This is a genomic window from Streptomyces sp. NPDC042002 (assembly GCF_055588305.1).
On the sequence record NZ_JBVJCT010000012.1, the window covers coordinates 114,697 to 170,650 of the forward strand.

The following is a 55,954-nucleotide window of genomic DNA, read 5'->3' on the forward strand; positions in this document are numbered from 1 at the left end:
GGCCGACTGGGCCTCCGGCACCGGGCGCTGGATGTACTGCGCCTGGCCGCCGTCGCGGTGCGGCGGTACGACGGTGCGGCGGGCCACCTCGTTGGCGACGGCGGCGCCGTGATCGCGTCGTACGAGATGCAGGCACAGGTCGATCCCGGCCGCGACCCCGGCGGAGGTGAGGACGTCGCCGTCGTCGACGAAGAGCACGTCCGCGTCGACCTGGATCTGCGGGAAGAGCCGCTGGAAGTGCTCGGCGTGCATCCAGTGCGTGGTGGCCGGGCGGCCGTCGAGATACCCGGCGGCGGCGAGGACGTAGCTGCCGGTGCAGATGGAGACCAGGCGGGTGCCGGGGCGGATGTGCGCGAGGGCGGCGACCAGCTCGGGGGTCAGGATGCCGTCCTGCTGGACGGGCCCCAGTTCGTACGAGGCGGGGACGACGACGGTGTCTGCGGTGGCCAGCGCCTCGGGCCCGTTGGCGACGAGGACGGCGAAGTCGGCGTCCGTCTCCACAGGGCCGGGCGGCCTGACCGAGCAGGTGACGACCTCGTACAGCGACCGCCCTTCGGTGTCGCGCGACTTGCCGAAGATGCGCTGCGGGATGCCCAGTTCGAAGGGGAGCAGCCCGTCGAGGGCGAGGACGACGACGCGGTGCGGACGGAACGTACCCGAAGTGGCCATGGCCCGATCCTAACGAACGCTGTCCTTCGGGCCAGTGGTTCGGTGGGGTCCGTTCGCCGAAGCTCAATGGCGTGACCCAGACAACCGAAGCCGCTCCGGCCCCGGAGGACTCCCGGCCCACCCGCCCCGTCGCCTCCCACGGCATCCACCGCGCGTGGTTCGTCGCCGCCGTCACCTTCGTGACGATCATCGGCGCGGCGGCCTTCCGGTCGTTGCCCGGACTGCTGATCGACCCGCTGCACCAGGAGTTCCACTGGTCGCGCGGCACGATCGGCGCGGCGGTCTCGCTCAACCTCGCGCTGTACGGACTCACGGCGCCGTTCGCGGCGGCGCTCATGGACCGCTTCGGCATCCGGCGTGTGGTGGCGTTCGCCCTGACCGTGATCGCGGTCGGCTCCGGACTGACCGTGTGGATGACGGCGGCCTGGCAACTGCTGCTCTGCTGGGGCCTGTTGGTGGGTCTGGGTTCCGGTTCGATGGCGCTCGCCTTCGCGGCGACGGTCACCAACCGCTGGTTCACCGCGCGCAAGGGCCTGGTGACGGGCATCCTGACGGCGGCCTCGGCCTCGGGCCAGCTGATCTTCCTGCCGCTGCTGTCCTGGATCGTCACGGAGCACAGCTGGCGTCCGGCCGCGGTGACCGTGTCCCTCGCCGCCCTCGCGGTCGTCCCCTTCGTCTGGCTGCTGCTGCGCGACCACCCGGCCGACGTGGGCCAGATGCCGTACGGGGCAACGGAGTTCGTGCCCAAGCCCGAGCCGGTGCGGGGCGCCGCCCGGCGCGCGGTGGGCGTGCTGTCCTCCGCCGTCCGCACGGGCCCCTTCTGGCTGCTGGCCGGGACCTTCGCGATCTGCGGCGCCTCGACGAACGGTCTGGTCCAGACGCACTTCGTTCCCGCGGCCCACGACCACGGCATGCCCATCACCGCGGCCGCCTCACTCCTGGCGGTGATCGGCGTCTTCGACGTGGTCGGCACGGTCGCCTCGGGCTGGTTCACCGACCGCTTCGAGCCGCGCCGCCTGCTGGCGGTGTACTACGCCCTGCGCGGTATCTCGCTGCTGTTCCTCCCCATGCTCCTCGCCCCGACCGTGCACCCGCCGATGATCTTCTTCATCGTCTTCTACGGCCTCGACTGGGTCGCCACCGTCCCGCCCACCATGGCCCTGTGCCGTGAGCAGTACGGCGAGGACAGCGCCATCGTCTTCGGCTGGGTCCTCGCCTCCCACCAGGTCGGCGCCGCCCTCGTAGCCTTCCTCGGCGGCTTCGCCCGCGACCGCTTCGGCTCGTACGACGTGGTCTGGTACGCGTCGGGGGCCCTGTGCGCGGCGGCCGCGCTGATGGCCCTGGTGATCCGCCGCCGCCGTCCGACGGTCCCGGCGGCCGGGTCGCTGTCGCCCGCTGTCGCCTGACGGGGCCGCCTGACGGGGCCGCCTGACGGGGCCGCCTGACGGGGCCGCCGGGGGTGGTCTGCCCGGCTCCCCTGACCGGGTGCCCGACTCCCCTGATCAGGGGAGGAACCGGCCGTGTCTCCCGTCAGGCCAGGAACCGGCCCTTGTGGAAGAGCAGCGGCGGCACGTCCTCGTCGCCGTCGCCGCTCGTGCCCAGCGCGTCCACCCGGCCTACCACGATCAGGTGGTCCCCTCCCGTGTGCACCGCGTGGATCGTGCAGTCGATCCAGGCCGCGGTGCCCGCGAGACGAGGGGAGCCGGAGACCGGAGCGGCGTCGTGGACCACTCCCGCGAACTTGTCCGCGCCGCTCACCGCGAAGCCACGGCACAGGTCACCCTGGTGCGCGCCGAGGACGTTGACGCAGAAGACCCCGGCGCGGGCGATGCGCGGCCAAGTGGTCGACGTACGGCCGACCATGAAGCAGATCAGCGGAGGGTCGAGGGAGAGCGAGGCGAACGACTGGCAGGCGAAGCCGGCCGGGCCCGCCGGGTCCGCGGCGCCGGTGGCCGGTGCCGTCACCACGGTCACGCCGGTCGCGAAGTGCCCCATCACCTGCCGGAACCGGGCCGGATCGACCGGCGCCCGCTCGTCCTCGCCGACCGCGCGCAGATCCGGGCGCGGCAACGCCTCGACGGGCCCCGCGACGGTGGGGGCCCCGGCCGACCTGAGGTAGCGGACGGCGGCGGCGGCCATCCCTGCGTGTCCCATCACGCCTTCCATTGAAGCTGACGGCATGTCAGATAGGAAGGGGTCCGCGAGACCGGGAGCGTGCCAGTGCGACAGGCCGGGGGCGGCGGTCGCGCGAGGGCTGCCGAAGCGGACGGGGTGAGGGCCGCCGGTGCGGCTGGGCGGGAACCCCCCCCGCAGCGAATCGTGTTTCGCCCGCGTATCTTTCGCCCCATGGGGTCGGGAAACTCCGGGAGGCCCACGCGCCCCCGGTCGACATGGACCGGTGTGGAGGTGAACCTCGCCGCGGCGATCTGCGCGGCGCAGTCGGCGGTCGCCGTCACCGTCTGGTGGGTCGGTACGTTCGACGACGACGGCTACGGCGCGGGGCCGGGCGGCGGATTCGCCGCCGTCGGGCTGCTGTGCCTGCTCGTCTTCGGTCCGCCCCTGCTCGCTGTCCTGGGACTGCTGCACGCGGTGACGTTCACGATGCCGGCGGCCACGCTCGCCCGGCTGGTGACCCGGCGCGCGCCCGGCCCCGAGGGCGCCTGGCACCTGGCGCTCGTGCTGGTCATCGGCACGTTCTGGGCCGCGCTCGCGGTCGTACTCCTCGGTCTCGCGCCCACCGGTGCCACGGCCCTGCTGATCGCCGTGTCCGGTGTCCCGCCCGCGCTGGGTGTCGCCCGGACGCGGTGGCGCGAGCGCGTCACCGGACGCCCGTCGGACGGCCGGCGCGTCTGGCTCCGCTCGACGCTCGCGGCCCTGGGGGTGTGCGTACTCGTCGTGGTGGCGGGGACGGTGGGGCTGGCCACGGGACTCATCCAGGAGTACGAGCCGCCGAAGCTCGGTGCCGACCGGCTGACCGGCGTCTGGCGCGGCGATCACGGGGCCGTGCTGCGGCTGCGCGCCGACGGCCGGGCCGAGCTCACGGCGTTGCCCGCCCAGCCCGAGTTCGAGGATGTGGACACCAAGGAGTTCACGCGCTGCGACGGCACCGGCACGTGGTTCCTCGACACCGCCGGCCGTTACGACCCCGACGCCGACGGGTCCACGTCCGAGCGGCGGGACGGGGTCGTCGTCCGCGTCGGCGACTGCGGCCACGACACGTACTGGACCATCGGCGGCACCGAAACCCACCCGGAACTCTTCGTCCTCTTCGGCGACCCCGACTCGGGCGACCTGCGCATACTGAAGCAGGGTTGAACAGGCAGCCCCGGCTGCTTCCGCGCGGGCTACCCCCGCTTTCCGCGCGCCGGGCCTCTCCCGTGCGGGCGCGGGTGCAGGTCGGTTCGCCAGGGGCCGGCCCGCCTTGCCTTCCCGCAGGCCAGGTCGCCCTTCGTGCGGCTAGGCGTTCCCTTCGTGCGGGGCCGGTACGGCGCTGCCCGGCCGCGTCCGCTCAGCGGCCCTCGTAACGGGGGCTCCGTCGTTCCACGAAGCTCGCCACGCCCTCGGTGGCGTCCACCGTCGTCATGTTGATCTCCTGCGCCGCCGCCTCCGCCGCGAAGGCGGTGCCGCGGTCGGTGTCGAGAGAGGCGTTGACCAGCTGTTTGGTGAGGGCGAGGGCGCGGGTCGGCCCGGCGGCCAGCCGCTCGGACCACTCACGCGCCGTCTTCTCCAACTCCTCCGGCGGTACGACCCTGTTGACGAGCCCGATCCGCTCGGCGTCCGCGGCGCTCAGCGCGTCGCCGAGGAACATCAGCTCCTTGGCCCGTTGCGGACCGACGAGCCGGGTCAGCAGATAGGCTCCGCCGCCGTCCGGTACGAGACCGCGCCGCACGAACACCTCGATGAACCGGGCCGGTTCGGCCGCCAGGACGAGATCGCAGGCGAAGGCGAGATGCGCGCCGATCCCGGCCGCCGTACCGTTGACCGCCGCGATCACCGGTTTCTCGCAGTCGAGGACGGCGGCGATCAGGCGCTGCGCGCCCAGCCGGATGGTGCGGGCGACGTCGCCGGCCACCCGCTCCCCGGCGGGCGGACCGCCCCGCAGATCCGCTCCCGCGCAGAACCCGCGGCCGGTCGCCGTGATGACCACGGCCCGCACACCGGGGTCGGCGGACGCCGCCGCGAGCAGCTCGATCACGCGCTCCCGCTGGTCCCAGGTGAGCGCGTTCATCGCCTCGGGGCGGTCGAGGGTGATCCACGAGACCGCGTTGTCAGTGGCGTGCCGTATCAATGAGTCGAGGGACTTTTCGGCTGATTCATGAGATTCGGGAGCTTCACGGGACGCACGGGGGGAGTCGGTCATGGGGGTGCTCCGTTTCGTACGGGGATTGCGGGCAGGTCTGCCAGGCCGTGCGCACGGCCTGGTCGGCGCGTGCAGGAGGGCCGGTGCGTACTGGCGGGCCGGCACGCGTCGACGGGCCGGTGCGCGCGACCGTCCCGGAGCCGGAGCCGGTCCCCGGTCTGGTTCCGGTCCCGGAGCTGGTCCCGGCCGTCGCCCTGGAGCCGGAGTGGGTGTCGGAGGCGGTCCTGGTCCCGGGTCCGGTCTTGATCCCGGCCATCGCCCCGGAGCCGGAGCCGGAGCCGGAGGCGGTCCCAGTCCCGGAGTCGGTTCCGGCCGTCACCCGGGAACCGGAGTGGGTGTCCGAGCGCGCGGCTGCGTCGGCTCAGCGGCACATCACCAGTGCGTCCAGGGCCACCGCCCCCTGCCCGCGCGGCAGCACCATCAGCGGATTGATGTCCAGCTCCGAGATCTCGTCCCCGAGTTCGAGCGCCATGCGCTGGACCCGGATCACGACCTCGACCAGCGCGTCCACGTCCACCGGCGGAGCCCCGCGCACCCCGTCGAGGAGCGCCCGTCCCCGCAGCTCGGACAGCATGGCCCGCGCCTGGTCGTCGCCGAACGGCGGCACGCGTACGGCGGCGTCGCGCAGCACCTCGACGAGGACCCCGCCGAGCCCGACGGTCACGGTCGGTCCGAAGAGCTGGTCGTGCGTGACGCCGACGACCATCTCGACGCCCCGCTCGACCATCTGGCACACGAGGACGCCGTCGAGGGAGATGCCCTCGTAGCGGGCGATGTCGGTCAGCTCGCGATAGGCGTCGCGGACCTGGCTGGCCGAGGTCAACCCGATCTTGACCAGGCCGAGTTCGGTCTTGTGGGCGATCTGGGCGCCGGAGGCCTTCATGACGACCGGGTAGCCGACCTGGCTCGCCGCCCGCACGGCCGCCGCCGCGCTGGTCACCAACTGCTCGCGCGGTACGCGGATCCCGTACGCGCGCAGCAGCTGCTTGGCCGCGTGTTCGCTCAGCTGCTGACCAGGGCGCATCAGGGCCTGTGCCTTGCGGAAGGAGGGCGAGGGGGTGCGCGGGGCCTCGTCGAAGGGAGAGCGGTAGGCGGCGGTGAACCGCGCGTGCTCGAGGTGGGCGCGGACGGCGGTGATGCAGTTGGCGAACGTACGGAAGGTGGCGACCCGGGACGACCCGAGCAGTGTCTCGCGGTAGGCCGCCTCCGTGCCGACCGGCGACCCCCACACCACGCACACCAGCTTGTCCGTCTGTTCCGCCGCGTCCACCAGGTCCTGCGCCAGTTTGTCGCTCATGGGCGGGAAGGGCCCGGTGATCGGGCAGATCAGCACGCCGACGGCGGGGTCGGCGAGGATCGCGTCGATGATCTTCCGGCCGCGCCAGTCGCCGACGGGGTGACCGCCGTTGTCGACCGGGTTGGCGACGTTCAGGTAGCCGGGTATCCAGGTGTGCAGTTCGGCCTGTTTGGTCTCCGAGAGGACCGGGAGGTCCAGCCCCGCCGCGCTCGCCAGGTCCGCGAAGTGCGCGCCCGTGCCGCCCGAGATCGAATAGACGACGACCCCGTCGGCCCGCGGCGCGCGGGCCCGCGCCAACAGGGCAGCGGTGTCCTGGAGTTCGTCGAGTCCGTCGACGCGGATCACCCCGTACTGCCGCATCGCCGCGTCCACCACGGTGTCGGCGCCGGTCAGCTTGCCGGTGTGCGATGCGGCGGTGCGGGCGCCGGTCTCGGTGCGGCCGACCTTGACCGCGACGACGGGCACTCCGCGGCGGGCGGCGCGGTCGGCGGCGAGCAGGAAGGAGCGGCCGTCCTTGAGCCCCTCGACGTAGCAGGCGATGGCGCCGACCTCGGGCCGTTCGGAGAAGTAGGAGATGAAGTCGGCGGTCTCCAGATCGGCCTCGTTGCCGGTGGGTGCCCAGTGGGAGAGGCGGACGCCCAGTTGCTGCATCGCGAAGACGGGCCGCCCCTGGTGGCCGGACTGGGTGATGAGGGCGACCGCGGGACCGTCGAGGTCGTCGCGGAAGTTCTCGAAGGCGTTGAGGTTGGTGTTGGGACCGAGCAGTCGCAGACCGGAGCCGCGCACGGCGGTGGCGAGCCGGGTCTGCGCGGCGGCGCCCTCGGCCCCGGTCTCGGCGAACCCGGACGCGAAGGCGACCGCGAACTTCACCTTGGCCTCGGCCAGTTCCCCGATCACCGGAAGGGGGTCGCCGACGAGGAGCACCGCCAGATCCACCTGCTCCGGCAGGTCCGCCACGGAAGGGAGGCACGGCAGGCCGAAGACGGACCGACGGGTGGGGTGCACCGGGTGGAGCCGGGCGCCGACCCGCTCTGCCCAGCCGATCAGCTGCCGGGTGATCCCGGTGTTCGGCCGCCCCTCGGCGTCCGAGGCGCCGATCACGGCCACGGACTCGGGACGGAAGAAGCGGTCCAGATCCGGCACGGTGGCGTACAGCGGGCGACCGCTGACGTCCAGGTCGTCGACCTCGGCCGGCCGTCCGTGCACGACCGGCGAGGGCTGCTCGCCGCAGGCGATGACCCGGGCCCGGCGGGAGTCGGTGGTGAGGGTGCCGTGGGTTGATCCAAGCATCGGTCCGCCCGCTCCTGTGTGACAGCCAACTGTTAACTGACGCAGTGTCAGATTACTTAACTGACGCCGTGTCAGGAACCGTTGTGCAGGCAAAGGCTGCGGAGGGGAAACGGGAGGGCGTCGGGCCGCCGGGCGTGCGCGGACGCGGGGCGGGCTCCTGCTACGTACCCGCCACGCGCCGCCGGGGAACCCGACGGCGCACGGTCGACGTGACCGTCCGTCGCGGGCATGCCGGGATGGGCGTGCCGAAAAGGGCACGCCTGGGCGTCGTCGTCGGGTGTGCCGGTGGGCAGTGGGTGCGTCGGCCGGGCGGTGGGGTCAGCTCGTGGTGGGGGGTGTGGCCTCGGTCTTGGAGATGTGCCGGGCCACTGCCTTCGCGATCTTCTCGGCGTCGAGGGCGAGTTCGCGGAACATGCCGCTGATGGGGTTGGTGAAGCCGGTGAAGTACAGGCCGGGCGCGTTCTTCGGGGTGCGTCCGCCGTGCACGACAGGGTGCCCGCGGCCGTCGAGCACGTCGAGGTGTCCGACCATGCCTTCCAGGGCTCGCAGGTATCCCGTCGCGGCGATCACCACGTCGGGGTCGATCCGGCTCCCGTCGGCGAGGACGGCCTTGTCGTCCTCGAACCCCTCCACCGCGGCCACGATCTCGACCTTCCCCTTGCGGACGGCGTCGATGAGGCCGACGTCCTGGACGGGGATGGAGCCCTCGTTGACGCGGGAGTAGAGCCCGGTGCCGGGGCGGGGCAGACCCTGCGCCGCCAGGTCGGGCACGCTCAGCCTCGCCATCGGCCCGGCCAGCCTGTCCACGAGCCGCACCGGCAGCCGCCGTACGAGGATGCCCGTGAACTGCGCGGCCCAGCCGGCCGTCGAGCGGCGCACGATGTGCGGCGCGGTGCGCACGGACAGCCGTACGCGGGAGGCGCCGCCCTCGACCAGGTCCACGGCGATCTCGGCGCCCGTGTTGCCGACGCCGACGACGAGGACGTCACGGCCCGCGTAGGGGGCGGGGTTGCGGTACTCGCCGGCGTGCAGCAGCGTGCCGGTGTAGGCGTCGCGGCCGGCCCAGTCGGGGACGCGCGGGGTGTGGTTGTAGCCGGTCGCGACGACCACCGCGCTGCCGGTCAGCTCACGGCCGCCGGTGGCGTGCAGCAGCCAGCCGTCGCCGCCCGGGGCGGGCTCGACGCGCGAGACCTCGACGCCCGTGACGATCTCCAGCTCGTGGTGCTCGGCGTACTTCTCCAGATAGCGCACCACGTCGTCGCGCGACACCCACCGCCCGAACGAACGCGGCATCGACAGTCCGGGCAGCGCGGACAGCCGCCGGGTGGTGTGCAGGTGCAGCCGGTCGTAGTGGCCCCGCCAGGACGCCCCGACCTGGTCCGCCTTCTCGAGCACGACAGCTCGTACGCCCTGGGCGCGCAGCGCGTACGCCGCCGCGAGCCCCCCGGGGCCGCCCCCGATCACATACACGGGGCGGTCCTCGTGGGACGGCACCGTGCGGGGGGTCGTGGAAGCAGTCGAGTCGGCCATAGCGCGAGCGTAATCACGACTTTGCTTGATAGGTCTCGGTCAAGACCGGAATCGGTTGCGAACTGGTCACGACTGTGGGAGGGGTGCGTGCGGCTGGTGGCGTAGATCACTTCAGTGTGGTGAAGGTGCGCGAAAAGCGCGTTGTCGCCGCAGGTGGGCGCGGGGGCGTACGCCTTTTGCGGGAGCGCGGGATCGGCCCCGCGCGCCCCTTGGGAGGGCTGGAGCGGGAGGGGGTCGGTGGAGGACCGGCGGCGCAGTCCTCGTCGGCGGGTGCCTGCCTCTTGCGCGGGCGTCTCGGGGAGTCGAAACTGACGTTCCGTCAGATTGGACGGCTCTGCGGGAGGTTCGGCCATGGACACGATCTGGCTCGGCGGGGCGGAATGGCTGGCCGTGCTCCGTATCGGGCTCGGGCTGTGGTGGCTGGAGAGCTGGCGCCACAAGGACAAGAAGGGCTGGTTCGAGCGCGGGACCGGGATCGCCTGGGCGGCGGACGTCGCGTCCAAGCACCGGTGGAGCGCCGTACGGTCCGGATTCGACGCGGTCGTCGCACCGCGCCCGCGGACGATGGCGTACGTGGTCGTGTACGCGGAGCTGGCCCTCGGCCTCGGGCTGGTGGCCGGACTGCTGACACCCGTCGCGCTGGTCGCGGGCCTGCTCCTCAACGTCCTCTACTTCACGCTCATGATCCACGACTGGGCGGAACAGGGGCAGAACGCGATGATGGCGCTGGTCTCGGCGGTCGGTCTGTTCGCGATGTCCTGGCAGACGTGGTCCCTGGACAACGCCCTGGGACTCTTCCAGTGAGCGGGACCGTGCGGGGCGGGGGAGCGGCGGGCCCGCCCCGTTCCGCGGGTGCGACAGGCCCCGCGGGGGCGACGGATTCTGCGGGGGCGACAGGCCCCGCGGGTGCGACGGGATCTGTGCGAGCCGCGGAATCCGCCGGTGCGGCGGATTCCGTGGGAGTGGTGGGGTCCGGGGGCGGGTTCGACGTGCCCGAGGCGGATGCCTTCACCCGGCCGTACTGGGACGCGGCGGCCGAGGGGCGGCTGCTGATCCGGCACTGCGCGGCCTGCGACCGCGTCCACCACTACCCCCGGGAGTTCTGCCCGCACTGCTGGAGCGAGGACGTGAGCTGGCGCCCCGCGAGCGGCCGCGCCACGCTCTACACCTGGTCCGTCGTCCACCGCAACGACCTGCCGCCGTTCGGCGAGCGGGTGCCGTACGTCGCCGCCGTCGTCGACCTGGCGGACGGTCCCCGGATGATGACCGAGGTGGTCGAGTGCGACGGGACGGCGCTGCGGATCGGGATGAAGCTGGAGGTGGCGTTCCGGGCGGGGGTCCCTGTGTTCCGGCCGGACCCGCACCACACGCCGGAGACGGACTGAAACGGGTGCGGAGGCCGATCGTGAGCCGGGCCGCCGCGGGGTCCTTCCGGAAGCCCGGTCCGTTGTGGGAGTGACGTGTGGGAGTGACCTGTGGGCGTGAACGGGTTTGAATGGCTGGATGTCCGACGTCCATGAACAGTTCGCCGTCCATCCCTTCCCCGAACTGGCAGGCCTCGGTCTGCTGCTGCGCCCCTGGGACCCGGAGTCCGACGCCGACGTCTCGGCGTATCTGCGCGGGCTGGCCGATCCGGAGTTCCAGCGCTGGAACACCCCGCTCAAGTTCGTCCGGGACATCGATTCCGCCCGTCAGGCGCTCGGGAGGCGCGTCGCCGCCGCGACGAACGGCACCGGGGTCTCCTTCTGCGTCACCGACGCCGAGAGCGGCGCGACGCTGGGGCACATCGGCGTCAACGAGATCGACCACGTGATGGGCTGCGCCCGCGTCGGCTACTGGGTCCTCCCGGACTCCCGCGGCCGCCGGGTCGCGACCCGCGCCCTCACCCTCGCGGCCCGCTACAGCTTCGTCGACCTCGCCCTGCACCGCCTCGACCTCGGCCACGCCGTGGGCCACGAGGTGTCCTGCCGGGTCGCCGAGCGCTGCGGATTCCGGTACGAGGGGACTCTGCGCGGCGCGATGTTCGAGGCGGGGCGTCACGACGCGTTCCGTGACGTCCACCTGCACGGCCGGCTGTCGACGGATCCGGAACCCGCGCCGGCCCGCTAGGGGACGAGGCCGGCACCCGCCGAAAATCGGAGGCACGGCGCGGTGGTCGCACGGGATCATCGGACATGACCTCCTCCGTGGCGTACGACTGGCAGCTCACCCACGACCTCGACGCGTTCCTCGGCCGGGCCGGAGACTTTCTCCGGTCGCGGCCCGCTCAGCACACCGTCGCGCTGACCGTGACGGACGCGCTGCGAAGGCGGGGCATGGGCGGGTTCGGAGGGAGCGTGCCGGTCTTCGGGTTCCTGGAGCGGGACGGGGCGGTCCTGGCGGCCTTCTTCCGTACGCCGCCGTACCGGCTGAACGTGACGCCGCTGGACGAGCGGGGCGCGGACACGCTCGCCGCGCTGCTCGCGGACGCGGAGATCGAGGTGCCCGGTGTCTCCGCCGACACCGACACCGTGGCGGCCTTCGTGGAGGCCTGGCAGCGGCGGACCGGAGCGACGGCCGCGCCGCTGCGCGGCGAGCGGCTGTACCGGCTCGGCGACCTGACGGTGCCCGAGCCCGCGCCGCCCGGCCGGGCCAGGGTCGCGGGCGAGGCCGACCGGGACCTCCTAGCTCGCTGGTACACGGAGTTCGCCGAGGCGATCGGCGAAGGCGCTCACCGCGACGCCGGCGCCTGGGCCGACGACCGGATCTCCTACGGCGGCGTCACCCTCTGGGAGACCCCGGACGGCACCCCCGTCGCCATGGCGGGCGCGACACCCCCGGTCGCCGGGCAGCTCCGCGTCGCGCCCGTCTACACCCCGGCCCACCTGCGCGGCCAGGGGTACGCCGGTGCCGTCACCGCCGAGGTGAGCCGCGCCGCGGTCGCCGCCGGCCTCCAGGAGGTGCTGCTCTTCACCGACCTCGCCAATCCGACCAGCAACGGCCTGTACCAGCGCATCGGCTACCGCCCTGTCTCGGACTTCGCGACGTACGACTTCACGTACGGCGTGTAGGCGACGCGGACGGCATGCGCGCGCCGGGCGACGCGCCGGGCGAGGCGCGGACCGTCGCGTCCGGCGTCACCGCCGGTGTCACGGCCACAGCAACTCCGTGTCCCAGCCGGCGTCCGTGCGGCGGTAGACGAGCCGGGCGTGGCGCCGGCGGGCGTCACCCTGGAAGAACTCGACCTCGTCCGGGCGCAGGCGGTAGAGGGTCCAGGTGGGGGCGGGGGAGCGCGGGGCGCTCCCGGCCCGTTCCCAGGCCGCGTCCGACGCCCGGTCCAACTCCGCCCGGGAGGGAAGGACTTCGCTCTGGTGGCCCACCAGTGCGGCGGCCAGTGCCCCCGTGGACCGGGCGTGCAGGTCCGCCTGGCTCTCCTCGGGCGGCGCGACGGTCACGGGCCCGCGCACCCGGATCTGACGGCCCTGGACGGGCCAGTAGAAGTCGAGCGCCGCGTACGGGCGGGCGGCGAGCTGCCGTCCCTTGCGGCTGGTGGCATGGCTGGCGAAGGCCCACCCGTCCGCGTCCGCGCCGTGCAGCATCACGATCCGGACGTCGGGCAGGCCGTCCTCGTCCGCCGTCGCCAGCGACATCGTGTGCGGCTCGGTCTGCCCCGCCGCCACGGCCTGCGTGAACCACTCCGTGAACAGCGCCAGTGGTTCGGCGGGCGCGGCCGCCGGGTCGAAGGACGGCAGTTCGGCGTCCCACACCCGCAGCGACCTCAGCACGTCGTGCAGATCCGTTCCCATGCCCCGAGTATCACTCGGGGAACTGACAGAGCCGTGCCATCAGCACGCCGTGCGGCAGTTCTATCTGCGCCCGCACGGCGACAGAACCGGGCCCAAGGCCAAGACGCCGTTCCATGCGGAGGCCGAGGACGCGGACGTACAGCTACCCGGTGGACGAGCTCGGCCCGGGCGAGAGCCGCGACTTCGAGTTCATCCTGTGCCTCGACGGACCGGGGGAGGGCAGCGTGACCATCGAGGACGCCCTGCCGTCGGCCGGCCGGAACGACGCGAACCCCGGCAACGACACGGCCGCCGTCACCGTCCTGCCCTGACCGACCGACCGACCGGCGTCCGGGCTCTACCGCCCCAGCACCACCGTCCCCGACGAGCAGAACCATCCCCCCGTCCCGGACGCCACCGCCAGCTCGGGCAGCGCCCCGTCGGGGCGTCGTACCTGCCGTTCCTCCGGGACCTCGCCCCGCAACTGCCGTACGGCCTCCACCAGCAGGAACAGGCCGCGCATTCCCGGGTGTTGGGCCGAAAGGCCGCCCCCGTCGGTGTTCACCGGCAGTTCCCCGTCCACCAGCAGCCGCCCTTTCGCGGCGTCCACGAAGGCGCCGCCCTCGCCCTTGGCGCAGAAGCCGAGGTCCTCCAGGGTCACGAGGGTCATGTAGGTGAAGGCGTCGTAGATCTCGGCGAAGTCGATCTCGGCGGGGCGGACTCCGGCGCGTTCGAAGGCGAGCCGGCCGCTCACCGCCGCCGGGGAGACGGTGAAGTCGGCCCACTCGGACATGGTGGTGTGGGAGACGTGCTCGCCGGTGCCGAGCACCCAGACCGGGGCCGTACGGCAGTCGCGTACGTACTCCTCGGCCGTCAGCAGCACCGCCGCGCCGCCGTCGGAGCGGATGCAGCAGTGCAGCTTGGTGAAGGGGTCCGCGATCATCGGCCCCGACAGGACGTCGTCGACGGTGACCGGGGCGCGGAACATCGCCTCCGGGTTGTGGGCGGCGTTCGCGCGGGCCTGGACGGCGACCGAGGCGAGCTGTTCGAGCGTGGTGCCGTACGTGTGCATGTGGCGGCGCGCGGCCATCGCGTACTTGGCGATGAGCGTGTGGCCGTACGGCACCTCGAACTGGAGCGGGCCCCGCGCGCCGAAGGACAGGTTGCCGGTGCGGCGGCCCGCCTTGATGTCGGCGCGGGCGGTGGAGCCGTAGACGAGCAGGACGGCGTCGGCGTGGCCCGCCGCGATGGCGTCGGCCGCGTGGGCCGCCATGACCTCCCAGGTGGACCCGCCGACGGAGGTCGAGTCGACCCAGGTCGGCCGCAGGCCCAGGTATTCGGCCACTTCCACGGGCGCGAGGGTGCCGAGTCCCGCCGACGCGAAACCGTCGATCACCGAGCGGTCCAGGCCGGAGTCGGCCAGCGCGCGGCGCGCGGCCTGGGCGTGCAGCGCGTACGGGGTCGCCTCGTCCACGCGGCCGCAGTCGGACAGGGCTGTGCCGACGACGGCGACCTTTCGACGGCTGTGGCTCCGGGTGGCGTGAGTCATGAATCTGACGGTACATCAGATAACTGCCCCGCCGGGAGGTGGTCGCACCCCTGTGCATCTGGGACCCTCCGGCCTAGCATGACGGCCCGTCAGATCCGGGAGTTGGTCGCCCGGGGGCCAGGGAGGCCGCCGACCGGAAGCCCGCCGCCCGGGGGTCGCACTGCCCGGCGGTCGCACCACCTGGCCGTCCCGCCGCCCGGCTGTCCAGGTCCAGCCGTCCAGCTGTCCCGTTGTCCAGTCGGTCCCGCTGCCCGACGAGGGAGGAGCCCGCCCATGGATGCCCAGCTCACCGCGGAGCAGGAGGAAATCCGCCGCACGCTGCGGGAGTTGCTCGCGAAGCGGTGCGGCCCGGAGGAGCTGCGGGCCGCCGAGCAGACACCCGGCGGCTACGACCCGGCGCTCTGGGAAGCCCTCGCGCAGCAGCTCGGGCTGCCCGGGCTCGCCCTCCCCGAGGCGTACGGCGGTGTCGGCTGCTCGGTGACCGAACTCGCCCTCGCCTGCGAGGAGTCGGGCCGCGCTCTGGCCCCCTCTCCGCTGCTGTCCACCGCCGTTCTCGCCGCCCCGCTGATCCTGGCCCTCGGCACCGAGGCCCAGCGTGCCGCCCTGTTGCCGCCGCTGGCCTCCGGAGCGCTGACCGCCGCCCTCGCGGTGCCCGGCGCGGGTCTGGCCACCGCTCTCGGGCTGGTCGGCGACAACCACGGCGACTGGGCCGGCGGCGGACGCGCGGGGGGAGTCCAGGCACGCCGGGCGGAGGGCGTGTGGCGGCTCTACGGGCAGGCGGCGCAGGTGCTCGACGGACACAGCGCCGGGCTGCTGGTGGTGGCCGCGCACACCGGCGGGTTCGCGCGGTCGCGGACGCTGCTGTTCCTGGTGAGAGCGGGCGCCCACGGACTCGTACGCGCACGGCAGACGTCCTTGGACGCGACACGGCCACAGGCGCGGCTCGAACTGCGTGACGTGGAAGCCGAGTTGCTCGGCGAGGAGCAGGCCGACGTGTCCGCCGCGCTGGCCGGCGTCGGGGACACCGCAGCCGCCGTCCTCGCCGTGGAAGCCGTGGGCGCCGCCGACCGCACGCTGGAACGCACCGTCGAATACGTGCGCCGGCGTGAGCAGTTCGGGCGGGCGATCGGCTCCTTCCAGGCGGTCAAGCACCGGCTCGCCGACGTGTACGTGGGCGTGCGGTCGGCGCGCTCGGCGGCGTACTACGCGGCGTGGGCCACCGGGACGGGCGGCGAGCGCGTGGGCGGGCTCGCCCTGGCCCAGGCGCTGGAGTCGCTGCGCACGGCCGCCTCCGAAGGCATCCAACTGCACGGCGGCATCGGCTTCACCTGGGAACACGACGCCCATCTCTACTTCAAGCGCGCGTCCGGCGACGAACTGCTCTTCGGCCCCGTGCACCGGCTGCGCGCGCACGCCGCCGATGTCGCGCGGCTCTTCGACGGCGGAGAGGTGAGGGTCTGATGGCGGCGGCCAGGCGTTCGCGCAAGAGGAGTGGTGCGGGGAGCGACACCGGGACGGGTGCGGGGTCCGCTGCGGGGTCCGGCGCCGGTGGGCGGGCGGGTACGGGGACCGGGGCGAGAAGGATGCCCGGTGTGCGGCTGGTGCAGAGGGTGTCCTCCACCCGGACCTTCGCCAGGGTGGCCCCTCACCTCATCCCGGCCCTCGACCGCGCCGTGCACCGGCTCACGCGCGGCAAGGTGCTGCTCAGCGCCCAGATGCTGCCGGGGGTCGTCCTCACGGCGCGCGGCGCCAAGAGCGGCCTGGAGCGCCGCACCCCGCTGGCGTGCATGCCGGAGGGCCACGCGGCGGGTGCGGTGCCGGGTGCCGTCTCGGGTGGGGTACCCGGCGTCGTCTCGGGTGAGGCCGCGGGGGCGGCGGCGAGGACCCTCTCGGGTGAGGCGCCGGAGGCCGTCTCGGGTGAGGTGGCGGAGGCCGGCTGGATTCTCGTCGGGTCCAATTTCGGCCGTACGGACCACCCCGCCTGGACCGCGAACCTGCTCGCCCATCCCGACGCCGTCATCAACTGGAAGGGTGAGGACATCCCCGTGACCGCCCGGCTCCTCACGGGTGAGGAACGGGCCGCGGTCTGGAAGACGGCCCTGGCGTTCTGGCCGCCGTACGCCGCCTATCAGGCCCGGGTGGACCGGGAGATACGGCTCTTCAGGATCGTGCGCCGACCGGTGCCTGCCCGTACAGCGCAGCGGGCGGCAGTTCACCGGAGTGTTCCTCCGGAGTGAACTGCCGCCCGCATGACAGGAGCTGGGGCGTTCAGACGCGGGAATCTACTTCGTCGGCTTCTTCCCGGTCACGCCCAGATACACCAACAGCGCGAGGTTCGGCTTGAGTTCGGCCTGCTTGACGCCCCAGGACTGGAACCCCTTCTGGTGCGAGGCCACCGCCGCGAGCATGGCGACGAGGGAACCGGCCATCGCGGCGGGGTTCACGTCCTTGTCGATCTTGCCCTTGGCCTGGAGGTCGGTGACCGAGTCCGTAAGGGAGTTGTTCACGGAGTTCAGGATCTTCATGCGGATCTTGTAGAACCGCTTGTCGCCCTCGGCGGCACCGAGATCGACGACTCGAAGGATCGCGTCGTTCTTCCGCCAGAACTCCAGGAAGCCGTCGACGAGTTCCTGCGCGGTCTGCCAACCGGCCTTGCCGACCCAGGAACGCCCTTCGAGCAACTGGGTCAACCCCGCGCCCTCGGCGGCCATTTGCTCGGCGATCTCCAGGACGGCGCCTTCGACGTCCGGGAAGTACTGGTAGAAGGTCGCCGGTGAAGTGCCTGCCTTCCGGGCGACGTCAATGACTTTGACATCCCGGTAGGGCGAGGAGCTGAGCATCTCGCTGAGGCAGTCGAGCAGCTTCTGCCGGGTCGCCTGCCCACGCCGTCCGGCCACGCGGCCGTCGACGGTACGCACTTGTCCTGTCATGCCGTCAGCTTACCGAGGGGTGATCGGAGCGCGATTCGGCCGACTGCAAATGGGGTGCGGCCGTACAGCGCGGGGGTTCAACGGGGTTCACCACGGCTCCGGAGGGGTTCTCCGCTGCGCCCGGCGGAGGGCCGCGCGCACCCATGTGAACCCCCGGAAACGGTTCACGTGTTCCGGTGCGGATGCCCGTCGACGGTGCGAGTGCTGCCGCGAGGCCCCCGGGGAAGGCCACTCGCTCCCGGGGGCCGTCTGGGAAGGCCGCTCGCGTTCCCGCCCACTCCCCGGGAGAAGGTCGCTAGCGTTCCCGCCCGGCCCCGGTGAAGGATTCCTGGACTTCCCGCCGGGCCCCGGGGGAGAGGTTTCCGGACTTCCCGCCCCGCCCCGGTGAAGGATCCTGGACTTCCCGCCGGGCCCCCGGGAAGAGGCTCCCGGACTTCCCGTCCGGCCCCCGGAAAGGGATGCTCACGCTCCCGCGCACACCCCCCCCGGAAATGGCGCGCACGTTCCCCTGTGGGCCCCTGAGCAGGGGCGGGGCGTCACCGGAGCAGGTGCGCATGCTCTGCGGGATGCGGAAAGGGCCGTTAGCTTGGCCGCATGGCCGAATCAGCCGTTGTCGCCGAGTTCTCCGAGGGTGTGCCCTGCTGGGTCGACGCACAGCTCCCCGACGTCGAGGCGGGCAAGCGGTTCTACGGCGAGCTCTTCGGCTGGACGTTCCCCGAGGAGTCCGGCCCGGAGGGCTTGGCGGAGCTGGACGGTGAGCCGGTCGCGGCACTCACGCCCAAGCTGGACGGGCGGATGCCCACCGTGTGGACGGTGTACTTCGCGACGCCGGACGCCGTGGCGCTCGTCCGGCGGATCAGGGAGGCGGGCGGCCAGATCATCACCGCGCCCACGGAGGCCGGAGCGTCGGGCGGGCTGGGCACGACCGCCCTCGCCACCGACCCGGAGGGCGCCGTCTTCGGGCTGTGGCAACCCGGCACCCACGCCGGCTTCGCCAAGCGCCACGAGCCGCGCACGTTCTGCTGGGCCGAGCTGTACGCGCGCGACACCGCGACCGTCGACCGTTTCTACGGCGCCCTGTTCCACGACGCCCTGTTCGGGCCCGACGCGACCCCCGATTTCGGCCGCGTCCCCGTGGCGGGCGTCTTCGCGGCCGAGATGCCTCCCCATTTCCTCGTCCACTTCGGAGTCGAGGACTGCGAGGAAACACTCGGGACGGTGAATCGCCTCGGCGGCCGTGTCCAGGTGACACCCTTCGACACGTCGTACGGGCGGGTGGCCGTCGTCACGGACAATCAGGGTGCGTCGTTCGCGGTACTCGAACGGTGAACGCGCTTCGGCCGGCCGTGACCTCGATTCAGCGGTGACGATGCTTCAACGTTGAAGTTGCTTCGACGGCACAGGCGGGAACGCTTCTGCGGCGGGGGCACGGCATTGGGAAGTGAGGGACGGCACTTCCGGGGTGCGGGGCGGGGTACTTCTGGGGTGAGGGGCGCATATCGGCCCTGAACCGTCGCGCCCCGGCGACCGTACTTCCGCCGGGGGAGTTGTTTTGTCATGAGACACCCCGATCCGCCCCCGGGTTCGCAACCGGGGGCTCGGCCAGGAAGAATCGGGGTGCGTGCCGCCATGGCGGTGCGGTGGTGAGACGCTGCACTGGGCCGCGTTCATACGTGGATGACGCGACCCGTACGGGGAGGTGGCAGGCAAGTGGTGGATCAGCTGACGCAGCACGATCCGCGCCGGATCGGGCCGTTCGAGGTGCTGGGACGGCTGGGTGCCGGCGGCATGGGGCTGGTCTATCTCGCGCGCTCGGCTTCCGGCCGGCGCGTGGCGATCAAGACGGTCAGGACGGAGCTCGCCGAGGACCAGTTGTTCCGGGTCCGCTTCTCGCGCGAGGTCGAGGCGGCCCGCGCCGTGTCGGGCTTCTACACGGCGGCCGTTGTCGACGCCGACGCCCGCGCCGCGGTGCCGTGGCTGGCCACCGCCTACGTCCCCGCGCCCTCGCTCGAGGAAATAGTGAATGAGTGCGGGCCGCTCCCGGCCCAGGCCGTGCGCTGGCTGGCGGCGGGCGTCGCGGAGGCGCTCCAGTCGATCCACGGCGCGGGACTCGTCCACCGTGACCTGAAGCCCTCCAACGTCCTGGTGGTCGAGGACGGGCCGCGCGTGATCGACTTCGGTATCGCGTCCGGCGTCTCGAACACCCGTCTGACTATGACCAATGTCGCCGTCGGCACCCCCGCCTACATGTCGCCCGAGCAGGCGAAGGACTCGCGCAGTGTCACCGGCGCGAGTGACGTCTTCTCGCTCGGCTCGATGCTCGTCTTCGCGGCCACCGGACACGCCCCCTTCCACGGCGCCAACCCCGTCGAGACGGTCTTCATGCTGCTCCGCGAGGGCCCGGACCTCGAAGGACTCCCCGATGAGCTGCGCCCGCTCATCGAGTCCTGCATGCAGATGGACGCCACCGCCCGCCCCAACCCCGCCGACCTCCAGGCCCAGCTCGCGCCCCACCTCTTCGGCTCCGGCTCCGACGACAGCGGTACGGCGTCGGCGTGGCTGCCCGAGCGGGCGGTGGGCCTGATCGAGACGCGCCGCGGCGGCCGTCCCCCGGTCAAGCCGCCGGCCGGGGGGAGCGGACGCAGCGGCGGGGGCCGCCCGGCGGTCCCTCCGCCCCCTTCGCACGCCCCGGTGCCCGTGGGGGCGCCCGACACCGGCCCGGTGCGCCTCGCGGGCGCCAAGGTGCCCATCGGTCCCGGCCCGCGGGTCCTGGACGCCCGCGCGGCGGCCGTGAAGGCGCCGCCCCCGGAGGCCGGGCTCGCGGCGTCCTGGTCCCGGCCGCGCATCGGCGTGAACGGAGCCGAGCCGGCGCCCGTGCCCACGGTCGCGCCCCCGGTGCCCGACGCGTCGGCCGGCTGGCGCCCCTGGCGCTTCCGTATGTCGAACGACGTCTGGGGCACTCCCTCGGTCGCCGGCGACCTCGTCTACGTCACCTCCTTCGAAGTCCACGCCCTCGACGTGGCGACCGGCCGCCGCCGTTTCAAGACCCGTGACGTGGCCTGGTCGATGGCGGTGGCGGACGGCCGCATCCACGCGTCCGACGGGCCGACGCTGTTCGCGCTCGAAGCCAGGGAGGGCGCCGACCTCTGGCGCCTGTCCACCGACGCCTGGGTCTACTCCCTGCGGGCCGACCGCGGAACGGTCGTCACCGGCACGCGCGGAGGCGGGATCCAGGCGTGGGAGGCCTCCAACGGCCAGAAGCTCTGGGAGATCAGCGGCGGCCAGACGGACTTCGAGTCCCCGGAGGCCGGTCCGGTGATCCACGACGGCACGGTGTACGTCTGGAAGGACGCGCGGCTGCGCGCGCTGGAGGCCCGTACGGGCGAGGAACGCTGGTCGTACCCGATCGGCGACGCGGCCTCCTGCGGCGGCGTCCCGGTCCGCATGACCCACGCGCCCGACGGCTACGTCTACATCTGTGCCGGCACCCGCGTCCTCGCCATTGACGTGGCCAGCGGTCACGTCCGCTGGCACTTCGAGGCCCCGGCCGTCTTCCTCTGCCCGCCCACCTTCGCCCCGGGCCCGGCGGTGACGGGCGGCGGTGTCTACCTCGCCGACTACCTCGGCACGGTGTACGCCCTCGACGCGACCGACGGCCGCGACCGCTGGCGCATCGCCACCGAGTCCCGCGCCTCCACCGAGCCGGTCCTCGTCGCCGCCGGACACGTCCACGTCGGCAGCGGCAAGGGCCTGTACACGCTCGACGCCGTCACCGGCACCCCGAAGTGGCGCTTCCAGGCCGGGGGCGACCTGGTCGGCGCCCCGGCGGTGGCCGAGGGCCGTATCCACTTCGGCTCCACGGACCACCTCCTGTACACCCTGAAGGCCGACGACGGGCGCCTGCGCTGGAAGCTGGCCACCGGCGGCGAGATCACCGGGGCGCCGGTGGTCAAGGACGGCGTCGTGTACGCGTGCAGCAAGGACCGCTGTGTGTACGCGCTGGACGCGGAGAAGGGAACCGGGACGGCCCGCACGACGTGAGACGGGCCGCTCGGCCCTGGTCGGGGCGGGTGCGGCGGCCGTGGGTAGGGTGACGGCATGTACACGCGGGGGAGCAGGCTCAGATTCACAGTGGTGTCGGTGATGGTGGTGCTGGCCCTGACGGGCTTCTCGTCGGGCCGCGGTCACCGCAGCCGCAGTCACTACAGCGGTGGCGGAGGCGGTTGCAGCAGCTCCCGCCAGGACCACGACAGTTCGTCGTCGTCGACGTCGGGTGACGGTGGCTCGTACGGCAGCGGTTCGTCCGGCAGCGACCCGTACGGCGGCTCGTCCAGTTCGCCCGGCGGTGACGCGTACGGCTCCGGTACGCGTACCGGTGGCAGCGGCGGCGGTACCTACAGTTCCCGGCCCACCCGCCGTTCCACCCCCACCGCGTCCTCCACCGGCGGCACAGCCCGGCCCCCGAAGGACGGCACCGCGGTGCTCGTGCACTGCGCGAGCGAGGAGGACCCGTACACGACCGTCGAGGTCAGGAATCCGAACGGGCGCGAGGTTCTCTTCACCGTGAAGGTCGGCTACAAGGACGAGACCGGCTTCACCATGGCCGACTCCGCCAGCCAGGTGTCGGTACCCGCGAACGGCAAGGCGACCGTCCGGATGGCCGCTGCCAGCACGGGGGTCGTGGACCGGATCGACCACTGCGAGGTCGATCCCCGGGCCACTGCCGACCGGTGACCTTCCGCGGGGCTCACCGCGTCCGGAAACCGCCCGGGCGCCGCGCGGCGAACAGCTCCGCCTGCCGCTCGCCCGGCAGGTTGCCGAGGGAGACGAGCTGCGGGGCGTGCGCGAGGGCCGCCGCCCGGGTGGCCTCCTGCGCCTGCCAGAGCGCCCGTACGGTGCCCTGGACGGCCTCGGCCGGGTAGGACGCGATGACGGCCGCGCAGGCCACGGCCGCCGCCGACGCGCCACCGGGCGGGGTGAGTTCGGACACCAGCCCCACCTCGTACGCCCGCCGCGCGGAGATCCGCTCGGCGGTCCCCATCAGCGCCATCCGGGCCACCTCCCCGAAGGGCATGCGCTGCGCGAGGTAGACCGACTCGTACGCGCTGACCATCCCGTACGTCGTGTGCGGGTCGAAGAAGGCCGCCTCCTCGTCGGCCACGACGAACTCCGCCTCGCCGAGCAGGTAGAAGGCACCGCCGCACGCCATCCCGTTCACGGCGGCGATCACCGGCTTCCACAGGCCGTTCGCCTTCGGCCCGATCGCGGCGAGTGGATCGTCCACCATGTAAGGGGAGTTGGGCTGCGGCACCTCGGCGCCCCGGTCGATCCCGGTGCAGAAGGCCCGCGACCCGGCGCCGGTGACGACGAGCGCCCGTACGGTGTCGTCGTACCGGAACGCCTGCCAGGCGGCGGCCAGTTCGGCGGCGGTGCCGAGGTCGATGGCGTTCAGCCGCTCCGGCCGGTCGAGCGTGAGGACGGCGACGCCGGTGTCCTTGTCGACGCTCACCGCGAGCCCGCGGCCCCCTGCCCCGCTCCCGCTCCCGTTCACGCCCGCTCCAGGACCCAGCGCGGGACGGTCACGCCGTTCACCTCGGTGAACACCGCCTGCACCCGCGCCCCGATCCGGATCCGTTCCGGCACAACGGAGTTGAGGGGTCCGTCCGGTCCGCTCACCAGATTTCCGACCAGCCGTATCCGCGGCGCGTCGGCCAGCTCCACCACGATCGCGTTGTACGGGGCCAGCTCCGCGTAGGCGGGAAGGAGCGGCGGATGCGGGACGACGTACGACCAGATGCGGCCCCGCCCGCTCATCCTTCGCCATGCGTCCGCGAAGGAGTGGCAGTGCGGGCAGCACGGGCGGGGCGGAAAGCGGAGTTCGCCGCAGTCGGCGCAGGACTGGACGCGCAGTTCGCCCCGGGCCGCGTACTGCCAGAAGGGCGCGCCGTCGTCGTCGGGGACGGGCGACAGAAGGGACTCGTTCAGCTGGTTCGTCTCGGCCGTCTCAGCCATCTCAGCTCCTCAGCAGGAGTGCGGAGGTCGGGACCCCTTCCCCCGCTGTGACCAGGCAGGTGGCCGCCCCCGGCACCTGCGCCGTACTCGTGCCCCGCAACTGCTTCACGCCCTCGTTGATGAGGTTGAAGCCGTGCACATAGGCCTCGCTGAGCCCGCCGCCCCCGGTGTTGACGGGCAGCCGTCCGCCGATCTCCAGCGCCCCGCCCTCCGTGAAGGCCGCGCCCTCGCCCCGACCGCAGAAGCCGTATCCCTCCAGCGAGAGGGGGATGAGGGGCGTGAACGCGTCGTAGATCTGCGCCACGTCCACGTCTTCCGGCGTGAAGTCGGCGTGTTTCCACAGATGTCGGGCGGCGGTCCAGGCGGGTCCGGTGAGCGGGTCGTCGTTCCAGTAGTTGACCATGCCGTGGTGCTGGGCGGGCAGGCCCTGGGCGGCGGAGTGGACGTACACGGGCCGCCGCCGGCAGTCGCGGGCCCGCTCGGCGGAGACGATCACACAGGCCAGCGCGCCGTCCGTCTCCAGGCAGTTGTCGAAGAGGCAGAGGGGCTCACTGATCCAGCGGGAGGTCATGTACATCTCGCGGGTCAGCGGGCGTTCGTACATCATCGCGGCCGGGTTCTGGTTGGCGCGGTTGCGGCAGGCCAGCGCCACGTTGAAGAGATGGTCGCGGGTCGCCCCGTACTCGTGCATGTAACGGCGGGCGAGCATCCCTATCTCGTCGGCGGGCCGCAACAGCCCGAAGGGCCGCGTCCACTGGGCCGGGGTGGGGAGCTGGACGGCCGTGTTCTTCCAGGGGCGCGGCCCGCTGCCCCGCTTGCGCGAGCGCCAGGCCACGCCCACCGTCGCCTGACCGGCGGCGACGGCGGCGGCGAGGTGCGCGACGGTGGCGCAGGAACCGCCGCCTCCGTAACCGACCTTGCTGAAGAAGGTGAGGTCGCCGAGCCCGACGGCCTTGGCCACCTCCACCTCGTCGGTCTCCTCCATGGTGTAGGAGGCGAGCCCGTCGACCTCGGCGGGCGCGATGCCGGCGTCGTCGAGGGCGGCGAGGATCGCGCGGCAGGCCAAGGTCTTCTCGGACTCGGGGAGTTGCCGGGCGAAGGGGGTCTGTCCTATCCCGACGACGGCTGTGGCGTCCTTGATCCCTGGCATGGGTGACCTCCGCACACGGTCCCGGCTGCTGACAGGCCGTCAGGCTACAGCTAATCTGACGGTCAGTCAGCTGGTGGTGCTCGGGCGGGAGGTGCGCGATGCGCGGTGACCTGGAGTGGGGCGGCGTCCCGGGTCTTGTACGGTCGGCGGCGGCCCGTTTCGCGGACCGCGAGGCGGTCGTCGAGGGCCGGACGCGCATCTCCTACGAGGAGTTGGGCGCCCGCGTGGAGCGTGCGGCGGCGGCCTGCATGGCGAGCGGCGTACGGGTCGGCGACCGCGTGGCCATCTGGGCCCCGAACACCCTCGACTGGATCGTCTCCGCCCTCGGCGCGGTGTCCGCGGGCGCGGTCCTCGTCCCCCTCAACACCCGCTTCAAGGGCGCCGAAGCGGTGTACGTACTGGCCAGGAGCCGGGCGAAGCTGCTGTTCGTGACGGGAACGTTCCTCGGCACGTCGTACGTGGCGTCGCTGCGCCGTGCGGCGGGGCGGCCCCAGGAATCAGGCCCCGGCCCCAGTGCCGGTCCTGACCCCAGTGCCGGCCCCGTCCCCGGTTCCGCCGCCGGAACCGGCCCGCTCCCCGGCCTCCCGCACCTGGAACAGGTGGTGGTCCTCGCGGACGACGCCCCCGCCGACTTCCGTACGTGGAAGGACTTCCTGGCGGACGGGGAGGGTGTGGGACGGGACGACGTACGCCGTCGGGGCGCGGCCGTGTCCGGCGCCTGCCCCTCGGACATCATCTTCACCTCGGGCACCACGGGCCGGCCGAAGGGAGCGCTGATCACCCACGCGCAGACGCTGCGCGGCTACGGGATCTGGAGCGACCTGGCCGGACTGCGCGCGGGGGACCGCTATCTGATCGTGAACCCCTTCTTCCACACCTTCGGCTACAAGGCCGGGATCATCGCCTGTCTGATGCGCGGGGCGACGATGGTGCCGCAGCCGGTGTTCGACGTGGACACGGTGCTCGCGAACGTGGCCGCGGAACGCGTCTCCGTCCTCCCCGGCCCGCCCACCCTCCACCAGTCCCTCCTCGACCACCCCGCCCGCGACACGTACGACCTCTCCGCGCTGCGGCTGGTGGTGACCGGCGCCGCGGTGGTCCCGCTGCGTCTCGTCGAGCGCCTGCGCACGGAACTCGGCGTGGACACGGTCCTGACGGCGTACGGGCTCTCCGAGGCGAGCGGCATCGTCACGATGTGCCGCAGGGGGGACCCGCCGGCGGTGATCGCCTCGACCTCGGGCCGGGCGATCCCGGACACCGAGGTGCGGGTGGTGGACGCCTCGGGAGCCCCGGCCGCCCCCGGCTCTCCCGGCGAGGTCCTGGTCCGCGGCTTCAACGTGATGAGCGGCTACTTCGAGGACCCCGAGGCCACGGCGGCGGTCCTGTCCGAGGACGGCTGGCTGCGCACCGGCGACGTGGGCGTCCTCGACGCCGGGGGCAACCTCCGCATCACCGACCGGATCAAGGACATGTTCATCGTCGGCGGCTTCAACGCCTACCCCGCGGAGATCGAGCAGCTCCTCGGCCTGCACCCCGAAGTCGCCGACGTGGCGGTCATCGGCGTACCGGACAGCCGGCTCGGCGAGGTCGGCAGGGCCTACGTCGTCCGCCGCCCGCACTCCACCCTCACGGCCGACGACCTCATCACCTGGTCCCGCCGCGAGATGGCCAACTACAAGGTGCCCCGCACGGTCGAGTTCGTCATCGACCTGCCACGCAACGCGAGCGGGAAGGTGGTGAAGGGGGAGCTGAGGGGACGGTGAGCTTGGTATGGTAATGGGTATGGCAACCAAGAAGTACACCGTCACGCTGCCGGAGGAGCTCGCCGAGGAGATCCGCAGCGAGATGGGGCCGGGGGGCTTCAGCGCCTACGTCAGTCAGGCCATAGAGCGCCAGCGGGAGCGGGACCGGCTCGGGGGGCTGGTGGTATGGATGCAGGAGGAGGGCGGGCCCCTCACGGAGGAGGAGCTGGCGGCGGCCGAGGCCGAGCGGCGCGAGCTCGACCGTCACTTCAGCGAGCGTGATGCCGCGTCCGGCACGGGCGGACCCAGCCTGCCGATGGCGGGTTGATGGGCACCGGTATCTACGTGCTGGACCGCGAGGCCCTGTCCCGGGCGGCGCTGCGCGAACGACGGATGACCGCCCGGCTCGTGGACGCTCACCGGGCCGGAATCGGTGTCGTGACCAGTTCCATGACTCTGATCGAGGCTTACCGCGGCCAGGTGAAGCGGTCGGCCTGGTCCTGGGCGATGTCCCGGATCATCGTCGAACCCGTGACGCGGGAGATCGCCGATGCCGCGATCGTGTTGCTGGCGGAGAGCGGACTGCACGGCCACAAGTACGCCGTCGACGCGGCCCTGGCGGCCATCGCCGAGCGGCAGCGCGGGAACGTCGTGCTCTACACGTCGGACGAGGACGACCTGAAGAAGCTGTGCGGGCCCAGGGTGGCGGTCCGGGGGCTGTAGCCGGCGTCCCGCCGCCGCACCACTCCCGGGTACCGGACAGCCGTACCGCCCGGATACACGGCGGCCGCGGCGGCTCCCCCTCCGCGCCGCCGCGGCCGATCCCCGTGTGGAGTGGTTCTGGTCAGGCAGGTTCGTTCGTGGCGTGGACGTTGTCCGTGGACGCGTCGCCGGTGTCCTCGCCCGGGGCGATCGGGTTCTTGCCCGTGAGGGGCTCGTCCGTGGCGTGAACGTTGTCCGTGGTGGCGGTCGGCTCGCCGGTGGCGTGGACGTTGTCGGTGCTGAGATCGTCACTCATGACTGGCTCCCCTGGCAGTTCAGTTCGTTGCTGTCGCTGTTGCGGTAGTCGGGAAGGGCCCGCCCGGCAACTCCCCCGAGGACCGCCGGACGGGCACTTCTGGGCCGGTTCACCTTAGAGGTGTGGCCGTATGTCGTTCCGCCTGCCCCCCGACGCGCCGGATCGACAACTTGAGAGTGCCTGGTGGCGATAAACGAACGATGAACGCGCAGGCGTGCGGTCTCAGGCGATGGCGAGCGGCTTCAGGAGCGCGCGCACCTCGTCGGCCTCCGGTGCGCCCAACCCCTCGAAGATGTCCAGGGCTTCGCGCCAGCAGACCTGTGCGCGGCCGATCTGGCCGATGCCGCTCAGGGCCCGGCCGAGCACGGTGAGCACGTTGCCGCGCCGCCAGTCGCCGCCGATCCCGCGCAGCACGGTCAGCGCCAACTCCGCGTTCCCGGCGGCCTGGGCGGGCCGCCGCGCGATGAAGTCGGCCTCGGCGATACGGAACAAGGTCATGCCCTCCCACAGCCGTTGGCGGCTGTCCCGGAAGACCTCCAGGGCCTCCTGGAGGCGGTCGACGGCCTGCCCGAGCTGCCCGCTCTGGGTGAGGGCCAGCCCCAGCGCGTACCGGCCGTTGGCGCCCTTCAGCGCGTGGCCCATGTCGTCGTACATGTCCGTGCCCTGCTGGGCGAGGGCCACCGCGCTCGCGGTCCGTCCGGTGGCGAGATGGATGCGCGAGAGGTTGCACAGCGCGCTCGCCTCGCCCGGACGGTCCTCGCAGGCACGGAAGTTCTCGATGGCGCGGTTCAGATGAGCCTCTCCGTCGTCGTGACGGTTCTGGTAGATCGCGATCACACCGAGGATGTTGGACGACCAGCAGCTGGTCAGCGGGTCACCGGCGGCGAGGGCCAGTTCGAGGGCGCGGGTGGCCGCCGCGTCGGCCGAGTCGAACCGGCCGGTGATGTGGTGCACGAAGGAGAGCGCCGTGAGCGCCCGCGCCTCGGCCCGCGGGGCCGCGTGCGCCCGCGCGGCGGTGCCCGCGGCCTCGGCGATGGCCTCGTACTCCTTGGAGTTGGCCCCCGATTCGGCCAGGTCGCAGGCCGCCCACAGCAGGTCGACGGCCCGTGCCAACGTCTCCTGCCCCATCGACTGCCGTACGCAGGCCAGCGTGCAGACCGCCTCCGCGTACAGCCAGTCCTGGGCCTGATGGCGGTCCTCGAACACCAGGCCCGGGTACCGCGTGGGCTCCAGGTGCTCCACCAGTTTGTCGCCGGGACGGTCGAGGACGTACACCCCCGCCGCCGTACTCAGATAGAAGTCCAGCAGCCGCGACAGGGCCGCGGCCCGCTCGCTGGGGGGCTGTTCGTCGCGTTCGGCGCACGCACGCGCGTAGAGGCGTACGAGGTCGTGGTAGCGGTAGCGGCCGGGGGCCGCCGACTCCAGGAGGGAGGTGTCGACCAGGGACTCCAGGAGGTCCTCGGTGGCCTCGGCGGGGAGGTCGAGCACCGCCGCCGCGGCCGCGAGCGAGATGTCGGGGCCGTCGGCGAGGCCCAGCAGCCGGAACGCGCGGGCCTGGGCCGGCTCCAACTGGCCGTAGCCGAGTTCGAAGGTGGCCTTGACGGCCAGGTCGCCGGCCTGGAGTTCGTCCAGCCGGCGCCGCTCGTCGCCGAGCTTCGCCGCGAGCACCGACACCGTCCAGGTGCGGCGGGCGGCGAGCCGGGACGCGGCGATACGGATGGCGAGCGGAAGGAAGCCGCACGCGGCGACCACGTCGAGGGCGGCCTCCCGCTCGGAGGCGACCCGCTCCTGGCCCACGATCTTGGTGAAGAGCTGCAACGCCTCCTCGGGAGACATCACGTCGAGGTCCACCAGATGGGCGCCGGCCAGGTCCACCATCCGCATGCGCGAGGTCACCAGGGCGGCGCAGCCCTCGGTGCCGGGCAGCAGCGGGCGCACCTGGGCGGCGTCGCGGGCGTTGTCCAGCAGGACCAGGACACGTCGGCCGTCGAGGACGGAGCGGTAGAGGGCCGAGCGTTCCTCCAGCGAGTCCGGGATCGCCGAGTCCGCCGTTCCGAGAGCGCGCAGGAAGGCGCCGAGGACCGTCTCCGGTTCGGCCGCCCGCGATCCGGCGCCCTGAAGGTCGACGTACAACTGCCCGTCGGGGAAGGCCGCGCGGGACTGGTGGGCCACGTGCACGGCGAGCGTCGTCTTGCCCACGCCCCCGATGCCCGCCAGCGCCGAGACGGCCATGACGCTGCCCTCGTCGGAGGACGCCGAGGCGAGGACGTCGCTCAGTTCCCGCACGAAGGACGCCCGGCCGGTGAAGTCGGTGACGGTCGCGGGGAGTTGGTGCGGGCGGACGAGGGCGGCGGCGGGCTCCGCCTTCGGGGCGGGGGGTTCCGCGAGGCCCGGGTCCGCCTGGAGTATGCGCTGCTGGAGTTCCTTCAGGCCCTGTCGCGGGTCCACCCCCAGCTCGTCGGCGAGCAGCCGCCGGGTGTCCGCGTACACCGCGAGGGCTTCCGCCTGGCGGCCGGAGCGGTACAGCGCCAGCATCAGGAGTTCACGCAGGCGTTCGCGCAGCGGGTGCGCCGCGGTGAGCGCCGTGAGTTCGGAGACCGCCTCCGCGTGGAAGCCCTGTTCCAGGTCCATGTCGAGCCGGGATTCGAGGAGTTGCAGCCGCCACTCCTCCAGACGGGCCCGCTGTGTCTCCGCGTAGGGGCCGGGGATGCTCGCGAGCGGTTCGCCGTCCCACAGGGCGAGGGCGTCCCGGAGCAGGTCGCGGGCGCGTGACAGGTCACCCGAGCCGCGCGCCTTCTCGGCGTCGGCCGCGAGTTCCTGGGCGCGTACGTGGTCGAGCGCCCCGTCGGGCAGGGAACGGATCGCGTAGCCGCCGGACTCGCTCACCAGGACCTGGGCGCCGAGCGTCTTGCGCAGGCGTGAGGCGTACGTCCGCAGGGCGGCCAGCGCCTGCGACGGGGGCTCGTCGCCCCACAGGGCGTCGATGAGCTCGGATGCCGTGGCCGTACGGCCGTCACGGAGCAGCAGCGCGGCCAGCAGGGCGCGTTGTTGCGGGGACCCCGCCGGCAGCGGATCGTCCCCGAGCCAGGCGCGCACCGGGCCGAGCACGCTGAAGCGCAACGCCGCGGGCTCCTCGGAGCCCGGGTGCCGCTGCTCCGGTACTCGCGGCACACCGTCCATCGCTGTCCCCCTGCCGAACTGTCAGTACAACGAGGCCAGTTTGCCTTGTTCACGGCGGATGCGTCAGCCGTGCGAGACGGCGATCACAGGGTGCCGCTCGGTAGGGCACACGGTCCTCACACAGACCCCCCACGCATCCGCCTGAATTCGTGCGTCCGCTACCGCCGACCGTATCGGCCGACGGAGAGCCGACGGAGGGCCGACAGATTGCTGACGGGTCGTCAGATCGGCGCTACCGTGGCCGGTATGGAGACCACGGAAACCGCGCAGAGCCCCTCGGCGGACGCCGGGACCGCCTTCCCGAGGATCATCTCGGTGGACGACCACACGGTCGAACCCCCCGGTGTCTGGCGGGACCGGCTGCCCGCGAAGTACCAGGACACCGGCCCCCGCATCGTCCGCGCGCCCCTGAAGGAAATGACCTTCCTGGGCGGGAAGTTCGCCCCCGTGATGGGCGCACCGGGCGACGACGGCCCGGTCGGGGACTGGTGGGTCTACGAAGACCTGCACCGGCCCCTCACCCGCCTCGACACGGCCGTCGGCTACGCCCGCGACGAGATCAAGCTGGAGATCATCACGTACGAGCAGATGCGCCCCGGCTCGTACGACGTACCGCGACGCCTGGCCGACATGGACGTCAACCATGTCCAGTCCGCCCTCTGTTTCCCCACCTTCCCCCGTTTCTGCGGGCAGACGTTCACCGAGGCGACCGACCGTGAGCTGGGCCTTCTCGGAGTGCGGGCCTACAACGACTGGATGGTGGAGGAGTGGTGCGGGCCCCAGGCCCAGGGCCGCCTGATACCGCTGACGCTCGTACCGCTCTGGGACGCCCGGCTTGCGGCGGACGAGGTACGGCGCAATGCCGCCCGTGGCGTACGCGCGGTGGCCTTCTCCGAGATCCCGCCGCACCTGGGGCTCCCGTCCGTGCACACCGACGACTGGGACCCCTTCCTCGCCGCGTGCGACGAGACGGGCACCGTCATCGCCATGCACATCGGCTCCAGCAGCAGGATGCCGTCGACCTCGGCCGACGCGCCGCCCGCGGTCGGCTCCACGATCACCTTCGCCAACTGCTGCTTCTCGATGGTCGACTGGCTGATGAGCGGCAAGTTCGAGCGCTTCCCGAACCTGAAGGTGATGTACGCGGAGGGCCAGATCGGCTGGATCCCCTACATCCTGGAACGCGCCGACGTGGTGTGGGAGGAGAACCGCGCCTGGGGCGGGGTCGCCGACAAGGTCCACCGGCCGCCGTCCGAGCTCTTCACCGAGCACGTGTACGGCTGCTTCTTCGACGACGCGTTCGGCTTGAGGAACCTCGACGCGATCGGCGTCGGCAACGTCCTCTACGAGACCGACTACCCGCACTCCGACTCGACCTGGCCGAAGTCGAAGGAGGTCGGCGAGGCCCAGATGGGGCACCTGGCCCCGGACGTCGTCGAACGGATCGTGCGGGGGAACGCGATCGAGCTGCTGGGACTGACGGAGGGCGGACTGTGGCCCGGGGGCGGCGCCGGTTGACGGTTCCCGAACTCCCGCCGTCTTCCAGGACAACCCTTCCACCTGCACGGGAGTCGTACCGGCAGCGGAGTGAAGATCTTGACTCCTCCGCCGGGCAGCCGCCCTTTCACCGCAGGAGTTGGGTTTCACATGAGAAGACGCAAGTTCCGTTCCCGCCTCGGACTCGTGGCCGCCGTGGCCGTCGCCGGAGCCGTCATCGGCCCGGTGAGCGCGCACGCGGCCGGCACGGCGAGCGCCGGGGCGACGAGCGTGCGTGCCGACTTCAACGGCGACGGGTACGCGGACCTCGCCGTCGCCGCCCCCTGGGGAAGGATCGGCGGGGCCAACGGCGCGGGGTACGCCGGCGCGGGGTACGTGAGCGTCGTGTACGGCTCCTCGCAGGGGCTGGACACCAAGCACCGGCAGGTCATCAGCCAGAACACGGCCGGCATACCCGGCGCCGCCGAGACCGGCGACTGGTTCGGCTGGGGCCTGTCCCTCGGTGACCTGGACGGCGACGGGTACACGGACCTGGTCGTCGGCGCCCCCGGCGAGGACGTCGGGTCCGTGCAGCAGGCGGGCACCCTGACCGTCGTCTGGGGCGGGAAGACGGGGCTGTCCGGCGGCAAGGTCGTGGCGACCGGCTCCATGCTCGACCAGGTCAGGCCCAGGAACGCCACCGTCGGCGACTTCAACGGCGACGGTCACCTCGACGTGGCCGCGGACAACCACCTGCTGTCCGGTCCGTTCACCCGCACCGCCGGTGCCGCGGCGACCGGGAACCTCGCCTTCGACACCGACTACGACACCGACATCGGCTACGACATCGACGACGTCGCCGCCGGGGACGTCGACCACGACGGCATCACCGACCTCGTCGGACTCATCCACACCTACGACGAGGAGGGGCCGGGCGTCGGCTACCGCGTCGAATACCTCCACGGCACCCGGCAGGGGCTGAGCGCCCCGGTCGAACTGAGCCGGACCGACGGCACCCTGGTGCCGGGCGGCTCCAGCCTCGGCATCGGTGACGTGAACAAGGACGGATACGCCGACCTCGTCATCGGGCGCCCCGTCGGCGCCGGCGGTGAGGAATCCGTCGAGCCGGCGCGCCTCGGCGGGCAGGTCGGCGTGGTGTACGGCTCGGCGAGCGGGCCCGACACCTCCCGTACGACGGTGATCAACCAGGACACGGCAGGCGTGCCCGGCGTGTCCGAGAAGGGCGACGACTTCGGCCTGGGCGTCTCCGTCGGGGACACCAACGGCGACGGCTACGCGGACGTGGCCGTCGGCTCCCCGGGGGAGGCCATCGGCACGGTCGCCTCGGCGGGCGGCGTGGCCGTGCTGCGCGGCGGAGCGTCCGGTCTCACCGGCAGCGGCGCCGTGTCCTTCAACCAGAACACCACGGGTGTACCCGGTACCGCCGAGAAGGGCGACCTGTTCGGCGGATACACCGCGCTGGCCGACACCAACCACGACGGCCGTGCCGAGCTGTACGTCTCCGCGTACGGCGAGAACACCTCCACCGGCGCCGTCTGGGCCTTCCGCTCCACCAGCACCGGCCCGACCGCCTCCGGCTCGGTCGCCTTCGGGCCCGCCGACGTCGGCGCGCCCGTCACCGACGCCTGGTTCGGCCACGGCTTCGCCCGCTGACCCACCCCACGGGTCCTCTCCCGGACAACAGCCCCGGCGGACATGTTCCGCCGGGGCTGCCCCTTGTCTGGCATGGCGTCAGCGACGACTATGTGCGAGTCCCGTTCGATCTGACGGACCGTCAGTCGGGCGATCGTCAGTCAGGCAAGGGGGTCGTCATGCTCGTCCCGTCCGAGGAACGCCTCTCCTACGGCATCCAGCTCCCCGTCCAGTCCCAGAGCACCATCTACGCGGAGCCCTGGGAGGCGGACGCGGGCCCCGTCGACCTCGTCGAGATCGCCCGCGCCGCCGACCGCGCCGGATTCGCCTATGTCGCGAGCTGCGACCACGTCGCCATCCCGCGCCGGCTCGCGGACGCCATGGGCACCACCTGGTACGACCCGGTCGCCACGCTCGCCTATCTCGCGGGCGTGACCGAGCGGGTACGGCTGCTCAGCCATGTCGCGATCGTCGGGCTCAGGCATCCGCTCGTCACGGCCAAGCAGTACGCGACCCTCGACCATCTCTCGGGCGGCCGTCTGATCCTCGGAGTGGGCGCCGGGCACGTACAGGAGGAGTTCGAGGCGGTCGGGGCCGACTTCGCGCGCCGGGGGGCCGTCCTCGACGAGACGATCGACGCGCTGCGCGCCGCGCTCGGGCCGGACGAGTTCCCCGTCCACCACGGCAAGACGTACGACTTCGAAGGGCTCGGGCAGCGGCCGAGGCCCGCCCAGGAACGGGTCCCCGTCTGGGTGGGCGGGTCCTCGCCCGCCGCCGTCCGGCGGGCCGCGCTGCGCGGCGACGGCTGGCTGCCGCAGGGCGATCCGCGCGACCGGCTGCCGGGCCAGATCGCCCGTCTCACGGGCCTGCGCGCCGAGGCGGGCATCGAGGAACCCCTGACGATCGGCGCCATCACCGAGCCGCTGTACGTCGGTGAGCCCGGCTGGGAGGTCGGGCGCCGCACGCTGAGCGGGCCGCCCGAGGCGCTGGCCGAGTCGCTGCGGGAGTACGGCGCGATGGGCGTGCACCAGGTACAGGTGCGGTTCCGCAGCCGGAGCCGCGCCGAACTCCTCGACCAGATCACGGCGTTCGGCGCGGACGTCGCGCCCCACCTCAACTAGGGAGTCAGGTCATGGGCAAGCTGGACGGGCGGGTCGTCCTCATCACCGGAGCGGCGCGCGGGCAGGGCGAGCAGGAGGCGCGGCTCTTCGTGGAAGAGGGCGCGCGGGTGGTCGTCGCGGATGTGCTCGACGACCAGGGGGAGGAGCTGGCGAAGGAGATCGGCGCGCACTACGTCCATCTGGACGTGAGCCAGGAGGGCGACTGGACGGCGGCGGTCGCCTCGGCGAAGGGCGCGTACGGGCGGATCGACGGGCTGGTCAACAACGCCGGCATCCTGCGCTTCAACGAACTGGTCGACACCCCGCTGGCCGAGTTCATGCGGGTCGTGCAGGTCAACCAGGTCGGGGTGTTCCTCGGGATCAAGACCCTCGCGCCCGAACTCGCGGCGGCGGGCGGCGGCACGATCGTGAACACGGCCTCGTACACCGGGCTCACGGGCATGGCGTACGTGGGCGCGTACGCGGCGACCAAGCACGCCATCGTCGGCCTCACCCGGGTGGCGGCGCTCGAACTCGCGGCCAAGAAGATCCGCGTCAACGCCGTCTGCCCGGGGGCCGTCGACACGGCGATGAGCAACCCGGCGCAGCTCGACCCGGGCGCGAACACCGAGGAGGCTTCGGAAGCGCTCGACGAGCTGTACCGCAAGCTGGTGCCGCTCGGCCGGATCGGGCGCCCGGAGGAGGTGGCCAGGCTGGCCCTGTTCCTGACCGGTGAGGACTCCTCGTACATCACCGGGCAGCCGTTCGTGATCGACGGCGGCTGGCTCGCGGGCGTGAGTGTCCTCTGACGGCGAGTCCACCAGATCGGCGCGCCTTCTGACGCCGTATCAGCTATTGACGGTCCATGCGCGCGGTGGAACAGTCGGCTCAAAGAATCTGACGGTACGTCAGATAACTGGATGGGGACGGTGAACCTCCTTGGAATTCGGGCTCTTTGTACAGGGATACGTGGGCAAGCGGGCCGAGACCGATCCGCTCGCGGAGCACAAGGCGCTGATGGAGGAGACCGAGTACGTCATCCAGGCGGACAAGTCCGGTTTCAAGTACGCCTGGGCGTCCGAGCACCACTTCCTGGAGGAGTACTCGCACCTCTCGGCCAACGACGTCTACCTCGGCTATCTGGCGCACGCCACCGACCGCATCCACCTCGGCTCCGGCATCTTCAACCCGCTCGCCCAGGTCAACCACCCGGTGAAGGTCGCCGAGAAGGTCGCCATGCTCGACCATCTCACCGGGAACCGCTTCGAGTTCGGGTCCGGACGCGGCGCCGGCTCGCACGAGATCCTCGGCTTCCTCCCCGGCATCACCGACATGAACTTCACCAAGGAGATCTGGGAAGAGACCATCGCGGAGTTCCCGAAGATGTGGCTCCAGGACGAGTACGTCGGCTTCCAGGGCAAGCACTGGTCGCTCCCGCCGCGCAAGATCCTGCCGAAGCCGTACGGGAAGTCGCACCCCGCGATGTGGTACGCCGCCGGGTCGCCGCCCTCGTACTCCATGGCCGCCCGCAAGGGCCTCGGAGTGCTGGGCTTCAGCGTCCAGAAGGTCTCCGACATGGAGTGGGTCCTGGAGCAGTACAAGACCGCCGTCGTGAACGCCGAACCCATCGGGGACTTCGTCAACGACAACGTCATGGTGACCACCACCGCCATCTGCGCGCCCACCCACGACGAGGCGATCCGGATCGCGGTCGGCGGCGGGCTGCACTACCTGCCCTCCCTCGTCTTCCGGTACCACGACACCTTCCCGCGCCCCGAGGGCTTCCCCGTCTGGCCCGAGACGCTTCCCGAGTACAACGCGGAGTTCGTCGAACTCCTCATCGAGGAAGAGCTGTTGATCTGCGGAGACCCCGGCGAGGTGCTCACCCAGTGCAAGCGCTGGGAGCAGGCCGGTGCCGACCAGCTCAGCTTCGGACTGCCCGTCGGGGTCGCCAAGGAGGAGACGCTCCAGACGATCCGGCTGATCGGCGAGCACGTCATTCCGAAGATCGACACGGACCCGGTGCACCGTACGACCCGGTTCCGCCAAGCCGTCTAGGGGGTGCTTCCGCGATGCTCGACCACCTGATCAAGGGCGCGACCGTCGTGGACGGGACGGGCGCGCCCGCGTACACCGCGGACGTGGGGCTTCGGGACGGCCGTATCGCCGCGCTCGGCACGGTCACCGAGCCGTCCCGGACGAGCGAGGACGCGCACGGGCTCGTCCTCGCACCCGGCTTCGTGGACCCGCACACCCACTACGACGCCCAGCTCTTCTGGGACCCGTACGCCACCCCGTCCCTCAACCACGGCGTCACCACGGTCGCGGGCGGCAACTGCGGGTTCACGCTGGCCCCGCTGAACCCCGGCCGCCCCGAGGACGCCGACTACACCCGCCGCATGCTGTCCAAGGTCGAGGGCATGTCCCTGGTCGCCCTGGAGGAGGGCGCGCCCTGGAACTGGCACAGCTTCGGGGACTACCTCGACGCCCTGGAGGGACGGATCGCCGTCAACGCGGGCTTCATGGTGGGCCATTGCGCGCTGCGCCGGTACGTGATGGGCCCCGACGCGGTCGGCGGACAGCCGACGCGGGAGCAACTCGACGCCATGCTCCGGCTGTTCCACGAGGCCATGGACGCCGGTGCCTGGGGCCTGTCCACCACCCAGTCCTCCACCCACTCCGACGGCGACGGCAGGCCGGTCGCCTCCCGGCACGCCGAACCGGCCGAACTGCTCGCCCTCGCCCAGGCCGTGGGGGAGCACGAGGGCACCCAGATCGAGGCGATCGTGGCCGGCTGCCTGGACCAGTTCAGCGACGCCGAGATCGATCTGTTCGTCGAGATGAGCGCGGCGGCCGGCCGGCCGCTCAACTGGAACGTCCTGACGATCGACGCGGCCGTCCCCGAGCGCGTCCCCCGCCAGTTGGAGGCGAGCGAACGCGCCCGCAAGTCCGGCGGCCGGGTCGTCGCGCTCACCATGCCGATCCTGACCCCCATGAACATGTCGCTCGGCACCTTCTGCGCCCTGAACCTGATCCCCGGCTGGGGACCGGTCCTCGGGCTGCCCGTCCCCGAGCGCGTCGCGAAGCTCGGCGACCCCCAGGTCCGCGCCGAGATGCTGCGCCGCGCCCAGAGCAAGGAGGCGGGCGTCTTCCGGCGGCTCGCCGACTTCGGCCGGTACGTCATCGGCGACACCTACAGCGCCGCGAACGAGGGCCTGACCGGGCGCGTGGTGCGCGACATCGCCGCCGAGCGCGGCCAGGAGCCCTTCGCGTGCCTGGTGGAGATCTGCGCGGCCGACGAACTGCGGACGGTCCTGTGGCCCATGCCCACCGACAACGACCCGGACTCCTGGACGCTGCGCGCCGAGACCTGGCGGCACCAGGACGTCCTGCTCGGCGGCTCCGACGCGGGCGCCCATCTGGACCGCATGTGCGGAGCCCCGTACACCACCCGGTTCCTCGGGGACTGTCTGCGCGGGCGGAAACTGGCGACGCTGGAGGCGGCCGTGAAGATGCTCACGGACGACCCGGCGCGGCTCTTCGGACTGAGGGAACGCGGGCGGATAGCGGAGGGCTTCCATGCGGACCTGGTGCTCTTCGACCCGGAGCGGATCGACGCCGGCAAGGCCACCCTGGTGCACGACCTGCCGGGTGACAGCCCGCGCCTCGACTCCCGGGCGATCGGGGTGAACGCCGTGTGGGTCAACGGGGTCGAGTCGATCCGGGAGGACGTGGTGACCGGCGCCGTACCGGGGAAGGTGCTGCGGTCGGGCCGCGACACCCGGACGGTGAGCACCCGGTGACCGGCGCCGACGGGAAGGCCCCCGGGGTGGCCGAGCAGCGGCTGTTCATCGGCGGATCGTGGGTGCCGCCCGACAACGGGTTCTACGAGGTGACCGACCCGGCGACCGAGGGGGTCGTCGGGCTCGCCCCCGAGGCCTCACGGGCCCAGGTGCGCGCGGCGGCGGCAGCGGCCCGCGAGGCCTTCGGCCCGTGGTCGCGCACCTCCGCCGAGGAGCGGGCCGCCGTCCTCGCCCGCGCGGCGGACCTCATCCAGCGCGACTTCGTGCCGTACGCCGCCCTCGCGCAGGCGGAGAGCGGCGCCACCACCGGGACGGCCCGGGGCATGCAGGTCGGGGTCGGGGTGGCCCGCTTCCGGCGCTACGCGCGGCCCGAGCCGGTCGAGAGCCCGCTGCCGCCGCAGATCAACGAGGCGGGCCCGTTCGGCGGGGCGGCCGTGATGGGCGCGCTCGCCGTACGCCAGCCCGTCGGCGTGGTCACCTGCATCACCTCGTACAACAACCCCTGGGCCAACCCGGCCGGCAAGATCGCCCCCGCGCTCGCGATGGGCAACACCGTGGTGGTGAAGCCCGCCCCGCAGGACCCGCTCTCCGTGTACCGGATGGCCGAGGCGCTTCAGGCGGCGGGCGTGCCGCCGGGCGTGGTCAACGTGGTCAGCGGCTCGACGGCGGAGTCCGGCGAGGCCGCGGTCGACTCCCCGGACGTCGACATGGTCAGTTTCACCGGCTCGACGGCGGTCGGGCAGCGGATCGCCGAGGTGTGCGGGCGCGGGATGAAGCGCCAGCTGATGGAACTGGGCGGCAAGGGCGCGGCGATCGTCTTCGACGACGCGGATCTGGCCTCGGCGGTGTCGGGCATCGGCACGACCTTCTCCTTCTACAGCGGGCAGATCTGCACGGCGCCGACGCGGGTGCTGGTGCAGCGGGGCGTGCACGACCTGCTCGTCCAGCAACTGGCCGCCTACGCTGGCCACTTGAAGGTCGGTGACCCGCGCGAGAAGGGCACGGTGGTCGGCCCGGTCATCTCGGCGGCCCACCGTGACCGCGTCGAGTCCTATGTCGAACTCGGGCGCAAGGAAGGCGCGCGGGTGGTGACGGGCGGCGAACGGCCCTCCCTGCCCAGCGGGTTCTATGTCGCGCCGACCCTTCTCGCCGACTGCACACCGGACATGAGGGTCGTCCGGGAGGAGATCTTCGGCCCGGTCGTCGTCGTCCTGCCCTTCGACGACGAGGAGGAGGCGATCACCCTCGCCAACGACTCCGAGTACGGCCTGATCGACTACGTCTGGTCCGGTGACGTGGCCCGCGCCTTCCGCGTCGCCCGCCGGCTGCGCGCGGGCGGCGTCGGCGTCAACACCGTCGGCCGCAACATGGAGGCCCCCTTCGGCGGCTTCAAGAGGAGCGGCGTCGGCCGGGACGTGGGCTCGTACGCCCTGCACGCGTACAGCGAGGTGCAGGCGATCGTGTGGCCGGGGTGAGCCGCTTCGGTTCGGCGGTCCCCAGTGCTTTGACCGCAGGCAGTGCTGTCGAGCTGCGGATCCTCGCTGTCGGGCACGAGCTCAGTCGGACGGCGTGACCGGGGACCACATGCCGAGCCACTGCTCGGCGCCCCAGGCCTCGAACCGCTCCACCTCGGTGAACCCCAGCTTCGCCGCGAGGCGCATCGAGCCGACGTTGGCGGTCTGGGTGTGGAGCACCACCGGTTCGCCGCGAAGCGCGTCGGCGAGCCAGCCGAGTGCTGCCGCGCACGCCTCGGCGGCGTACCCGAATCCCCACGCCCGCGGCAGGAACAGGCAGCCGAGATCGACCTTCCCCGCGGCAGCCGGGCGACCGTGCTCCGGTGCTCTCCTGAGCAGGATCTGGCCGATCATCGCCCCGTCGAGATCAACGACGAAACTCCCGGGCCACCGCTCGGGCGTCCCGGACATCTCGCGTTCGAGCTCGGCACGCGGCCGGGGGCCGCCGAGGCAGGTGTGCACCTCTGGCGACGCGAGCAGCTCGATGAACGCCGCACGGTCCCAGGCCTCGGACTCGCGGAGCGCGAGCCGCTCGGTCCTGATCGGGGCAGGCGGCCAGGCGACGGGTCCGAGTTCAGTCATGCCGGCCAGCCGATCAGCAGGCTCGGCGGCGATCAAGGCTCGCGGACCGATCAAGCCACCGGCCCGGGCCCCGTCCTCACCAACGGGGCCGGGTGCGGTCACAGCACTAGAGGTCGAAAACGGCTCGGAGGCCGATCTCGACGGCCTCCATGACCCGTTCGTCGACCGGGCCCAGGCCGTCGGTGAAGCGCGCGGCCGCGAGGGTGCGGAACTCGCCGAGTACGACGGTGCCCGAGGAAGGGGCGCCGACCGGGATGTCGACAAGGGTCGCTTCACGTACCTGCTGGGGGTAGACGAGTACGCAAGTGGCCATCTTGTTCTGCGCGTTGAGGTCGTCGGAGGAGATCACCAGGACGTGCGCGGGACCTCCGGCGAACGAGAGCTCGTAGACGTGGCCGCGCTTCACCTGCCGGCCACCCGCGCCCAGCGCTCCAGTGTGTCGTCCTCGCTCTCGGCGGGCTCCGCAGCGGTGATCACTATGCCCGCCTCGGCCCGCATCCGTGCGGACTTCTCCAGTTCCTCGGCGAGCATCTGCCGACGCAGTATCCGCGCGGTGTACGCGGAGGCGTTCCCCTTGGCCTTCACGAAGGCGGCCACTTCGTCGGGCAGGCTCATCGTCATATTGATCGTCATGCCGACATCATACGTCGAATGTGATGGTGGTACGGGAGCGCGTCGGCGGGATCGTCCTGACCGGATTCCGGGTCGAGCGCCGGTGTGGGTAGCGTTGCTAACACATTGACGTTAGCGTTGCTCTTATCGGATGGTGAACACCACTACCCCGCCACATGCCGCATTGAGGAGCATCGCCATGACCGAGCACTCCAGCACGTCGGAAGCGTCCCGCCGAGTGGCCGTTGTCACCGGCGGTTCCCGCGGTATCGGCCGCGAGAGCGCCGAGCGGCTGGCCGGTGAGGGATACGCCGTCGTCGTGAACTACGCGGGCAACGAGGCCGAGGCCGGCAAGGCCGTCGCCGCGATCAGCGAGGCGGGCGGCCAGGCCGTCGCCTTCCGCGCCGACGTCGCCGAGGAGGCGGAGGTCGCCGCCCTCTTCGACGCGGCCGAGAAGGCCTTCGGCGGCGTCGACGTCGTCGTCCACGCGGCCGGTGTCATGACCCTGGCCCCGCTCGTCGACCTCGACCTCGACGCCCTGGACCGGATGCACCGCACCAACATCCGCGGCACGTTCGTCGTCGACCAGCAGGCCGCGCGCCGGCTGCGCGCGGGCGGCGCGATCATCAACTTCTCCAGCTCCGTGCTGGCCCTCGCCATCCCCGGCTACACCGCGTACGCCGCCACCAAGGGCGCCGTCGAGGCCATGACCATGATCCTCGCCCGCGAGATGCGCGGCCGGGACATCACCGTCAACGCCGTGGCCCCCGGCCCGACCGCCACCGCCCTCTTCCTGGACGGCAAGGACGAGGAGACCATCGCCCGGATGGCCGCCCAGCCGCCCCTGGAGCGCCTGGGCACCCCCGAGGACATCGCCTCGGTCGTCGCCTTCCTCGCGGGCCCCGGTGGCCGCTGGGTCAACGGCCAGGTCCTGCGCGCCAACGGCGGCATCGCCTGACCTCGTTCTCTTCATCCGCCGCCCCGACGCCGTCAGGAACTCCGCGATGAGCGACAGCACGAACCCCGGCGAGGCCGACCCCGCAGGCGACGCCCCCGTGGGGACCAAGGCGCGCATCCTCGCCGTGGCCGCCGAGCTGGTCGCCCGGTCCCCTGACGGGGATGTCTCGACCCGGGCCGTGTGCGAGGCCGCCGGGGTCGGTGCCCCGGCGCTCTACCGTCACTTCGGCGACAAGGAAGGCCTGCTGTCGGCCGTCGTCGACCACGGCTGGGAGCGCTACCTGGCGGCCAAGCGGGAGCGCCACCCCGGCACGGACCCGGTCCAGGACCTGCGCGACGGCTGGGACGGCCACACCGAGTTCGCCCTGCGGAACCCGAACCTCTACCGCCTGATGAACTCCCCGGCGATGCGCACCCCGCCGGCCGCGGCCCTGGAGGCCCACCGGATCCTCACCGCCGACCTGCGCCGAGCCGCCGAACAGGGCAAGCTGCGGCTCGCCCCCGAACTCGCCGCACAGATGATCATGTCGTCGAATGTCGGCGTCTGCCTGATGCTGGTCTCGCGTCCGGCGACGTTCTCCGACGAGACCCTGTCGCGTCGCGTACGGGACGCGGTGCACGCGGTGGTCTTCACCCCGGACGTGACCGCCCCCGGCGCTCCGGCGGCTTCCAGCGCCCCCGGCGTCCCCGCCGCCGCGACCCGCCTCGGCGCGCTGCTCAGGCAGAACCCGAGCCCCGCCTTCACCTCCGCCGAGACGGCCTTGTTCACCGAGTGGCTGGACCGCCTGTCCAACACGGCTTGAGGTCCCGGCCGGGGCCCGTCACTCCGTCACTTCGACATGATGAAGTCCAGGGCGTAGCCGGAAGCGGTCGTCCAGTAGGTGACGAGCTGACCGTCGTCCGCGTGGAGCGTGCTGACGGGCATGGGGACGTCGATCGGCTTGCCCGCGCTGCTGCCGGGTGTGCTGCCCTGAAGGGTGAGGGTGATGTGCTTCGCCTCGTACTCGTCCCTGGCGCCGCCGGCGACGAGCAGAGCGGCGTATGCCTCCTGGCCAGGGGCGAGGGTGACGGGCACGCCCGGGTCCGGGTCGCTGTCCTTGATCACGGGCGTGTTCCGGGTGCCGTCACCAAGCCGCACGAGCGGGTAGCGGTAGAGGTCGCACTTCCTGGTGCCGGCGTTCTGGACGGTGAGGACGAGGTGCCTGGCGTCCCGCTCCTTCACCGCGGACACCCCGAGCTGCGTCTGGGAGCACGCGGCGATCGTCTCCTCGCCACCACCGCCGGTGCTGCCACCACCGCCCGTGGTGCCACCGCTCGTACCGCCGGCGCTGCTCGTGCCCCCACCGCTGCCCGTGCTGCCACCGCTCCCGGCCCCGTCGCCGCCCGTGTTGCCCGAAGCACCGCCCGGCTTCGCCGAAGCCGTCGCACTCGGCTGGGCCGAGGACTTGGAGTTGTCCGAACCTTCGGCCGCGGCCGGACCGCACGCCGTGGTCGCGAGCAGCGCCGCGGCCGCCGCGGCCCCGAGGGCACAGGACTTCCAGTTGCTCGGGCTCTTGTGGTTCCTGCGGGCAGGCGTGTTCATGGTGTCCCCGTTTCCTTTTCCGATCCGTATGGAGGTCGCACGCGCCGGCGGCCGGGCCCCCACTCTGGGAATCCGCCCTGGACATCCGCCCTGGACATCCGCCCTGGACATCCGCCCGTCCTGAGCGCATGAGGACATGGGTGTCCCCCGTGGGCGGGCGGGCCGGGGTGTCGGCGCTGCCGAGCGGACGACCTGCTCAGCCGGTGCGACAGCCACAGCATGGGATTCCTTGTGGGCCTGGGACAACAGCCGCTGCCATCCTGGGACGGTGGGACCATCCCACCCCAGATGAGCTGCGGAAACGCGGAAGCCTGGGACGCGTGCGGGATGCGAGGCCCCCCGGCCGCCCCTCAGCCGCGCAGGTCCACCCGCACCGTCAGCAGCCCCGTACCGATCAGCCGTACCGCCGCGCTGTTGCCCCGGGGCAGGGTGCGCAGCCGGGCCACCGGGTCGTCGTCCGGGAGGAGGTGCGCCGTGCCCTCGTGCCAGCGGCCGCGGAGCCGCACCCGCACCCTCGGGTCCGCCTGGATGTTGCGTACGTACTGCGAACGGTCCCCGAACTCCGAGACCAGCCAGAAGGCGTCACCGACGCGGCGGCCGCCGAGCGGGGTGCGCCGGGGCAGGCCGGAGACACGGCCGGTGGTCTCCAGGAGCGTCTGGAACGGCATCCGGCGCGCGAGCGGGTTGACGAGGTGCCGCTGGAAGGCGGTCGTGGTGCGGAACCTGAGGTCGGTGAGACGGGCCATGGTCCGTGGGACTCCTGTCCGGGCTGGTGTGTGGCACGAGGGAGTTGTTTCAATGGTCCCCGATGTCGCGCGACAGGAGCAGGTGGCTGCGGATGCGGGTTGTGACCTGGAACCTCTGGTGGCGGTTCGGGCCCTGGGAGGAGCGGCAGAAAGCCATCCTGGCGGTGCTGCGCGAACTGCGGCCCGACGTCGTCGGGTTGCAGGAGGTCTGGGAGTGCGGCGGCCATAATCTCGCCGGGTGGCTCGCGGACGAGCTCGGAATGCACTGGACCTGGGCGGCTTCCGATGCCTCGGACCGCTGGCAGCGGCGGATCGGGGACACCACGGTCGACGTCGGCAACGCCGTGCTGAGCCGCTGGCCGGTGGTGGCGCGGGAGGTGCTGCGGCTGCCTGCCCCCGAAGAGCTGTACGACGGACGGCTCGCCCTTCACGCCCGCCTGGCCACGCCCACCCACGAGGTGCCCTTCTTCACCACCCACCTCACCTCGGCCGTCCACGCCTCGGGCGTACGCCGCGAACAGGTCACCGCCCTCGCGGAGTTCGTCGCCGCGCACCGGAGCGGAACCGACTTCCCCCCGGTCGTCACGGGCGACTTCAACGCCTGGCCGGACTCCGACGAGATCCGGTTGTTCGGGGGATACAAGACGTCCCCCGCGGTTCCCGGACAGGTCTTCCTCGACGCCTGGGAGTACGCCGACCCGACGGCACCCTGGGCCACCTGGGACCCGGCGAACGCCCACGTCGGCCCGCACAGTCCCGCCGCGCGCATCGACTACGTCCACGTCGGCCCGCCCGGCCCCGGCGGCCTCGGGCACGTCCGGTCCGTACGGCGGGCAGGGGACGGGCCGGTCGACGGGTCGTGGCCCTCGGACCACGCGGCCGTCGTGGCCGACCTGTCCTTCCCGCCGGGCGGTCAGGACACGACCTGAGGTCCTTCAGCAGCGGTTGTTTCTCTTGAGCGCTCGCAGAAGGGCGTCGAAGGCGGCCGGGGTGGTCGAGAGTATGGAGTGGGCGGGGTCGGAGCTTTCGGTGAGGTGGACCGTTTCCGCGGTGGCGGTGGCGGTGGCGGTGGCGGTCGCGGTGACGTGCAGACAGGCCTCGCCCTGAGCGCAGTAGGACGACTTCTGCCAGGTCGTGGCGGGCATTTCGGATCCCTTCACAAGCGCCGGGCGATGTTGTGGATGAAGCCTTGTGAGTCCGCGTGACTGAGCTGTGGGCGGAGTGCAGGGGCGGGGCGGGGGCCCGGTGAGCCGAAGAGAAGGCCGCATGCCGGTGTCCGGCCGGTAAATGGCAGGGAAATCAAGCTTGCCTGCGAGAACTGAGTGGAATTCCGCTACAACCCCCACCCGGGGTGCGGTGTCCAAACACGCGAACCAGAAACAACAACAGCCCCGCACATAGATGCGGGGCACGCGACTCGATCACCGATCACCGATCGCTGACCACCGTGACGACGGTGGCATCGATGACGGCGAATTCACCGGCGCCTTTCTTCGTCGGGCCTGATCATCACTGATTCCGCGAAGGGTTATTTCCGCATGCGCACGTTAAGGACAATTCCCGCCACAGCCGCTCTCGCTCTCGCCCTCGGCGGAAGCCTGTTCTCGGTGTCCACCGCCCAGGCGGCCACGGCGAGTTCGGCCTCGCTCACGGCCTCCGGCGGCGCTGTCTGGTACTCAGCCGGCGCCGGACAGGCCAACAACCTGACGGTCACCGCGAAATACGTCGACCTCGACCCCTCGGCGTACGGTGACGACGTCGTTATCACCTTCCGCGACAAGTTCGACATCACCATCTCCACGAACGTGTGCAGATACCCGTCGGCGACCAACCACAAGGTCGCCGAGTGCACGGTGGACGCCGACGACTCGGACCGATACGGCGCCGACCTCGGTGACGGCAACGACACCGCGACGGTCACCGGCGCGTTGGCCACGGTCTACGGCGGCAAGGGCAACGACGTCATCAAGGGCGACTCCGGCGCCGTGCTGTTCGGAGACGACGGCAACGACCGCATCGACGGCGGTGGGGGCCTGTACGGCGAGGGCTCGTTCGGCGGGGCGGGCAACGACACGATGACCAACTGCGACACCGGGTGCAGCGGCGGTCCGGGCAACGACAGTCTCACCGGCAAGGCCTCGGGGCAGGACTCGAACGGCTTGTTCGGGGAGGACGGCGACGACGTCATCCACGGCGGTGCCGGTGCCGATGTCGTCGACGGCGGCAACGGCAACGACAAGCTGTACGGCGACAGCGGCAACGACAGGATCTCCGGCGGCAAGGGCAACGACACGATCTACGGCGGCAGCGGCAGCGACACGATCTACGGCAACAGCGGCAACGACCTGCTGCACGGCGGCACGGGCACGGACAAGCTCTCCGGCGGCGCGGGCACCGACAAGGTCTACCAGAACTAGAAACAAGAGCCAGAGCCAGAGCCAGGCCCAGAACCGGAGCCGGCCCCAGATCAACGAGAACTCAGGGGCCGCCAGGAAGTGGGCGTGAGGGAGCACGGTCCCCCTCACGCCCCTCGGGCTACGCCCCCAGGAAGACCGGATTCGTGAACGCCGCCAGCGCCCCCGGGACCGGCCCCGCCGCCGTCTCGTGGCGCAGCTCCGCCCGTACGTACGCCGCGTACTGTGCCGTCGTACGCCACTCCACCGTGCCGGAGCCGGCGACCGGCAGCGGGTCGCTGGTGAACAGCAGGCCTTCGTCGGTGACGAAGCGGACCGTGCAGCGCGGGGCGCCGGTGGCCTCCAGGCGGACGGTGACCGGGCTGTCCGGGGCGACCCTCAACCGCTCCCCGATGCCCGCGTGTTCGCCCTTTGCGCCGGACACCGAGAAGGAGAGGGAGACCAGCTTCGACTCGGCGACGTAGGAGCGGCCCGCGCGGATGCCGTCCTGGATGGCCTCGCGGGTCAGGTCGTCGGCGAGGACGACCGTCTGCGGGCTGCCCACCTGGTCGGGGTCGCGGTGCGCGTCGCTGTTGCCCATCGCCGGGAGCCAGCCGTGGCCTCCGCGCACGGAGGCGACCAGCATGTTGTCCCAGTCGGCGAGCGTGACCTCGTCGTCGGGGGTGTACGGACCGTTCCACACCTCGACCGCGTCCGCCTCCCCGAAGCCGAACTTCCAGCCGCAGCCGACGCAGGTGGCGTGCGGATGCGCGGGAACGACGAGCCCGCCGGCACCGCGGATACGGCGCGCGAACCGGCCGAACCGGTTGTCGCGGGCCCGGTAGCGCCAGTCGACGAACGTGCCGGGGTCCGTGCCGAGCGCCAGCACGTGCCCGTTGCGGGTGGTGATCTCCTCGCCCAGCATGATCAGCAGATCGTCGCCCGCCTGGTCCGACCAGTACGGGTGCGAGGCGTGCGTGTTGTGGTCCGAGGAGTTGATGAAGTCCAGGCCCGCGGCCCGCGCCAGCGCCGCGATCTCGGCGGGGGTGCGGCGGCCGTCCGAGTACCAGGAGTGCAGATGGCAGTCGCCGCGGTACCAGGCACGGCCGCGGCCCTTGGCGCGCGAGGGCGGGTACACCGGCTCCGGGGCCGGGACCCCCTTCCCGTACGTCAGCGTGACGGTGACCTCGTACGTCAGCCCCCGCGGCGCCACCGTGTACGGGCCGAGCGCGATGTGCCAGGTGCCGGGGCGGACCGGGCCGCGGATGTAACCGGGGGTCGCGTCGTCGGAGCGGATGAAGAACTCCGTGCGCGCGCCACCCGACCAGCCCCTGAAGCCCCGGCCGCCCAGCTCGGTGCCGTGCTCGTCGAAGATGCCGATGTCCAGGGCGTTGCCCGCGGTGCCGGCCGGGACGGACGGCCTCTCGTACGTGTAGGAGACCTTGATCTCCGCGACCCCGGCCGGTACTTCGACCGGGAGGTACACGAAGTCGGGGGAGCCGGTGGGGAGGGTCCCCCGCACCGTCCTCGTCTCCTGGTCGTCCGCCGCTTCCGCGTCCGCGCCGCTGGGGAAGGTCACGCTTCCCAACGTAAGCGCGGCCGCCGCTCCCGTCACGAACAAAGCGCGTCTGCCGATGCCGTGGTCGTCCTCGCACATACCGCTGCTCCCGGGGGTGGTCGAGCGTGTCAGTGACATGAGTGATGCGAAGTGCCACGGACCACTGTGGGAGCACGCTGTGAACGGAGGTGCACGCCCGGGGAATCGGCGGCTTTCGGGGAGACCGACAGAAGCCGCGCGGCCCGAAAGGGGTCAGGCCCGGCGATACCTGATCACCTCGACCGTATGCTCGAAGGATGACGACCTCCGCTACGGGCGCGACTCCCGGATCCGGGCCGACGGCGAACTCCCTGCGGCGTGCGCTGAGGCGCGCGCGGGACGGCGTCGCGCTCGACGTGACCGAGGCGGCGGTGCTGCTCCAGGCCCGCGGCGCGGACCTCGACGACCTGGCCGCCTCCGCCGCGCGGGTGCGGGACGCGGGCCTGGAGGCGGCGGGCCGGCCCGGTGTCATCACGTACTCCAAGAGCGTCTTCATCCCGCTGACCCGGCTGTGCCGCGACAAGTGCCACTACTGCACCTTCGTCACCGTCCCCGGCAAGCTGCGCCGGGCCGGCCACGGGATGTTCATGTCCCCGGACGAGGTCCTCGACATCGCCCGCCGGGGCGCCGAACTCGGCTGCAAGGAAGCCCTGATCACCCTCGGCGACAAGCCGGAGGACCGCTGGCCCGAGGCCCGCGAGTGGCTGGACGCGCACGGCTACGACGACACGATCGCGTACGTACGGGCCATCTCGATCCGCATCCTGGAGGAGACCGGCCTGCTGCCGCACCTCAACCCGGGTGTCATGTCGTGGACCGACTTCCAGCGGCTGAAGCCGGTCGCCCCGTCGATGGGCATGATGCTGGAGACGACCGCGACCCGGCTGTGGTCCGAGCCCGGCGGCCCCCACCACGGCTCCCCGGACAAGGAGCCCGCCGTCCGGCTGCGGGTCCTGGAGGACGCGGGCCGCTCCTCCGTCCCCTTCACCAGCGGACTGCTCATCGGCATCGGCGAGACGTACGAGGAGCGCGCCGACTCCCTGTTCGCGCTGCGCCGGATCTCCCGCGCCTACCACGGCATCCAGGAACTGATCATCCAGAACTTCCGCGCCAAGCCGGACACCGCGATGCGCGGGATGCCGGACGCGGAGCTGGACGAGCTGATCGCCACCGTCGCCGTCGCCCGGCACATCATGGGCCCGGCCGCCTGCCTCCAGGCGCCGCCCAACCTGGTCGACAGCGAGTACGGGCGGCTGATCGGCGCCGGGATCGACGACTGGGGCGGGGTCTCGCCGCTGACCATCGACCACGTCAACCCCGAGCGCCCCTGGCCGCAGATCGAGCTGCTGCGCGAGCGGTCGGCCGAGGCGGGCTTCGAACTCCGTGAACGCCTGTGTGTCTACCCGGAGTTCGTGCAGCGCGGCGAGCCCTGGCTGGACCCGCGCCTGCTGCCGCACGTACGGGCCCTGGCGGACCCGGAGACGGGCCTCGCGCTCCCGGACGCGGTCGTGGAGGGCCACCCGTGGCAGGAGCCCGAGGAGGCCTTCACGTCCTCGGGGCGCACCGACCTGCACCACACCATCGACACCGAGGGCCGCACCGGCGACCGCCGCGACGACTTCGACGCGGTGTACGGCGACTGGGAGGCACTGCGCGAGGCCGCGGCCCCCGGGATGGTGCCGTCCCGGATCGACACGGACGTACGGGCCGCACTGGCGACCGCGGCCGACGACCCCACGAAGCTGACCGACGACGAGGCCCTCGCGCTGCTGCACGCCGACGGCCCGGCCCTCGACGCCCTCTGCCGGATCGCCGACGACGTCCGCAGGGCGGCGGTCGGCGACGACGTCACCTACATCGTCACCCGCAACATCAACTTCACCAACGTCTGTTACACCGGCTGCCGTTTCTGCGCCTTCGCCCAGCGCCGCACCGACGCCGACGCGTACACGCTCTCCCTGGACCAGGTCGCGGACCGCGCCGCCCAGGCCTGGGACCTCGGCGCCGTCGAGGTGTGCATGCAGGGCGGCATCCACCCGGACCTGCCCGGCACCGCCTATTTCGACATCGCGAAGGCGGTCAAGGAACGGGTCCCCGGCATGCACGTCCACGCCTTCTCCCCGATGGAGGTGGTGAACGGCGCGACCCGCACCGGCCTGTCCATCCGCGAGTGGCTGACCGCCGCCAAGGAAGCGGGCCTGGACACCATCCCCGGCACCGCCGCGGAGATCCTGGACGACGAGGTGCGCTGGGTCCTGACGAAGGGCAAACTGCCCGCGGCGACCTGGATCGAGGTCGTCACGACGGCCCACGAACTCGGCATCCGCTCGTCCTCCACCATGATGTACGGCCATGTCGACCAGCCCCGGCACTGGCTCGGCCACTTCCGCACGCTCTCCCGCATCCAGCAGCAGACCGGCGGCTTCACGGAGTTCGTGACCCTCCCCTTCATCCACACCAACGCCCCCGTCTACCTGGCCGGCATCGCCCGCCCCGGCCCGACGACCCGCGACAACCGCGCGGTCATGGCGATGGCCCGCCTCCTGCTGCACCCGCACATCCCCAACATCCAGACGAGCTGGGTGAAGCTGGGCACGGAGGGCGCCGCCGAAATGCTCCGCTCCGGCGCCAACGACCTCGGCGGCACCCTGATGGAGGAGACCATCTCCCGCATGGCGGGCTCCAGTTACGGCTCCTACAAGTCCGTCAAGGAGCTGATCGCGGTAGCCGAGGCCGCCGGCCGCCCCGCCAAACCCCGCACCACCGTCTACGGCGAGGTCCCGGAAGAGCGCCAACGGGCGGCGGCGGCCTCGGACGGACACCTGCCGGAACTGTTGCCGGTGCTGGAGTAACCGACGTCGGCGCACCGGACCTACTCGCCTTTCTTTTCAGGTGAGTTGAGCCAGACTGGTGAGGCCGGAGCGCGGTGCGCCGGGGGATCGGAGAAGGTGGCGGATGCCTGGGGTGCGGTCGTCGGTGCCGTCGATGCAGGAGCTGATCGAGGCGCGCAGGCGGCTCGCGTTCGTGGGGCGGGGGGCCGAACGGGCGGCGTTCGTCGGGAACTTCGACGTGCCGCCGCAGGACCCGGGGCGCCGGTTCCTGTTTCATGTGCACGGGAACGCGGGGGTCGGAAAGACCTTTCTCGTAAGGGAGTTGGAGCAGCTCGCCCGGGAGGCCGGGGCGCTCACCGCGTACGTCGACGAGAGCACCGGCAGTGTGCCCGAGGCGATGGAGGCGATCTGCGCGCAGTTCGCCCGCCAGGGGCGCCGGTTCAAGGATCTGGAACGGCTGCTCGCCAGGCATCGCGAGCGGCGCCGCGAGGCCGACTCGGTGATGCCGGAGTCCCCGCCGGGGGAGCCCTCCGCCGCCGGCACGGCCCTGGCACGGGCGGGCCTCGTGGGAATCGGCATGGTGCCCGGCATCGGCCCGTTCGCCGGAGCCGTCGACCCGGGCCAGCTCGCGGGCGCGGCCGACCGGATGCGGGCCGGACTCGGCGCGCACCTGCGCAGCCGGGACGACGTGCGGCTCGTCCTGTCGCCCGAACTCGCGCTCACGCCGGTCCTGCTGGAGGAACTGACCAGGGCCACCGCCCGGTTCCCGCGCCAGGTCCTGTTCTTCGACACGTACGAGCGGACCGGTCTCTTCCTCGACGCCTGGCTGCACGCGACGATGGCCCTGGAGGACCACGGCGCCATGCCCGCGAACGTCGTGGTCGTGACCGCGGGCCGGAACCCGCTGGACCGCCACCGCTGGGGAAGCTGCGGCGACTCCGTGACCGAGCTGCCGCTGCTGCCGTTCACGGAGGAGGAGGCGCGGCAGGTGCTCGCGGGCAGGGGCGTGGTGGCGGAGCCGGTCGTCGAGGAGATCCTGCGACTCACCGGGCGGCTGCCGGTCCTCGTCTCGACGCTCGCCGAGACGCGCCCGGCCGATCCGGACGACGTCGGCGACCCGAGCGCGACGGCCGTCGACCGCTTCCTCAGGTGGGAACACGACCCGGTGCACCGGGCCGTCGCCCTGAACTGCGCGTTCCCCCGGCGTCTTGACGCCGATGTCTTCCGGGCGGCGGCGGACCGCCCGGACGAGGAGGCCGACGCCCTGTTCGACTGGCTGCGCGGGCTGCCCTTCGTCACCGAACGCGGAGGCGGGATCCAGTACCACGACGTCGTACGGGCGCCGATGCTCCGCTCGCAGCGGCTCCGCTCGCCGCGCGGCTGGACCGAACGGCACAACCGGCTCGCCGAGACCTTCGGCCGATGGCGGCGGGAGACCGAAGGCGGACGGGACGGCGACGCGTTGTGGGCGGACGACGAGTGGCGGGGACTGCGGCTCGCCGAGTCGTACCACCTGCTCTGCGCGGGACCGCGGACCGCGTTGCCGCTGGTGCTGCGCGACACGGTGGACGCCTGCGACACGGGTGACGTTCCCTCCCGGCAGTGGGCGCAGGCGCTGGCCGAAGCGGGGCGGGACGCCGACGCGGAGGCGCCGGCCCGGTGGGGGAGCGATCTGGCGCAGGCGCTGGAAGAGGGCGGACAGGCCGCGGCCCTGGAGCTGTTGCTGAACCGCGCCGGGTTCGACGCGCCCGCCGAGGCGTTCGCCCGGTCGGTGCGCGGCAGCGTCCTGCGGCACGGCGGGGCGTACGAGCGGGCGATCACGGAGTTCGACCGGGCGATCGGGCTCGATCCCGGGCTGGCGCGCGCCTATCGCAGCCGGGGCATGACCCGGGCCGAGTCGGGCGACTACCCGGCCGGGATCGCCGACCTGGACCGGGCACTGGTCCTGGACCCGGACGACGGCCGGTCGTTCGCCGTCCGGGGCGAGTACCACCGGGCCCTCGGCGCCTACGACGCGGCCCTCGCCGACCTGGACCGGGGGATCGCGCTCGATCCCGCCCGGGACTTCGCCTGGGCCTCCCGGGGCGCCACCCGGCTGAGCCGGGGCGAGCTCGACGAGGCCCTCGCCGATCTGGGCCGGGCGCTGGAACTCAAACCGGACTACGGATGGGCGCTGGCCCGCCGCGCCAGGGTGTGGCGGGCTCTCGGGGAGGACGCCCGGCAGATGGCGGACCTCGACCGGGCCGTCGCCCTCCAGCCGGACTGGGCGTGGGGTGCCTGCGAGCGGGGGGACGCCCTGCGCGTGGCGGGCCGTCACCCGCAGGCCCTGGCCGACTACGACCGGGCCGTGGAACTCGACCCGGAGTACGCGTCGGCGTACGCGGGCCGCGCCCTGTCCCGCAGCAGACTGGGCCGCCACGAGGACGCCCTCGCGGACCTGGACCGGGCCCTGGAACTCCGGCCCGAGTACGAGTGGGCGCGGAGCCGACGTCCGGAGATCCTGGCCCGCGCCGCACGGACCGGGCCGGGCGGCGGGACGCGATAGCGCGGGGGCCGCTGCCGTGACGGCCGAGGACCGGGCGCGCCGGTGAGTCAGGGAATCGGGGAATGCCGCTCATACCTGACCACTTGGGACCACTGGGATCACGTCCCGTATATGGATCCGCCACCTCAACCGACCGTTCCCGTTCGATTACAGTGCTGAGCTGTCGGTCGTGGAGACGGTGCCTCAGGAGGTCTCGGTGGGTACGACAGCCGGTGCCGTCTGGGGCCGTGGGGAGCAGCAGGACTTCCGCAGCCGGGTCCGCGGGACGCTGCTGGGCGCGGCCGTCGGCGACTCCCTGGGCGCCCCGCTCGACGGGCTCTCCCTGGACGGGATCCGGGAGGCGCACGGCGCGCAGGGCCTTCTCGACCTGGCCCCCGTGTACGGCCGGCGCGGCGCCGTCACGCACCTCACCCAGCTCGCCCTGTTCAGCGTCGACGGGCTCGTCCGCGCCCAGGTGCGTCGTGACACCGGCGCCTGGCATCCGCCGTCCGACGTGCACCGCGCCTATCGCCGCTGGGCGGCCACCCAGAGCGACTGGGGGCCCGACGAACGCCGCAAGGACGACGGCTGGCTGGCCCGCGAGGAGTGGCTCTACGCCCGCCGCGACCCGGCCCTGGCCTGTCTGCTCGGCCTCGCCGACGAGATCATGGGCACGCTGGACGCGCCCAAGAACCCCGGCGAGCCGGGCCCCGAGGCCGCCGCCCGCTCCGCGCCCTTCGGGCTGCTCGTCGGCTGGGAGCCGCAGCTCGTCATGCAGCTCGCCGTCGAGTGCGCCGCGCAGACCCACGGCCACCCCTCGGCCTACCTGACGGCGGGCGCGTACGCCGTGATCGTGCACGCGCTCGCCCGCGGCGAGAACCTCGACGCGGCCGTCCAGCAGGCTCTCGCGCTGCTCTCGACCCGCCCGGGGCACCAGCCGGTCGCCGACGCGCTCCAGCACGCGCTGGGCGCCGTACGGCAGGGAATGCCCTCACCGGCCCGGGTCCAGGAACTCGCCGGGGACGGTTCCGCCGAGGGCGCGCTCGCCGTCGCGGTGTACTGCGTGCTGGTCAGCGAGGACGTCCGGCACGGTCTGTGCCTCGCGGTGAACCACGGCGGTCCCTCCGCCGTCACCGGCGCCCTCACCGGCGGCCTGCTGGGCGCCCTGCACGGCGAGACGGCCCTCCCGCCGGCCTGGCTGGCCGAACTGGAGGGCCGTCCCACGGTCCTGGTCCTCGCGGACGACTTCGCGATGGAGATGACCCAGGGGCCCGCGCTGCACGGGCCCGCCGGCTCGTCCCCGGGCTGGCTCGCCCGCTACCCGCGCGCCTGAACCGTCCCGGCCCGTACGTCCCGGTCCCTTCAGCGGTTGTCGTCCTTCTCGCCGCGCTAGTCCGTCACCGGAGTGCCCACCACCTCGTCCGGTGCCTCCGCCGGGGCCGGGATCGCGGCGGTGGCCGATCCGTCGTCGTCCGTGTTGATCATTTCGATGATCGCGTCCCGCTCCGGGGTGTCCTCGGGCCTCAGGAAGCCGATGAGGATGTACAGGACGAGGGAGATGACCATCGGGACGGAGACCTGGTACTCCAGCTTCACGTCCGTGCGCTGGGAGAAGTCCAGGTTGTAGTTGACGAAGAAGAAGGCGAGCAGACCGCAGGCCCAGCTCGTCAGCGCCGCTGTCGGGCCGGACTTACGGAACGGCCGCAGCAGGCCCAGGATGAACGGGATCGCGATCGGTCCCATGAGCCCCGCCACCCACTTGATGACGATGGTGATGATGTCCTTGAACGTGGGGGAGTTGACCTGGGTCGCCACCGCCATGGAGAAGCCGAGGAAGGCGACGGTGGTGACGCGGGCCGCGATGAGCCCCGCCCGGGTGTCCCAGGCGCGCGCGGTCCTGGAGAGCACCGGCGCCACGTCCCGGGTGAACACGGCCGAGATGGCGTTCGCGTCCGAGGAGCACATGGCCATCGTGTGCGAGAAGAAGCCGACGACGACCAGCCCCAGCAGCCCGTGCGGCAGCAGCTGGTCGGCCATCAGGCCGTACGCGTCCGAGCCGTCCGGCTTCTGCGCCGTGACGAGGAGCGGCGAGA

At 72.3% G+C, this 55,954-nt stretch carries 50 protein-coding genes (2 of these 50 running past the window's edge); 29 read left to right on the top strand and 21 right to left on the bottom strand.

All coding sequences use genetic code 11. The features are described from left to right. Positions 1-669: the 5' portion of a GlxA family transcriptional regulator gene (locus ACZ6KY_RS19825; RefSeq protein ID WP_469311568.1), read on the bottom strand. Its footprint begins 387 nt before the window's first position; only the first 669 of its 1,056 coding nucleotides appear in the window; it begins with the start codon at positions 667-669; the stop codon falls past the left edge of the window. A gap of 71 nt (positions 670-740) precedes the next feature. Here ACZ6KY_RS19825 and ACZ6KY_RS19830 point away from each other — a divergent pair, with 71 nt between their 5' ends. After that, positions 741-2,075: an MFS transporter gene (locus tag ACZ6KY_RS19830; protein WP_469311569.1), complete on the top strand. Its 1,335-nt coding sequence runs from the start codon at positions 741-743 to the stop codon at positions 2,073-2,075. Between the two features lie 124 nt (positions 2,076-2,199). On the opposite strand, the gene ACZ6KY_RS19835 is transcribed toward ACZ6KY_RS19830, so the two are convergent. Then, positions 2,200-2,823: a flavin reductase family protein gene (locus ACZ6KY_RS19835; RefSeq protein ID WP_469311570.1), complete on the bottom strand. Its 624-nt coding sequence runs from the start codon at positions 2,821-2,823 to the stop codon at positions 2,200-2,202. 246 nt (positions 2,824-3,069) lie between these two features. Here ACZ6KY_RS19835 and ACZ6KY_RS19840 point away from each other — a divergent pair, with 246 nt between their 5' ends. Continuing rightward, positions 3,070-3,984, top strand: coding sequence for a hypothetical protein (locus tag ACZ6KY_RS19840; RefSeq protein ID WP_469311571.1), 915 nt, complete (start codon positions 3,070-3,072; stop codon positions 3,982-3,984). A 193-nt stretch (positions 3,985-4,177) separates the two neighbouring features. Here ACZ6KY_RS19840 and ACZ6KY_RS19845 read toward each other — a convergent pair whose 3' ends face one another. From ACZ6KY_RS19845 to ACZ6KY_RS19855, 3 genes are all read right to left on the bottom strand, one after another. After that, positions 4,178-5,029 carry an enoyl-CoA hydratase/isomerase family protein gene (locus tag ACZ6KY_RS19845; protein ID WP_469311572.1) on the bottom strand — a complete coding sequence of 284 codons (852 nt, stop codon included), beginning with the start codon at positions 5,027-5,029 and terminating at the stop codon, positions 4,178-4,180. Positions 5,030-5,390: 361 nt separating this feature from the next. Further along, on the bottom strand, positions 5,391-7,616 hold the full coding sequence (locus ACZ6KY_RS19850; RefSeq protein ID WP_469311573.1) for an acetate--CoA ligase family protein: 2,226 nt from the start codon (positions 7,614-7,616) through the stop codon (positions 5,391-5,393). A gap of 318 nt (positions 7,617-7,934) precedes the next feature. Then, entirely contained in the window at positions 7,935-9,146 is a 1,212-nt protein-coding gene (locus tag ACZ6KY_RS19855; RefSeq protein ID WP_469311574.1) for a flavin-containing monooxygenase, read from the bottom strand. A 351-nt stretch (positions 9,147-9,497) separates the two neighbouring features. Here ACZ6KY_RS19855 and ACZ6KY_RS19860 point away from each other — a divergent pair, with 351 nt between their 5' ends. From ACZ6KY_RS19860 to ACZ6KY_RS19875, 4 genes are all read left to right on the top strand, one after another. Next, entirely contained in the window at positions 9,498-9,950 is a 453-nt protein-coding gene (locus ACZ6KY_RS19860) for a DoxX family protein (protein WP_469311575.1), read from the top strand. Positions 9,951-10,135: 185 nt separating this feature from the next. Beyond that, positions 10,136-10,531: a Zn-ribbon domain-containing OB-fold protein gene (locus tag ACZ6KY_RS19865; protein WP_469311576.1), complete on the top strand. Its 396-nt coding sequence runs from the start codon at positions 10,136-10,138 to the stop codon at positions 10,529-10,531. A gap of 118 nt (positions 10,532-10,649) precedes the next feature. Further along, complete coding sequence (locus ACZ6KY_RS19870; RefSeq protein WP_469311577.1) at positions 10,650-11,255, top strand: GNAT family N-acetyltransferase; 606 nt, start codon at positions 10,650-10,652, stop codon at positions 11,253-11,255. Positions 11,256-11,320: 65 nt separating this feature from the next. Beyond that, positions 11,321-12,196, top strand: coding sequence for a GNAT family N-acetyltransferase (locus ACZ6KY_RS19875; RefSeq protein ID WP_469311578.1), 876 nt, complete (start codon positions 11,321-11,323; stop codon positions 12,194-12,196). 78 nt (positions 12,197-12,274) lie between these two features. Here ACZ6KY_RS19875 and ACZ6KY_RS19880 read toward each other — a convergent pair whose 3' ends face one another. Continuing rightward, entirely contained in the window at positions 12,275-12,931 is a 657-nt protein-coding gene (locus tag ACZ6KY_RS19880) for a pyridoxine/pyridoxamine 5'-phosphate oxidase (protein ID WP_469311579.1), read from the bottom strand. A gap of 113 nt (positions 12,932-13,044) precedes the next feature. Between ACZ6KY_RS19880 and ACZ6KY_RS19885 the strand changes: the two genes are divergently transcribed. Further along, complete coding sequence (locus ACZ6KY_RS19885; protein ID WP_469311580.1) at positions 13,045-13,242, top strand: hypothetical protein; 198 nt, start codon at positions 13,045-13,047, stop codon at positions 13,240-13,242. Positions 13,243-13,268: 26 nt separating this feature from the next. Here ACZ6KY_RS19885 and ACZ6KY_RS19890 read toward each other — a convergent pair whose 3' ends face one another. Then, positions 13,269-14,459 carry a thiolase C-terminal domain-containing protein gene (locus ACZ6KY_RS19890; protein WP_469311581.1) on the bottom strand — a complete coding sequence of 397 codons (1,191 nt, stop codon included), beginning with the start codon at positions 14,457-14,459 and terminating at the stop codon, positions 13,269-13,271. A 273-nt stretch (positions 14,460-14,732) separates the two neighbouring features. Between ACZ6KY_RS19890 and ACZ6KY_RS19895 the strand changes: the two genes are divergently transcribed. Next, the gene (locus tag ACZ6KY_RS19895; RefSeq protein WP_469311582.1) at positions 14,733-15,920 is read left to right on the top strand and encodes an acyl-CoA dehydrogenase family protein; all 1,188 of its coding nucleotides are present in this window, start codon (positions 14,733-14,735) and stop codon (positions 15,918-15,920) included. Positions 15,921-16,042: 122 nt separating this feature from the next. Then, entirely contained in the window at positions 16,043-16,696 is a 654-nt protein-coding gene (locus ACZ6KY_RS19900) for a nitroreductase/quinone reductase family protein (protein ID WP_469311583.1), read from the top strand. A 45-nt stretch (positions 16,697-16,741) separates the two neighbouring features. On the opposite strand, the gene ACZ6KY_RS19905 is transcribed toward ACZ6KY_RS19900, so the two are convergent. After that, positions 16,742-17,389, bottom strand: coding sequence for a TetR family transcriptional regulator (locus tag ACZ6KY_RS19905; RefSeq protein ID WP_469311584.1), 648 nt, complete (start codon positions 17,387-17,389; stop codon positions 16,742-16,744). Positions 17,390-17,983: 594 nt separating this feature from the next. Here ACZ6KY_RS19905 and kbpA point away from each other — a divergent pair. The 3 genes from kbpA to ACZ6KY_RS19920 all read left to right on the top strand — a co-directional run bounded on the left by kbpA (position 17,984) and on the right by ACZ6KY_RS19920 (position 22,123). Further along, positions 17,984-18,718 (top strand): AfsK-binding protein KbpA, encoded by a 735-nt coding sequence (gene kbpA / locus ACZ6KY_RS19910; RefSeq protein ID WP_469311585.1) that lies wholly within the window; start codon positions 17,984-17,986, stop codon positions 18,716-18,718. 381 nt (positions 18,719-19,099) lie between these two features. Beyond that, positions 19,100-21,430, top strand: a complete 2,331-nt coding sequence (locus ACZ6KY_RS19915) for an outer membrane protein assembly factor BamB family protein (protein ID WP_469311586.1) — start codon at positions 19,100-19,102, stop codon at positions 21,428-21,430. Between the two features lie 57 nt (positions 21,431-21,487). Then, positions 21,488-22,123: a hypothetical protein gene (locus tag ACZ6KY_RS19920; protein ID WP_469311587.1), complete on the top strand. Its 636-nt coding sequence runs from the start codon at positions 21,488-21,490 to the stop codon at positions 22,121-22,123. A 13-nt stretch (positions 22,124-22,136) separates the two neighbouring features. On the opposite strand, the gene ACZ6KY_RS19925 is transcribed toward ACZ6KY_RS19920, so the two are convergent. The 3 genes from ACZ6KY_RS19925 to ACZ6KY_RS19935 are packed head-to-tail and all read right to left on the bottom strand — an operon-like array spanning position 22,137 to position 24,551. Further along, the gene (locus ACZ6KY_RS19925; RefSeq protein WP_469311588.1) at positions 22,137-22,940 is read right to left on the bottom strand and encodes an enoyl-CoA hydratase/isomerase family protein; all 804 of its coding nucleotides are present in this window, start codon (positions 22,938-22,940) and stop codon (positions 22,137-22,139) included. Then, positions 22,937-23,401, bottom strand: coding sequence for a Zn-ribbon domain-containing OB-fold protein (locus ACZ6KY_RS19930; RefSeq protein ID WP_469311589.1), 465 nt, complete (start codon positions 23,399-23,401; stop codon positions 22,937-22,939). The genes ACZ6KY_RS19925 and ACZ6KY_RS19930 overlap by 4 nt, the downstream gene beginning before the upstream one ends. Position 23,402: 1 nt before the next feature. Continuing rightward, a complete protein-coding gene (locus tag ACZ6KY_RS19935) occupies positions 23,403-24,551 on the bottom strand; it encodes a lipid-transfer protein (protein WP_469311590.1) in 1,149 nt (382 codons plus the stop codon). A gap of 98 nt (positions 24,552-24,649) precedes the next feature. Between ACZ6KY_RS19935 and ACZ6KY_RS19940 the strand changes: the two genes are divergently transcribed. From ACZ6KY_RS19940 to ACZ6KY_RS19950, 3 genes are read left to right on the top strand one after another with little or no spacing between them, the layout of a single operon-like run. Further along, positions 24,650-26,314 carry a fatty acid--CoA ligase family protein gene (locus tag ACZ6KY_RS19940; RefSeq protein ID WP_469311591.1) on the top strand — a complete coding sequence of 555 codons (1,665 nt, stop codon included), beginning with the start codon at positions 24,650-24,652 and terminating at the stop codon, positions 26,312-26,314. A gap of 19 nt (positions 26,315-26,333) precedes the next feature. After that, positions 26,334-26,621, top strand: coding sequence for a ribbon-helix-helix domain-containing protein (locus ACZ6KY_RS19945; RefSeq protein WP_469311592.1), 288 nt, complete (start codon positions 26,334-26,336; stop codon positions 26,619-26,621). Further along, on the top strand, positions 26,621-27,016 hold the full coding sequence (locus ACZ6KY_RS19950; protein ID WP_469311593.1) for a PIN domain-containing protein: 396 nt from the start codon (positions 26,621-26,623) through the stop codon (positions 27,014-27,016). Before ACZ6KY_RS19945 ends, ACZ6KY_RS19950 begins: the two co-directional genes overlap by 1 nt. 121 nt (positions 27,017-27,137) lie before the next feature. Here ACZ6KY_RS19950 and ACZ6KY_RS19955 read toward each other — a convergent pair whose 3' ends face one another. Together ACZ6KY_RS19955 and afsR are read right to left on the bottom strand one after the other, a co-directional pair. After that, complete coding sequence (locus ACZ6KY_RS19955) at positions 27,138-27,311, bottom strand: hypothetical protein (protein ID WP_469311594.1); 174 nt, start codon at positions 27,309-27,311, stop codon at positions 27,138-27,140. Positions 27,312-27,533: 222 nt separating this feature from the next. After that, complete coding sequence (gene afsR, locus ACZ6KY_RS19960) at positions 27,534-30,491, bottom strand: SARP-family global regulator AfsR (protein WP_469311595.1); 2,958 nt, start codon at positions 30,489-30,491, stop codon at positions 27,534-27,536. Positions 30,492-30,737: 246 nt separating this feature from the next. Here afsR and ACZ6KY_RS19965 point away from each other — a divergent pair, with 246 nt between their 5' ends. The 7 genes from ACZ6KY_RS19965 (at position 30,738) to ACZ6KY_RS19995 (ending at position 39,998) form a co-directional block, all read left to right on the top strand. Continuing rightward, positions 30,738-32,009 carry an amidohydrolase family protein gene (locus ACZ6KY_RS19965; RefSeq protein ID WP_469311596.1) on the top strand — a complete coding sequence of 424 codons (1,272 nt, stop codon included), beginning with the start codon at positions 30,738-30,740 and terminating at the stop codon, positions 32,007-32,009. 129 nt (positions 32,010-32,138) lie between these two features. Beyond that, the gene (locus ACZ6KY_RS19970) at positions 32,139-33,641 is read left to right on the top strand and encodes a VCBS repeat-containing protein (protein ID WP_469311597.1); all 1,503 of its coding nucleotides are present in this window, start codon (positions 32,139-32,141) and stop codon (positions 33,639-33,641) included. 158 nt (positions 33,642-33,799) lie between these two features. Beyond that, the gene (locus ACZ6KY_RS19975) at positions 33,800-34,741 is read left to right on the top strand and encodes an LLM class F420-dependent oxidoreductase (protein ID WP_469311598.1); all 942 of its coding nucleotides are present in this window, start codon (positions 33,800-33,802) and stop codon (positions 34,739-34,741) included. Positions 34,742-34,752: 11 nt separating this feature from the next. Continuing rightward, positions 34,753-35,529 (top strand): SDR family NAD(P)-dependent oxidoreductase, encoded by a 777-nt coding sequence (locus ACZ6KY_RS19980; protein ID WP_469311599.1) that lies wholly within the window; start codon positions 34,753-34,755, stop codon positions 35,527-35,529. Positions 35,530-35,659: 130 nt separating this feature from the next. After that, positions 35,660-36,778, top strand: a complete 1,119-nt coding sequence (locus ACZ6KY_RS19985) for an LLM class flavin-dependent oxidoreductase (protein ID WP_469311600.1) — start codon at positions 35,660-35,662, stop codon at positions 36,776-36,778. Between the two features lie 14 nt (positions 36,779-36,792). Beyond that, complete coding sequence (locus ACZ6KY_RS19990; protein WP_469311601.1) at positions 36,793-38,523, top strand: N-acyl-D-amino-acid deacylase family protein; 1,731 nt, start codon at positions 36,793-36,795, stop codon at positions 38,521-38,523. Then, on the top strand, positions 38,520-39,998 hold the full coding sequence (locus ACZ6KY_RS19995; protein WP_469311602.1) for an aldehyde dehydrogenase family protein: 1,479 nt from the start codon (positions 38,520-38,522) through the stop codon (positions 39,996-39,998). The genes ACZ6KY_RS19990 and ACZ6KY_RS19995 overlap by 4 nt, the downstream gene beginning before the upstream one ends. A gap of 81 nt (positions 39,999-40,079) precedes the next feature. On the opposite strand, the gene ACZ6KY_RS20000 is transcribed toward ACZ6KY_RS19995, so the two are convergent. The 3 genes from ACZ6KY_RS20000 to ACZ6KY_RS20010 form a co-directional block, all read right to left on the bottom strand. Then, the gene (locus tag ACZ6KY_RS20000) at positions 40,080-40,619 is read right to left on the bottom strand and encodes a GNAT family N-acetyltransferase (protein ID WP_469311603.1); all 540 of its coding nucleotides are present in this window, start codon (positions 40,617-40,619) and stop codon (positions 40,080-40,082) included. A 106-nt stretch (positions 40,620-40,725) separates the two neighbouring features. Next, positions 40,726-41,025 carry a type II toxin-antitoxin system PemK/MazF family toxin gene (locus ACZ6KY_RS20005; protein ID WP_469311604.1) on the bottom strand — a complete coding sequence of 100 codons (300 nt, stop codon included), beginning with the start codon at positions 41,023-41,025 and terminating at the stop codon, positions 40,726-40,728. Further along, positions 41,022-41,252, bottom strand: a complete 231-nt coding sequence (locus ACZ6KY_RS20010; RefSeq protein ID WP_469311605.1) for a hypothetical protein — start codon at positions 41,250-41,252, stop codon at positions 41,022-41,024. The genes ACZ6KY_RS20005 and ACZ6KY_RS20010 overlap by 4 nt, the downstream gene beginning before the upstream one ends. Before the next feature lie 178 nt (positions 41,253-41,430). Between ACZ6KY_RS20010 and ACZ6KY_RS20015 the strand changes: the two genes are divergently transcribed. Beyond that, positions 41,431-42,189: an SDR family oxidoreductase gene (locus ACZ6KY_RS20015; RefSeq protein WP_469311606.1), complete on the top strand. Its 759-nt coding sequence runs from the start codon at positions 41,431-41,433 to the stop codon at positions 42,187-42,189. Between the two features lie 46 nt (positions 42,190-42,235). Continuing rightward, on the top strand, positions 42,236-42,991 hold the full coding sequence (locus ACZ6KY_RS20020) for a TetR/AcrR family transcriptional regulator (RefSeq protein WP_469311607.1): 756 nt from the start codon (positions 42,236-42,238) through the stop codon (positions 42,989-42,991). Positions 42,992-43,017: 26 nt separating this feature from the next. Here ACZ6KY_RS20020 and ACZ6KY_RS20025 read toward each other — a convergent pair whose 3' ends face one another. Together ACZ6KY_RS20025 and ACZ6KY_RS20030 are read right to left on the bottom strand one after the other, a co-directional pair. Beyond that, positions 43,018-43,770 carry a DUF4232 domain-containing protein gene (locus ACZ6KY_RS20025; RefSeq protein ID WP_469311608.1) on the bottom strand — a complete coding sequence of 251 codons (753 nt, stop codon included), beginning with the start codon at positions 43,768-43,770 and terminating at the stop codon, positions 43,018-43,020. Between the two features lie 350 nt (positions 43,771-44,120). After that, the gene (locus tag ACZ6KY_RS20030) at positions 44,121-44,516 is read right to left on the bottom strand and encodes a nitroreductase/quinone reductase family protein (RefSeq protein WP_469311609.1); all 396 of its coding nucleotides are present in this window, start codon (positions 44,514-44,516) and stop codon (positions 44,121-44,123) included. Between the two features lie 92 nt (positions 44,517-44,608). Between ACZ6KY_RS20030 and ACZ6KY_RS20035 the strand changes: the two genes are divergently transcribed. After that, positions 44,609-45,445: an endonuclease/exonuclease/phosphatase family protein gene (locus ACZ6KY_RS20035; protein ID WP_469311610.1), complete on the top strand. Its 837-nt coding sequence runs from the start codon at positions 44,609-44,611 to the stop codon at positions 45,443-45,445. 6 nt (positions 45,446-45,451) lie between these two features. On the opposite strand, the gene ACZ6KY_RS20040 is transcribed toward ACZ6KY_RS20035, so the two are convergent. Next, complete coding sequence (locus tag ACZ6KY_RS20040; protein WP_469311611.1) at positions 45,452-45,661, bottom strand: DUF397 domain-containing protein; 210 nt, start codon at positions 45,659-45,661, stop codon at positions 45,452-45,454. A 393-nt stretch (positions 45,662-46,054) separates the two neighbouring features. Between ACZ6KY_RS20040 and ACZ6KY_RS20045 the strand changes: the two genes are divergently transcribed. Then, complete coding sequence (locus ACZ6KY_RS20045) at positions 46,055-46,933, top strand: calcium-binding protein (RefSeq protein WP_469311612.1); 879 nt, start codon at positions 46,055-46,057, stop codon at positions 46,931-46,933. Positions 46,934-47,051: 118 nt separating this feature from the next. Here ACZ6KY_RS20045 and ACZ6KY_RS20050 read toward each other — a convergent pair whose 3' ends face one another. Further along, a complete protein-coding gene (locus ACZ6KY_RS20050) occupies positions 47,052-48,566 on the bottom strand; it encodes a CehA/McbA family metallohydrolase (RefSeq protein ID WP_469311682.1) in 1,515 nt (504 codons plus the stop codon). A 197-nt stretch (positions 48,567-48,763) separates the two neighbouring features. On the opposite strand from ACZ6KY_RS20050, the gene ACZ6KY_RS20055 reads away from it, so the two are divergent. From ACZ6KY_RS20055 to ACZ6KY_RS20065, 3 genes are all read left to right on the top strand, one after another. Next, a complete protein-coding gene (locus ACZ6KY_RS20055; protein ID WP_469311613.1) occupies positions 48,764-51,358 on the top strand; it encodes a bifunctional FO biosynthesis protein CofGH in 2,595 nt (864 codons plus the stop codon). A gap of 103 nt (positions 51,359-51,461) precedes the next feature. After that, complete coding sequence (locus ACZ6KY_RS20060; RefSeq protein WP_469311614.1) at positions 51,462-53,882, top strand: tetratricopeptide repeat protein; 2,421 nt, start codon at positions 51,462-51,464, stop codon at positions 53,880-53,882. 196 nt (positions 53,883-54,078) lie between these two features. Then, complete coding sequence (locus tag ACZ6KY_RS20065) at positions 54,079-55,194, top strand: ADP-ribosylglycohydrolase family protein (RefSeq protein WP_469311615.1); 1,116 nt, start codon at positions 54,079-54,081, stop codon at positions 55,192-55,194. A 56-nt stretch (positions 55,195-55,250) separates the two neighbouring features. Here ACZ6KY_RS20065 and ACZ6KY_RS20070 read toward each other — a convergent pair whose 3' ends face one another. Further along, on the bottom strand, positions 55,251-55,954 hold the final stretch of the coding sequence (locus ACZ6KY_RS20070; RefSeq protein ID WP_469311616.1) for a sodium:solute symporter family protein. 868 nt of this gene lie beyond the right edge of the window; the window shows 704 of its 1,572 coding nt (coding positions 869-1,572); the start codon falls outside the window, past its right edge; the stop codon is at positions 55,251-55,253.

Excerpts from the sequence above, each read along its gene's own strand:
- ACZ6KY_RS19940 (WP_469311591.1), top strand. The coding sequence starts at position 24,650 with ATGCGCGGTGACCTGGAGTGGGGCGGCGTCCCGGGTCTTGTACGGTCG.
- ACZ6KY_RS20055 (WP_469311613.1), top strand. The coding sequence starts at position 48,764 with ATGACGACCTCCGCTACGGGCGCGACTCCCGGATCCGGGCCGACGGCG.
- ACZ6KY_RS19920 (WP_469311587.1), top strand. The coding sequence starts at position 21,488 with ATGTACACGCGGGGGAGCAGGCTCAGATTCACAGTGGTGTCGGTGATG.
- ACZ6KY_RS19875 (WP_469311578.1), top strand. The coding sequence starts at position 11,321 with ATGACCTCCTCCGTGGCGTACGACTGGCAGCTCACCCACGACCTCGAC.
- ACZ6KY_RS19905 (WP_469311584.1), bottom strand. The coding sequence starts at position 17,389 with ATGACAGGACAAGTGCGTACCGTCGACGGCCGCGTGGCCGGACGGCGT.
- ACZ6KY_RS19890 (WP_469311581.1), bottom strand. The coding sequence starts at position 14,459 with ATGACTCACGCCACCCGGAGCCACAGCCGTCGAAAGGTCGCCGTCGTC.
- ACZ6KY_RS20060 (WP_469311614.1), top strand. The coding sequence starts at position 51,462 with ATGCCTGGGGTGCGGTCGTCGGTGCCGTCGATGCAGGAGCTGATCGAG.
- ACZ6KY_RS19970 (WP_469311597.1), top strand. The coding sequence starts at position 32,139 with ATGAGAAGACGCAAGTTCCGTTCCCGCCTCGGACTCGTGGCCGCCGTG.
- ACZ6KY_RS19850 (WP_469311573.1), bottom strand. The coding sequence starts at position 7,616 with ATGCTTGGATCAACCCACGGCACCCTCACCACCGACTCCCGCCGGGCC.
- ACZ6KY_RS19870 (WP_469311577.1), top strand. The coding sequence starts at position 10,650 with ATGTCCGACGTCCATGAACAGTTCGCCGTCCATCCCTTCCCCGAACTG.
- ACZ6KY_RS19990 (WP_469311601.1), top strand. The coding sequence starts at position 36,793 with ATGCTCGACCACCTGATCAAGGGCGCGACCGTCGTGGACGGGACGGGC.
- ACZ6KY_RS19945 (WP_469311592.1), top strand. The coding sequence starts at position 26,334 with ATGGCAACCAAGAAGTACACCGTCACGCTGCCGGAGGAGCTCGCCGAG.
- ACZ6KY_RS19880 (WP_469311579.1), bottom strand. The coding sequence starts at position 12,931 with ATGGGAACGGATCTGCACGACGTGCTGAGGTCGCTGCGGGTGTGGGAC.
- ACZ6KY_RS20020 (WP_469311607.1), top strand. The coding sequence starts at position 42,236 with ATGAGCGACAGCACGAACCCCGGCGAGGCCGACCCCGCAGGCGACGCC.
- ACZ6KY_RS20010 (WP_469311605.1), bottom strand. The coding sequence starts at position 41,252 with ATGACGATCAATATGACGATGAGCCTGCCCGACGAAGTGGCCGCCTTC.
- ACZ6KY_RS20015 (WP_469311606.1), top strand. The coding sequence starts at position 41,431 with ATGACCGAGCACTCCAGCACGTCGGAAGCGTCCCGCCGAGTGGCCGTT.
- ACZ6KY_RS20040 (WP_469311611.1), bottom strand. The coding sequence starts at position 45,661 with ATGCCCGCCACGACCTGGCAGAAGTCGTCCTACTGCGCTCAGGGCGAG.
- ACZ6KY_RS19930 (WP_469311589.1), bottom strand. The coding sequence starts at position 23,401 with ATGGCTGAGACGGCCGAGACGAACCAGCTGAACGAGTCCCTTCTGTCG.
- ACZ6KY_RS20050 (WP_469311682.1), bottom strand. The coding sequence starts at position 48,566 with ATGTGCGAGGACGACCACGGCATCGGCAGACGCGCTTTGTTCGTGACG.
- ACZ6KY_RS19955 (WP_469311594.1), bottom strand. The coding sequence starts at position 27,311 with ATGAGTGACGATCTCAGCACCGACAACGTCCACGCCACCGGCGAGCCG.
- ACZ6KY_RS20000 (WP_469311603.1), bottom strand. The coding sequence starts at position 40,619 with ATGACTGAACTCGGACCCGTCGCCTGGCCGCCTGCCCCGATCAGGACC.
- ACZ6KY_RS19895 (WP_469311582.1), top strand. The coding sequence starts at position 14,733 with ATGGATGCCCAGCTCACCGCGGAGCAGGAGGAAATCCGCCGCACGCTG.
- ACZ6KY_RS19950 (WP_469311593.1), top strand. The coding sequence starts at position 26,621 with ATGGGCACCGGTATCTACGTGCTGGACCGCGAGGCCCTGTCCCGGGCG.
- ACZ6KY_RS20025 (WP_469311608.1), bottom strand. The coding sequence starts at position 43,770 with ATGAACACGCCTGCCCGCAGGAACCACAAGAGCCCGAGCAACTGGAAG.
- afsR (WP_469311595.1), bottom strand. The coding sequence starts at position 30,491 with ATGGACGGTGTGCCGCGAGTACCGGAGCAGCGGCACCCGGGCTCCGAG.
- ACZ6KY_RS19980 (WP_469311599.1), top strand. The coding sequence starts at position 34,753 with ATGGGCAAGCTGGACGGGCGGGTCGTCCTCATCACCGGAGCGGCGCGC.
- ACZ6KY_RS20045 (WP_469311612.1), top strand. The coding sequence starts at position 46,055 with ATGCGCACGTTAAGGACAATTCCCGCCACAGCCGCTCTCGCTCTCGCC.
- ACZ6KY_RS19885 (WP_469311580.1), top strand. The coding sequence starts at position 13,045 with ATGCGGAGGCCGAGGACGCGGACGTACAGCTACCCGGTGGACGAGCTC.
- ACZ6KY_RS19975 (WP_469311598.1), top strand. The coding sequence starts at position 33,800 with ATGCTCGTCCCGTCCGAGGAACGCCTCTCCTACGGCATCCAGCTCCCC.
- ACZ6KY_RS20035 (WP_469311610.1), top strand. The coding sequence starts at position 44,609 with ATGCGGGTTGTGACCTGGAACCTCTGGTGGCGGTTCGGGCCCTGGGAG.
- ACZ6KY_RS19835 (WP_469311570.1), bottom strand. The coding sequence starts at position 2,823 with ATGGGACACGCAGGGATGGCCGCCGCCGCCGTCCGCTACCTCAGGTCG.
- ACZ6KY_RS20030 (WP_469311609.1), bottom strand. The coding sequence starts at position 44,516 with ATGGCCCGTCTCACCGACCTCAGGTTCCGCACCACGACCGCCTTCCAG.
- ACZ6KY_RS19845 (WP_469311572.1), bottom strand. The coding sequence starts at position 5,029 with ATGACCGACTCCCCCCGTGCGTCCCGTGAAGCTCCCGAATCTCATGAA.
- ACZ6KY_RS19900 (WP_469311583.1), top strand. The coding sequence starts at position 16,043 with ATGCCCGGTGTGCGGCTGGTGCAGAGGGTGTCCTCCACCCGGACCTTC.
- kbpA (WP_469311585.1), top strand. The coding sequence starts at position 17,984 with ATGGCCGAATCAGCCGTTGTCGCCGAGTTCTCCGAGGGTGTGCCCTGC.
- ACZ6KY_RS19935 (WP_469311590.1), bottom strand. The coding sequence starts at position 24,551 with ATGCCAGGGATCAAGGACGCCACAGCCGTCGTCGGGATAGGACAGACC.
- ACZ6KY_RS19860 (WP_469311575.1), top strand. The coding sequence starts at position 9,498 with ATGGACACGATCTGGCTCGGCGGGGCGGAATGGCTGGCCGTGCTCCGT.
- ACZ6KY_RS19965 (WP_469311596.1), top strand. The coding sequence starts at position 30,738 with ATGGAGACCACGGAAACCGCGCAGAGCCCCTCGGCGGACGCCGGGACC.
- ACZ6KY_RS19855 (WP_469311574.1), bottom strand. The coding sequence starts at position 9,146 with ATGGCCGACTCGACTGCTTCCACGACCCCCCGCACGGTGCCGTCCCAC.